This is a genomic window from Paracholeplasma vituli (assembly GCF_025446935.1).
Classification (GTDB): Bacteria; Bacillota_I; Bacilli_A; order Acholeplasmatales; family UBA5453; genus Paracholeplasma; species Paracholeplasma vituli.
Genome location: NZ_JAOEGN010000012.1, coordinates 1 through 57671, shown reverse-complemented (window position 1 = coordinate 57671; position 57671 = coordinate 1). Strand labels below are relative to the sequence as shown.

Genomic DNA, 57671 nt, shown 5'->3' with positions numbered 1-57671 from the left:
ATCTTTTGGAGTTCTCTTTGACTGTATTCGGAAATGACTTCGCCATTAAATGTAATTTTGCCTTCATAAATTTTTTGATTTTGACTGAATAGTTGGATGATGGACATGGCAGTTTGACTTTTACCACTACCTGATTCACCTACAATACCCAGAGTTTTTCCAGCATCTAAGCTAAATGATATCCCATTGACAGCCTTAACCAATCCATTTCTGGTCTCAAAATAAGTATGCAAATTTTCAACTTTTAATAGACTCATACCAAGCCACCTGTTTCTTTCATGGTTTTTAGTTTACATGCCACAAAGTGTCCCTGAGAGACTTCTACCCAATCCGGATCTGCTTCTTTTGTTTTTTCATAGTTAAATAAAAATGCATCCGTTTCATATTGAATGTCCCATACAACGGATTGGCTATTCTCATCTTCATAGGCGGGAATCGCATTTAATAGTTGTCTTGTATAGGGATGCATAGGATTATTAAAGAGTTCTTCTGCTGGGGCTAATTCTACCAAATTGCCAAAATACATGACACCAATGCGATCAGATATGTACCGAACAACCCCTAAGTCATGGGTAATAAACATATAGGTTAGTTGATCGCTTTGTTTTAATGATTGGAGTAAGTTGATGATTTGTGACTGAATTGAAACGTCTAGTGCACTCACAGCTTCATCGCATACAATGAATTTTGGTTTTAAAGCCAATGCTCTTGCAATCCCAATTCGTTGTCTTTGTCCTCCAGAAAATTGGTGAGGGTATCGATTCTTATATTGCTTATCCAAACCACACTTTTCCATCATATCTAATACATAATTTTGGTAACCCTTATTGTGCTTAGACTTGAAGAATTTGTGTATTAATAGCCCTTCTCCAATAATATCGGAGACTTTTTGTCGTGGGTCAAGTGAGGAATACGGGTCTTGAAAAATAATTTGTAAATCCTTCTTGAGTCCTCGTAGTTCTCTTTTAGTTAATGCGGATAAATCAATCCCTGTATCCCTAAACTGTTCGTATAGTTCAAACTTTGGCTGTTGTTTTAAACGCTGTCGAATACCTTCAATTTGTGCTTCAATGGCATCAACATCTTTTTGAGATGTTTGTAAAGCCAACTCAATCCGTTGTTTTTTGACTGAGTTGGCTTTCGGATTGATGGCTAGTTTTTCGACTTCAAAATCCAAGATTTGTTTTAATCTCGAATGTTTCTTTAAATGATGGTATCGATTCAATAAGATTCGACTGATTTCATCTAGATTATCGTAGGTAGCCAATCCCCCAATCAGTCTAAATGTATTGTAATACTTGTTCTCAAAATCAATTTTCTTGAGTCGATAGGTTTCATAAGAAGCTTCATCGATTCGATTCGCTTTTAATTCTTTCAACAAGGCCTGGTCTTGATCGTAAGATTTCGATACTTTCGATAATGACTGATAGACCCTTTTGACATATCGTGGCATCCAGTCATCAATGTGAACACCATAGTACAAGGAAGAACCCCCTGTTTGTCTTTGTAGCTGGATGATGGTTCTACCTAAAGTTGATTTTCCACATCCAGATTCACCGACAATCCCTAAGGTTTCACCTTCATAAATATCGATTGTCACATTTTTATTGGCTTTAACGTATTCTTTTCTGACTTGAAAAGGATGACTTTTCTTGATTGGAAAATATTTTTGTAAGTTTTTAATTGAAAGTAGTACTTTTTGATTGCTCATAGCCTTACCTCTCTCTCAATTTCGGGTCTAATGCATCTCGAATCCCATCGCCTACCATGTTGAATGCTAGGATGGTAATCATGATGGCAAGACCAGGATAAATGGTCAAAAATGTATGGGTTCTAATATACGCTCGCCCAGATGATAACATCAATCCCCATTCAGCCACACTTGCTTCTAATCCTAATCCAATGAACCCTAATCCAGCTGCTGATAAGATTGCTGTAGCGATTCCTAAACTGGACTGGACAATGATGGCTGACAAGACGTTGGGTAAGATGTGTTTCAAAATGATTCGAAAATGTGAAGAACCTAAAGCATGTGCTGCTTCGATGAATTGCTTTTCTGTTAAAGATAATACGCTTGAACGGATAATTCTGGCGAAAATTGGAATACTGCCAATGGATATCGCAACAATCATGTTAAACATACTGGACCCAAATGAAGCGACGATGGCAATTGCCAATAAAATCGAAGGAATGGAAAGTAACACATCCGATAAACGCATGATGAAAATATCGACTTTACCTTTATAATAACCGGCTAAAATGCCTAATGACCCACCGACAATTAACGCTATGGATACGGCTGATAATCCAATGACTAAAGATGTTCTTCCCCCATAAATTACACGAGAAAATACATCTCTACCTAGATTGTCTGTTCCCATCCAATGTATTGCATTCGGACGTTGTAGTGCATTGTTTAGGTCTTGTGCTTTCATCCCAAATGGTGCAATAAAATCTGCAAATAAGGTCATAAATACCAGCAAGGTAATGACAATCGCGCCTAGCATAAAGCGCTTATTGGATTTAAGTGATGACCAAATCTCCTTAAAAGGTGTCATCGGCAGTTTCGCGATGGCTTCGATTTGTTGTTTTTTTCTTAACCGCATAAAACAGCCTCCTTATTCATATTGTGCGCGAATTCTAGGGTCGATATACGCATACATAATATCTACAAACAGATTTACTAACGTAAACACAAACGCTACAAACAATACACTGCCTTGTACCATCATGATATCACGTTGTCGAATTGCATTCACCATCAGCACGCCTAACCCATTGATACTAAAAATGGATTCAGTCAATACGGCACCGCCCAATAAAGCGCCAAACTGCAACCCGATAATGGTTACAACTGGAATCAGTGCATTTTTTAATGCGTGGTCATAAATGACGCGACGTACAGAAAGGCCTTTTGCATAGGCAGTCTTAATATAATCCTGATTTAAAGCATCGATCATACTTGAGCGTGTAATCCGTGCAATCGATCCAATCGATGATGTAGAAAGTGCAATCACCGGCAATACCATTTGATCTATTCTGTCAAATCCTCCGGATGGGAACCATCTTAGGGTGAGTGAAAAGACGATGATTAAGATTAAGGATTGCCAGAATGTTGGAATCGATACCCCCAATAAAGAAAAGACCATCGTTGCGTTGTCAACAGATTTATTGGGTTTTCTGGAAGCTAGTACACCTAATGGAATGCCAATTATTGCTGCAAATGTAATGCTTAAGGTTGCTAGAATAATGGTGTTTGGTAATCGAATCAGTATTTCATCTAATACCGATCTGTTATTTAAGTATGATCGCCCTAAATCAAATCGTAAAAACACATCGCTAGCATACCTAAAATATTGAACCAAAAATGGGTCGTATAAACCCATTTCTTGTCTCAATTGATCTAAAGGTTCTGGGGATGCATTCTCACCTAAAATCATCACAGCTGCATCGGCTGGTGATAAATACATGATGGTAAAGACAATGAAGGACACCCCTATCAAAATAGGTAGGAGCCACAATACTCTTTTAATTATATATTTGTTCATTTAACCACCTTTTTAAAAAGAATGGGTTTTTTAGGCCCATTCTCCATAGATTATTTTTTGGATACACCCGCAAGGAAGTAACTACCCATTGGATGATGTTTAAATCCTACAACATTTTTGGATACTGCGGAGACATTTTCACGAGTTTGTAAAAATACCCAAGGCAATTCATCTGCAATGATGACTTGTGCAGCTTCATAAGCAGCTCTTCTGACAGCTTGGTCACTAGAATTACGTCCTGTTTCTAGGTAAGCATCTACTTGAGCATTGCTAAAGAATACACGGTTTCCTGCAGAAGGTGAACTTTGTGAATGGAACAATGGAAATAGACCGTAGTCAGCATCTGCAGTCACTGTCGTCCAACCTAACAAGAATAAATCGGCTTGTGTAGTTTCTGCTGGCTTAGCCGTTTCTTGTAAGAACGCAGCCCATTCTAATTGATTGATTTGAACTGTAATGTTGAGTTTAGCTAACTGAGCTTGAACGACTTGCGCAACTGCGATACGTTCCGCACTATTATCCCCTACATATAGTTTAAGGGTAAATCCGCCTGTTGGCCATGGCGATTGCGATAAGAATTGTTGAGCCAATGCTTCATCATAAGCATAAGGTTGTAACGCACTGTTATAGCCAAATACTGAGCTGTTGATTGGACCGCTCATTTGAGTGCCTACTTTTTGATAAACGGTTTGAATGATTGAATTCACATCCATGATATGAGCAATCGCTTTTCTCACATTTTTATCTTTTAAATAAACATTACTAGCTTGATTTAAACCTAAGTATTCAGCACCTAAATTAGGTGTATTGATCAATGTCAAATCTTTGTTTGCTTTAACGCTTGCGATGTCGGCTGGTGAAATATCATAAGCAATATCGATTTCACCATTTTCAAGTCCGATTAATCTAACGCCAGATTCACGGATGGTTCTAAACTCTAGCTTAGCGACTTTAGCCTTATCGCCCCAGTACGATTCATAACGTTCTAGGACAACTTTCTCACCGGAAACCCATTCAACAAATCTAAATGGTCCAGTACCTACAGCACTGTTCGTACCAAAATCTTCGCCTGCATCTTCAACAGCTTTCTGATTTAAAATAGCAGTCGCAGGATGCGCCATGTGTGTAATAAATGGTCCAAATGGTGTTTTAGTCCCAATTCGAATGACATATTTGCTTACAACTTCAATTTTATCTACGTCTACTGAACCCACAATATGCGCGATCGTTGGTGAAGCTAATGCGCGTTTCATCGTATACTCAACATCATATGCATCGAACAACTCTCCATTGTGGAAGGTAACACCCTCTCTTAATACGAATTCATATGTGTTATTACCAATATCTGTCCACGATAAAGCAAGCCCAGGTAATAACTCGAGTTCTTCATTTTGAAAAACAAGTGTTTCATAAATCTGTCTTGCAACACGTGTCGTTGCTTGGTCATTCGTCTTCTGAATGTCAAATGTAACGGGGTCTGCGCCATTAGCGACAACCAATGTATCTTGACTGCCACCAGATCCACATGCGGTAACCAATAATGTAAAAGCAAATGCCATTACAAGGATAATCCACTTCTTATTTTTCATCATATTCTCTCCTTTTTGATGATATTTAAGGCCTATTATCTAGTTTAAACGGGCGTTTGTCAATCTAATCTTGAAATAATTAAGAATGAAAACGTTTTACTTTATGTAGCATGTCAAATAGTGATTGATTAATAAAAGTACACAATAGTAAAGAACATAACCCGATTTTATTACTGGGTTATATCGATAATTATTTAGTTAATCGTACTTTTTGGAGCAGTTTGAATCCTTATAAAACTACTAAACAATTTCAAAGTGTGAGCATCTTTATAGGCGATATGTTCTAAATCTAGATAATATGAAAATAGTTTTGCAATATTGGTGAGCAGCGCGACATCTTTGTCTTCGAAGTGACTTCGATCGTGATGCGCGGCACATAGTGTGCCAAAACGAACCCCATTTTTAAACGATATTGGGATACCTAAATACGATCCAATGTTACAATCTTCAATAGTTTTATTCACTTTTTCGTTGAAACTGTTCTCTCTGATGTTTTCCAAAATCAATGGTTTGCCTGATGGATAATTAATTTGATTACAAATAGCATCCTCAATCGGAATTGTAATCCCTTCTTTAACATTGACATTCGTATTGTGTTTTGAAACCCTCATAGTAACTTGAACAGCCTCATTTAAAAAATTGATATAAATGACTTTATCAGGCATGATTTCTTTGGCTAGTTCAATAACGTCATTCGATAACGCATTGAAATTATGGTAGGATAAAATCGTTTGTTTGTTTATTTTCAAAGAATTGCCCTCTTAGTCATTCGTCTATTATATAAATATAATGCTTCATTTAGAAAATATTGATATGCTTTTCAGATAGTTAGTTCTTGAGCATCATAAATAAGTCTTATGTGCCGTAGTATTGAATCTTATGAATGTTTTAGTAATCCGAATAATCTCACGATATGATCGATTTTAGTTAATTGCTGTAATGTAAAACAAATTACCATGTTTCAAATAGAGACGATACCGGCTTAATCTAGCCAATATCATCACTTTTATGGATGGTTAATTTAAGAAAGGATAACTAATTACAATCTTTATCTTTGAATGCTTTTAATAACGATTGTACTAGAAGCTGTTGGCGTCTTACAGAATACAACGATTAGATTAAGTGTATCTCTTTGAGCTTCTGATAATGTGGAAATTTTTCAATTACACCAAGCGAACTTTTTGAGTTCAGATTAGAGATTTTTTAGTAAACACAACAGTATATTATCGCTTAGTGTTTTGAGAATGAATTCTCAAAAGACATCTAGGATTTGAAGTGGATAATCACATGATCACGTCATAACAAAAGTAATTCAAATCGACTAATACCGTTCCAAAAGCCGTTAAGTTGGGAATGCCCTATTTACATTCAAAATGCTTAATGATGTACCGTTCGCGTTCTGCTATTACTGGGGTGTACATTTTTGACGTTTACTCTATTTCATGATTAGACCCTATTCAATCTTCACCTATTGAAGTTCTATTACACTATCATCCAGTCAGCATAAAAAGGTTTATAAACACATAACCATCCGCCATTTTCCGCCTGGTTGGGGGTTCGACTCTTAATAAAAACAAGCGCTGCATTCACTAATTTGGACTCTAACGAATTTAATATTCATTTACGGTGTAGATATTAGACCTATACAAAAGTACTAGATCTTATAAAGGACAAAAAAAGCCTATCACTGTATGTGATAGACTGATTCGAATAAAGATGGTGACCCGTACGGGATTCGAACCCGTGAATGCATGCGTGAAAGGCATGTGAGTTAACCGTTTCTCCAACGGGCCATAATAATACATAATAAAAGCGCATAGTGGCGGAGCAGGAGGGATTTGAACCCTCGCACGAGTTTTGGCCCGTCTACACCCTTAGCAGGGGCGCCTCTTCAGCCTCTTGAGTACTACTCCAGAATGCGCTATTATATGATAACCTATTTTTGTCCTTGTGTCAACCAAATATGTGGTTTTTTTTCAAACTCAAAAAATAAAAAAAGCACTGGAGAGTTTGTGCTTTTTTTATGTTGTTTATTTATCGAGGCTCAATCATGGAGAGAGAGACTTTACCTCGTTTTTCATCTACACTTAATACCCATACTTTTACAATGTCTCCAACGGCGACCACATCTTTAGGATGTTTGACAAAGCCTTTGGAGAGTTTCGAAATATGGACTAAACCATCTTCTTTTAAACCACAATCTACGAACGCACCGAAATCGACAACATTTCGGACCGTTCCTTCTAACATCATACCAGGTTTCAAATCCTCTAAGTGAAGGATGTCGTTTCTTAATACTGGTGCGTCAAATTGGTCTCTTGGGTCTCTTTGAGGGGCAATAAATGCATCTAATATATCGTTTAAGGTGTATTTATCAACCGATAACTCTTTTTGTAGAGCTTCACGATTGATCTGATCAATGACCTTCTTTAATTCAGGTTTACCAAATTGGTCTGGTGTAATCTGATATTTGATCATGATCTGTTTTGCTGTGGCGTAAGATTCAGGGTGAATCGCGGTCATATCGAGCGCTTCATCGCCACCCACAATGCGTAAGAACCCCACCGATTGTTCAAACGCTTTGTCCCCTAAGCGAGGAACTTTTTTAATGTCTTGGCGTGATTTAAACGCGCCAAATTGGTCACGGTATTTCACGATGTTCTCGGATACCGTTTTATTTAATCCAGATACATAGGTAAGTAGTGACTTAGACGCTGTGTTGACATTCACACCGACTTGGTTAACTGCATTACTTACAATAAAATCTAGAGATTCTGAGAGTTTCTTTTGGGATACGTCGTGTTGATATTGACCAACACCAATCGATTTTGGATCGATTTTAACGAGTTCCGATAGTGGATCTTGTAAACGACGTGCAATTGAAGCTGCGCTGCGTTCTTCAACGGAATATTCAGGGAATTCTTCTCTTGCGAGTTCAGAAGCTGAGTATACCGAAGCACCGGCTTCAGAGACAATCACATATCTCGTTTGTAAATCATACTTTTTGAGTAATTCCGCTATAAACGCTTCGGTTTCTCTTGAAGCAGTACCATTACCAATTGCGATTATATCCACATTGTGCTTCGCAATAAACTGTCTGATAATCTTTTCAGATAAGGTTACGCGGTCTTCAATGTGTTCTTCACCTTTATACTTTTCGTGTGGATAGATGACACCTTTTTGCAAGACTGTGCCTTGTTCGTTGACCACACAAAGTTTGCAACCAGTACGGTATGCTGGGTCAACGCCAAGCACAACTTTATTCTTCATTGGTCTTTGTAAGAGGAGATTTCTTAAGTTCATCGCGAACACTTCGATGGCTTGATCTTCTGCTTTAGAAGTCAAGTCAGCACGTATTTCACGCTCTAAACTTGGATAGATTAAACGCTTGAGGGCGTCTTCTATCGCAGCCTCTACAACGGGTACCACAGGTGAGTTTAAATTGGTTAGAATTTTTGAACCGAGATATTTTAACATAGCAGGTGTGTTACTGTCAATAGATATCGATATGATTTTTTCATCTTCGGCTCTATTCATCGCTAACACCCTGTGTGGTGCAACTTTTGAAACCTTTTCGACATGATCATAATACATTTCGTAAGTGTGTTTTTCGTCGAGTTGTTCGCCGTTTTTCTTCACTTTCGAAGTGATTAAACCATCGACTTCCATCTCAACACGGAGGGCTTTACGGTAATCTGCATTGTCGCTCACTTGTTCAGCAATAATGTATTTAGCACCGGTTAATGCGTCTTCAATAGTAAGGACTTGATCGTTAATATACTTCTTCGCTTCCGCATTCAAATCGATTTGATTTGGGAACGTTAATATGAGTTTCGCGAGTGGCTCTAAACCCATCGCGATGGCTTCAGTTGCTTTTGTTTTTTTCTTTTCCTTATACGGGCGGTATAAGTCTTCCACTTCGACAAGCTTAGTAGAATTTAGAATGTTTTTTCGAAGTTCATCGGTCATCATCCCTTTTTCTTCAATTAAACGGATGACATCTTCTTTACGTTTTAAGAGGTTAACACCGTATTCCCAGGACTTGTGAATTTCATTGATTTGTTCTTCATCTAAGCCACCAGTAACTTCCTTACGGTAACGTGCGATAAATGGAATCGTATTTCCCTCATCCAATAAATTTAAAACCGATTCAATTTGTTTTTCCTTGATTGACAGCGTATTCGCTATTTCTTTTACTAATAATTGATCCATAGTTTATTCCACCTTTTTCGGACAAAAAGGGCTTATTCGCCCTTTTTAATTTTTGATTTGGTTTAGTACTGATAAAATGGCTGTTGGGCTAGTAGAAATTGCATTTTCGGATGCTAAAGCTTCGCCTTCGATATGAATAAGCGCAGGTCTGTTTGGTAAGAATAGACCTTGAATGTATTCAACTAATCCTTTATTATCTTTGTCATTGTAGTCAATAACATAGAAGGAATAGCCTTTTTCAGCTGCAGCGTTTGCGGCTTCGATAACAGCACTTTCTAAGGATTCACACACGGTGCATTCCTTGAAATTCCCATTATAAATGTAAACATAAACATTATGATTTACACCGGTTAAAGCATCTTCTTCATTGTCTCCAAGTAACCACTTATAATTGTCTAAAGTGATTGGTTTAATGGATTCGACATCAACGAATCGTTCATAGTTTGGTTCAGATTCTTTTAATATATAAGTATCAATAATCCAATAAGTGAGTGCACCTAATCCGACTAATAAAACACCTAATACTGAAAAAAGAATGATTTTGTTGGTTTTATTGCTTTTTTTAACTGCTGATTTAGCTGATTTCTTTTCAATTGGTTTCTTTGTATTTGTAACGCGCGGCATGTTAATCTCTCCTCATTCCTATGATATTATACAAAAAATACAGAGTTCTTACAAGTTGATTATAGAATATGGTAATTATTCCTTTATTTCAAGTAAGACGATTGCCACGGCGTAGTGGTCTGTATGTGAAATACTTAACTCTAAATGATACCTTTCTCGATTAGGAAATGCTTCAAAGTAAGGTGCACCATGTGCATCATTTAAGATGCAAATATCTTTAAAGTTCAAAGTTAAATCGCCTTGTTTTAATGCTTTGAACAGAGCTTCCTTAGCTGCAAATCGCCCCGCTAAGAAAGTCATTTTTCTATGTTCATTATGGATTGAATGAAAATATTCTAGTTCCTTATGTGCAAGTATGCGTTGAACAAATGCCTCACTGAAGGCTTTTTCAATACGTTCGATTTCGACTAAGTCGATGCCGGTTTTCATCATTTTTTGCCCTCCCGAATAAATTCTGCTAAGGCTTTTATTTTCATGAGTCTATGATTCATTCCTGATTTTGATATCTTCTGACCGGTTTCTTCCTCATACTTTTCGATTAACTCAGATAATGAAGCTTCTGGATAAGCTTCTCTTAATCGAATGGTATCCTTAAGCTTTGAATCAATAGTCCCTAAGGCTTTATTCGCTTTGATCAATTCAATATCTTCGAGTTGATCGTTCGCAGCCTCAATGGTTTTTTTCTCGTTAGCAATCTCAATATTGATTAAACGATTAATGGAGTTATTGAAGTCGCGTTTAATGCGTTCATCTTCGAACTTGAAGACCGCTTCAAACGCACCGATTGCACTTAAGAAGGCACTGATGGCTTCTGATTCCTTTAGATAGACAATCAATCCTTGTCTGCGCTTTGTTATTTTTGCATTCAAATCAAAGTGATTCATTAACCTTTGAATAAATATAGCGTCTGTTTTATTCATGACAAATAACTCTAGATGGTATGTAGGTTTAATTGGATCATTGACTGACCCCGTGGCGAGAAATGCCCCTCTTAAATACGCTTTTTTCTCTTCGTCTGTTTCGGTTAAAAATTCATATTCCATAACGTTTTGGTCCACCATTGAATGTTCATCCATGATCTTATTCACATGACTTTTAACCAATACTAAGTAACCACTTTTCTTGTTTAGCTTCATGGTTTTCTTAGAGATGATTTCCGTTTTTGCTTCATACATATTTTTAATTAAAACGAAAAACCTTCTCGCAATGGATGGGTTGTTTGTGTGAAATTCTAAGTGGACACCTTCACTCGTCAGATGGATATCTGTATTTAAGTGAAGTAGTGCAGATAACTCAGCGAGTTGTGCTTTCGCATCCGTTCGGATTTTAACAATCTCATCTTTAACCGTTCTAGCAAATGACATAATTAATCCCTAGCTTCTAAATATTTTAAAACATTTTGTACTGCGATCGCACCATCCGCGGTAGCGGTGACGACTTGTCTGATTTGTTTAACGCGAACATCACCGGCTGCGAAAAGCCCTGGTATCGCGGTTTCCATCTTTTCATTGGCTTCAATGTATCCCCAAGGATTGGTGATATTTAAGCCTTTTAACATATACGTATTAGGTAGCCATCCGATGTATTCGAAGACTCCTTTACATGGGATAATTTGGGTTTCTTTAGTATCGTTATCGGTGACTTCAACCCCTGTAATCTTATCTGCTTCAACGACAAAACGGGTCACTAAAGTATTAAAAATCACTGTTACATTGGGTTGTTTCATGAGGTGATCAATCGCTTTTTTATCCGCTGTAAAATGCGGTAGATTTTGTATAATCGTTAAATGATTCACCAAGGTTGAGAGGTATGAAGCTTCTTCGACAGCGCTATTCCCACCACCAACCACAACAACATTTTCACCTTTATAAATAGGTCCGTCACAGATGGCACACCAGCTAATCCCGTTTGAGGATAACATCTCTTCGTGTTCTAATCCAAGTTTTCTTTGAATCATACCGGACGCGACAATAACGGCTTTAGAAATATAGGTTTCACTTTCAGTTTTCACATGGAATATGTTGTCTTTCTTTATTACAGATTCGACATCGCCATAAGCATAATCCACACCTAAAGACATCGCGTGATTAAACATGTTCAAAGCCAGGTCTCCACCAGAGAGTTTCGTAAATCCCGTATAGTTCTCGATTTCTCCAGTGTTAACAATTTGTCCCCCTGGAGCGCTTTTTTCAATTATAACAGTTTTCAAATTCGCACGCATCGCGTAGATGGCTGCGGTTAAACCTGCAGGACCAGCACCGATAATCACTAAATCAACCATTTATATCACCTCTAAAATTTGTATGAGTGAATCTAAATAATAATCTGCTTGTGTTGCTTTTAAATCTTCTAAATTCCAGCTGTAGTTCATCCCAATCGTTTTTATCCCAGCCGCTTTTCCTGCAAGGATGTCATTCGGATGGTCACCTACATATATAGCATCCTCAAAATCATCGAATAGACTTAAAGCTTTATGAATGGGCTCTGGGTGTGGTTTATGATTGACCACGTCATCCATACCAATGATGATATCAATATACGGTAGTAATCCTGTAACCTTTAATCCACGTTCAACGAGAAAGTGCATTTTTGAAGAAACCACACCGGTTTGAATACCTCTTTTTTTGAGTTCAATCAAGAGTTGTAACGCCCCATCAAAAGGCTTCACAAAGGTATCGTGTAGTTCTATATTTTTCTTACGATATACTTGGATTAACCTTTGAATTTCTTGTTCGTCTGAAACGTAATTCACCAAACTCTGACTGAGGGTAGGTCCAATAAAACGGACATAATCTGAATGTGTTAATTTGAATTGTGGGAGTTCAGTTTCAAATACGTATTTAAATACGGTAATGATTAAGCGGTTTGAATCAATGAGAGTACCGTCTAAGTCAAACAAAACGGTATCAATCATTTGAAAATCCTCGGTGTAATGGTATCGACATAATCTGGAAGGTCTTTTAAGAAAATGCGTTTAGATACCAATAACGCGATTCCGCCGCCAACGAACAATAATATTGAATTCAACACGTTGATTCGGATATCGGTATTACCTAACATGAGTGGGTCTGTTCTTAAGAACTGTTCGATGACCGCTCTACCAATTCCGTACCAAATTAAATAAACACCAATCAAATCACCTGATTTTAAACCTTTTCTTCTTCTAAGGACCAGCATGAGGATTAAACCAAAGAAGTTCCATACGCCTTCATATAAGAAGGTTGGATGGTAGTAATTGGTTTCACCAACGTTTGAATCAAAGAAGTACATGTTATCAACAATAAACTTTGGTAATTTTAAGGTGTTTCTTAAGAAATCACGTGTGGTTGCGATTCCATTCGCTTCTTGATTCATAAAGTTTCCCCAGCGACCTAAGATTTGGCCAACTAAGAAACCAGGTGCGAGTAAATCAAGTAGCTTCCATATGGATAACTTCTTAATTCTAGTGAATACGATGATGAATACGAGTGTTACAATGACTGCTCCATGAATCGCTAAACCACCATTTCGGATGGCTAAAACATCCCAAATGCTATCATAAGATCCGTTCGGGTCAAAAATCACATAGTATAAGCGTGCTCCGACAATCGCTAAAGGTACAGCGAAGAGTAAACCATCGTAAATATCGTCACGTTTAACACCAATTAAATCAGCTTCTTCCATAGCTAAAATGGCTGCGAATACAATCCCTGTTAGGATAAAAACTGCGTACCATTGTACATAATCGGTACCTCTAAAAGAAATCGCAGCGGAATCGTAAGGTGCACTACCGCGTGTAGCGATTAATAATAGTAATACAAACCAAGCGACCATTGCTGAAACAATACTATAGTTACGTTTGTGTTTCTTAATATGTTCGAGTACTTTATTCATTGTGATTCTCCTCCTGTTTTTTCATATGTCGGGTGATTTCGCGTGTTAAGTTAAACGCCGCGTGATACCCCATATATTTCAATTTTTCATTCATCGCAGCACTTTCGACAAGCGTCGCGACGTTTCTACCGGGTAAGACAGGAATCGTTACTTTTGGAATTTCGGTGTCAAAATACTTGGTCGTTTCTAAATCTAAGCCTAAACGGTCATAGTATTTATTTTCTTCCCATTTTTCTAATTCAACCACCAAGCGAATTTTCTTCGTTTCGCGGTAAGCACCTACCCCAAACATCGAGACGACATCGACAATACCAATGCCTCTAATTTCAAGATAGCGTTCGAGAATCTTTGGCGCTTGACCAATTAGGATACCGACATCTTTTTGATATACATCGACTCGGTCATCGGAGATCAAGATATGCCCACGCTTAATCAGTTCAAGTGCGGTTTCACTCTTACCAATTCCGCTCTTACCAATAATCAGTGTACCCAATCCCCCAATATCCATTAACACCCCGTGAACTGTTTTACGTTCAGTGAGTTTTTCTTGAAGATAGGAATAGAGTTTTGAGTTGAGCGCGGTGGTTCTCAAATTGGATTTGAGAATCGGAATGCCATATTCATCGCCTAAGCGGATATATAGTGGTGACACATCGACATTCACAGAAAAGATAACTGCGGGTGGTCGATGGCTGAAAATATCACGAATACGTTCTTCTTGTAGGGTTAATGAGAATAAATTCGAGAACGAATTTTCTTTAGACCCAATCAAAATGACACGTTTCGCATCAAAGAAATCCATAAACCCAGCGAGTTCAATCCCTGGTCTTGAAATCATATCTTCGTAAATATAATTCTCAAGTCCTTGATTTCCTGCTAGGATGGATAACTGATTGTCTTTGACTAAATGTATTACTTTAATGCCGTTCATATCATGCCCTCTCATTCTTTCGCCCTTTAGTGCGTTCATAGGTATAGTTCATCAATAATCGTAGTACTAAGAAAAACACACTGAACCCGATGAGTCCAAATATGGTTTTAAAATGAATATCTGGCACTACTTGTTCTGTAAGGAATATCACCAAGAAACCAAACAGTGCGTAAATCAGACCTAAGGATTGGACAACCCACTTGAAAAAGTAACGTCTAATCATGAGGTTAATCATGGTATCTAAAAGTGTAAAGAAAATAACGAAGACGATAAAGCCTTCGATTGAACTCACTTCGAGTTGTCCTGTGAGACCAATAGTCGTTGACATGGCTAACGCATTGATGATAACTGCAGTCAAATAACTCATCGAGTAGGAATCGCCCTTTAAAAACGATTTAAACCCTTTCTTAGCCATCATTATTTACCCAATAAAAGCGGTTTAAGGTAGGCCCCAGTATAAGAATCTTCACATTGAATGATGTCTTCCGGTGTACCGGTCACGACGATGTTTCCACCGGATGAACCGCCTTCCTTACCTAAATCGATAATATAGTCTGCACTCTTGATCACATCTAAGTTATGTTCGATGATGACGCAGGTCGCACCTTCATCGACAATCCGGTTGATCACACTCATTAAACGTTTGACGTCATCGGTATGAAGACCGGTAGTTGGTTCGTCGAGTATATATAGTGTTTCAGGTGTGATACGTCTATATAGTTCAGAAGCGAGTTTAACCCTTTGAGCTTCCCCACCCGATAGAGTGGTTGCGGATTGACCAAGTGTCATATAGCCCAAACCAACGTCAAATATGATTTGGAGCTTTTCTCTAATCTTTGGAATATTCTCAAAGAAGTCTAATGCATTTTCAATCGTCATATCTAAGACTTCAGAAATGTTCTTACCTTTATACTTAACTTGTAGTGTTTCACGGTTATAACGGGTCCCACCACAAGCTTCACATTGTACATAAACGTCTGGTAGGAAATGCATCGTAATGCGCTTCATACCATCCCCACCACAGGATTCACAGCGTCCACCTTTAACGTTAAAGGAGAAACGGCCTTTTTGATAACCTCTTACTTTCGCTTCGTTCGTCATCGAGAACACATCGCGGATATCGTCAAAAACACCTGTATAAGTCGCAGGGTTACTGCGTGGTGTACGGCCGATTGGGCTTTGAGAGATATCAATGATTCGGTTGACGTTTTCAACACCAATAATAGCTTTATGTTTACCAGGTTCATCTTTTGTCTTATAAAGCATTCGATGAATCCCTTTATATAAAATTTCATTTACAAGTGATGACTTACCAGAACCCGAAACCCCAGTCACACAGACCAATTTTCCGAGTGGGAAAGACACATCAATATTCTTTAGGTTATTATGAGACGCACCTTGTACGGTAATAAATTTACCATTACCACTACGACGTTCTGTTGGTACGTCTATTTTAAGTTTACCGGACAAATACAGACCCGTGATACTCTTTGGGTTATCCATCACTTCTTGAGGGGTACCTGCAGCGACTAATTCACCCCCATGTACACCCGCACCTGGACCAATATCAATTAAATAATCGGCAGCCATCATGGTTTCTTCATCGTGTTCAACAACGACTAGAGTGTTACCTAAATCGCGCATCTTCTTAAGTGTATCGATTAGTTTTTGATTATCTTTTTGGTGTAGTCCAATTGAAGGTTCATCTAGGACATATAAAACCCCAGAAAGTTTGGATCCAATCTGTGTAGCCAGTCTAATACGTTGTGCTTCGCCACCCGAAAGACTCGCAGCTTCACGTGATAAGGTCAAATATTCGAGACCGACATCTTTCAAGAATGTTAGGCGTGCATTGACTTCATTGATAATACTTTCAGCAATCTTTTGTTGTTGGCTAGTAAGTTTGAAACGCTCTTTTCGAATGAGGATTTGTTCGACACTCATGTCGGTTAATTCAGCGATATTCAAGCCATCAATCTTGACGCTTAAAGCCGCTTTGTTAAGACGTTTCCCTTCACAAACTGGACAAACCTGTTCAGTCATATACGATTCAATCCATTCACGAATCCAGGTACTGCTGGTTTCGATATAACGTCTGGATAAGTTGGTTATTACACCTTCATAGATACGTACGGTTTCGTGAACGCGTCCGGATGAACTTTGGAGTTTAAAATGAATTTTATCTTTAGAACCATATAATATAATATCGAGTTTTTCTCTTTCAATATCTTTAATTGGAATATCCATATCGATGTTGTAGTGTTTACACACAATTTGAAGTTCAAGAGCTTGGAGATTTTCATCGTCTTGATTGCGATATGGGACAATCCCACCATCGTTTAGACTACGGTTGAAATTGACGACTAAATCCTCAGATACGGTGAGTTTTTTACCTAACCCATTACATTCAGGACACGCACCAATAGGGGAGTTGAATGAGAACAGTCTTGGTTCTAAGTCTGGAATTGTGAAATCACTGTCTGGACACGCATAGGTTTCACTAAATGTGAGTTTCTCACCGCCCACAATTTGGACTTCGACAAACCCACCAGACTTATTCGCAGCCAATTCAATAGCATCATACAAACGGCTTCTGACATCGTCTTTGATCACAATACGGTCAATGACTAAAGAAATGTCATGCTTCTTGTTTTTATCCAAATCTAAGATCGGTTCAAGATCGACAAGTTCGTTATTGATAATCGCTCTGACGAAGCCATCTTTGACGAATTGTTCGAGTGTTTTTCTATGTGTCCCTTTTTGAAGTTTAACCACTGGACTAAGGACCATGACACGGGTATTTTCACCTAAATCTAGGACACGATTGGTCATTTCTTCGATTGTCTGTTTTGATAGTGGAATGTCTGTGCCTGGGCAATAAGGAATCCCAATCTTCGAATACATCAAACGAAGGTAGTCGTATATTTCTGTTACTGTACCTACTGTTGAACGAGGGTTCTTAGAAGTGGTTCTTTGATCAATCGAAATCGCAGGACTTAATCCATCGATTTTATCAACATTGGGTTTTTCGAATGACCCTAAAAACTGACGGGCATAACTGGATAAGGATTCAACATAGCGTCTTTGTCCGTCTTGGTAAAGTGTATCAAAAGCCAAACTGGATTTCCCTGATCCGGATAATCCTGTCATAACTATAAGCTTATTTTTAGGTATGGTTAAATCAATATTCTTAAGGTTGTTTTCTTTAGCACCCTTAATGACTATATAATCGTTGTTACTCACTCGGAATCATCTCCTTAAATGTTTGTTCATCCAATACCGTTACACCGAGCGCATTCGCTTTTTCAAGTTTAGAACCTGCATCAGAGCCTGCTAAAACATAATCTGTCTTTTTTGAAACAGATCCACTCACTTTACCACCTAAGGATTCGATGATTGAGGAAGCTTCTTCTCGTGTAAACAGTTCAAGTTTACCCGTTAGGACAAATGTTTTATTTTCGAATAGAGGGCTCGTTTTCGATTCGCTTTGAGGCATCGAGGTTTGAATACCCAATTCGTGTAGTGTATCGATCAGATGTGTTGCATACTCACTGCTAAAGTATTGAATGACACTATTCGCAATCGCAGCGCCAATATCATCCACTGAAGTCAGTGCCTCAAAAGAAGCCGCTTTGAGTGCTTCTAAAGAAGGAAATTTTTTTAATAGTAATTTAGCTACTTTCGCTCCAACATGGTTAATACCTAATCCAAAAAGGAGTTTATCGAGGCTATTTTGTTTTGAAGCTTCAATCGCCATGAGCAGGTTATCTACCTTTTTGTCACCCATACGGTCAAGTTCAATCAATTCATTTCGATACTCTTTTAGTTTATAGATATCTAAGAAATCTTTAATGTATCCAGCTTCATAAAGTTGAACTACAATCTTCTCACCTAAGGAATCGATGTTCATTGCAGGACGGCTCGCAAAGTGAATGAGTTTCCCCACATGTTGTGCAGGGCATAATGGATTTTCACAAAACCAATCTGCTTCGCCTTCAGTTCGAGTTAACTTAGAGTTACAACTTGGGCAGTGGTCAATCATTTTGAAAGGAATTGTATTTTCGCGTTTTTCTAGTACCGGTTTTACGACTTCAGGAATGATTTCGCCTGCTTTTCTAACAATTACTTCATCACCGATTTCGATATCTAAGTTTTTGATATAGTCCTCGTTGTGTAGAGTAGCACGGGCTACCATTGATCCCGAAATTAATACAGGTGTTAATTCCGCCACCGGTGTGATGACACCAGTACGTCCTACTTGGAATGTAATCGCATTTAAACGCGTCGTGACTTCTTCTGGTGCGAATTTATAAGCTATCGCCCATTTTGGGTATTTCACAGTTTGACCGATTTGTTGATATTTAGATAGTTCATTCACCTTTATGACCACACCATCGGTATCATAAGGTAAGTTTTTTCTGAGTTCATCGTAAACACGGATTTGATGAATGACGCCTTGGATGTCTTTACTTACAACATTCTTTGGATTGGTTTTAAATCCAAGCTTGCTGAGATAATCTAAAACACCACTTTGCGTATTTACACCGTACTTTTCAGCATCTACAAGGGTGTAACAAAAAATGTCCAACCCTCGATTGGATACGACTGATGAATCTAATTGTCTAATGGTACCTGCAGCAGCGTTTCTGGCGTTTCTAAAAAGTTCTAAGCCTTCCTTAGCACGTTCTTCATTCGCTTTCTCAAAACTCTTGTGAGGCATAAATACCTCACCTCGAACTTCAAGTGTTAAAGGTAGTGAAAGTCTCATTGGTAGACTTTTAATCGTCTTAACATTTGAGGTCACATCTTCACCAACAACCCCATCACCACGTGTAGATGCACTGACAAAAACCCCATCGATATATTTGAGGTTAATTGCGAGACCATCAATTTTGAGTTCCATATTGTAAGTATATCCACTTACTTCTTTTTGAACACGTTCATCAAAATCTAATAAGTCTTGATCGCTGAACGCATTTGATAACGACATCATCGGACGTTCGTGAACCACCTTATTGAATTTATCCAGAATCACACCACCCACTTTTTGAGTCGGTGAGGATGCGCTCTTAAATTCAGGGTGTTTCGATTCCAACTCAATCAGTTCCTGCATTAAGAGGTCATACTCAAAATCAGAAATGGTTGGTTTGTCTAATGTATGGTATTCATAATTCGCTTTTTCAATCGCTTCTTCAAGCGCCATCATTCGTTTCTTAATGTCCATAAAAATCACCGTAAATATTATAACATATTTAAGGGGACCTAAATCACATTTGACAACTCACCTTTGTGTTTTATAATAATCATTTTCATTTCTTTGATAAATCTAGGTACTCGAGTTTCGGAGGGTGATGTCATAATCAAATGCGTTTTAGCTCTTGTAACAGCAACAAACATCAACCGTCTTTCTTCTTCAATAACTCGTCTAGATGTATTCGGTCCATCTTCAATACCCATAATGAAAACAATCTTGAACTCTAGACCTTTCGCCTGGTGAATCGACATACAAGCAATGTCATTATAATAGCCCTCAGACAGTAAGGTTTTTATATCATTCGACATATAATGGTTTCTAACTAAAATAACCATATCTGTTAGAGCCATTTTTTGATGTAGAAATTCGCGAATTTTTGATAGTACAAAAAGGGCTTCTTTCTTAGTATTACTAAACTGATGATACTCAACCAATCCAAGATGCTTTTGATGAGGTACTAAGTCTTTTTTAACCCTTTTAGTGTTATGTGCAATGAGCTTGTTCGCAACCTCTAAAACCGATTTAGTACATCTGTAACAATCCACCAAGGTATAGGTATGACACTTGAATAGCTTAATGAGAATTCGAACTTGATTGGGTATCGATCCTCGAAAGCCATAAATCGATTGGTCGGGATCACCTACAAAAAAGAGATGTGTATCTTCATTTACCATAAGGTTCAAAATTTCAACCTGAATTTTTGACATATCTTGGGCTTCATCTACAAAGATGTATTTATACTGGTTTTGAATGGTCTTCTGGTGGTTTATATCCTTGAGGTAGCTTAGGTAATCAATCTCTAAATCAGGGTAGTCAAATAGGTTATTTTCATCTAAAATCATTTGATAACCTGTTTTTGGCTTGGTTGACACATTCATGATTTTGAATTCTTGTTTTTTGACTAATATTTGGGTGAGCGTAGGTTGATCAAAATCCATAAATAAGTCAGATTGATGATTAACGAGTTGTTTTGAAAAAGTAGTACTAAGTGTTGAAAATGCCAACCCATGAAATGTCTTTATTACGGGATTATCAGCACACTGATTAAACTTCATTTTTATGTCGCTGATTGTTCTTCTCGTAAATGAGATGAATAAAATCGAACACGAATCGACTTTATTCTCGATTAACTGGTTAATACGATTGAATATGACTGTAGTCTTACCTGTATCCGCACCAGAAACGACAAATACACGTTTGTGTTGTGTAATAACAGCTTCGCTTTGATTATTATTTAACATGAATAAATCACCCTAAATAATGTATACAATTATTATATATTTATTACTTTAATTTTACTTTTATGTTATTAGATCGATGAAACTTCTTACATTAATTGCAAATCGATTATCATATCGATAATAGGTGATCTCTTCTTCGGTTAATAGTTAGTTGAATAGGATTATTTGGTTCAAAAAGACCTTAAAAAAATAGGTATTGCAGAACACAACAATCGACCCTTAAAGGTCAATTCTAAGTTATAGGCTGTAAATGGCTTGGTTGACACATTCATTAATTTCAAATGTCTATTTTAGGGCGTTTTCAACAGTATGGTAGACCATCCTAAACGCTTAGTAGTTCACAATACTCGTCTTCAATACTCTGCTAAAAACGTTGTAAATATTTTAACTAGAGTCTAATTTTTAATGGCTCTATGTTGCGATTTAACAGCGTTCTCGTATAAATATATTTTTGAAATTTTCTTCATCCAATTCTATAAGACCTTTAAAATTTAGATGTTTTGTACTATTTCGGACTGAAATAGGGTGGTTTCGTACCCTTGTTCTATAGTTCACTTTAGTTGAGTAAAAAAAGAGACCCCTCAAGGTCTCTAGTTTGATCATTTTATCACGTGTTATTTTAAATATGAATAATTATTCTAATTTTCAGATTTTATCTTCTTTAACGCTTGATGTCCTGTTGTGAATAATTTAATACCAAATTCGATAGAAAATGCTACACGGGTGATCTCATCGTTTTTCATCACGACAACACCCTTACCATATTTTTCATGTAAAACGGAGTCGCCAACATGGATATCATCTTGGACAACTTCTGGTGCAACTTCTTGTTCAACAACAAGACGTTTTTCTTTGTTCTTCTCTAAGTCCATATCCTCGATAAATCGGGATGGCGAGTTGTATTGAGTTTGCCCATAACGGAACCTTTGTTTAGCATGAGAAAGAATTAGCCTTTCTTTTGCGCGAGTGACACCGACATAAGCAACTCGTCTCTCTTCCTCGATTTCTGTAAATGAACCACTTATATCACTTGGAAATACAGTTTCTTCCATTGCAACCATAAATACTGCCTTAAACTCTAATCCTTTAACTTGGTGGATAGTCGCTACCTTCACAGTATTCTTATCATCTTCTAAATCAAGGTCTGTTTTAAGGGCCATATCATCCAGAATCTGTTCGATTTTTTCTAGGTTTGTACCTTTATAATCGACTGCTCCATTATAGAAAATGGACTTCAATTCTTGAATATTATCGTAACGGTCTTTACCTTCATTACCTTCTAGTCTAAGCATTTCTTCATAGCCTGTGAGTTGTAAAGCAAGATCAACTACTTGAGTTAAATCGTATATTTGTGTGATTTCGTCTCTTAAGACTTGAATGATTTTTTTGAAAGATTGTAGAGCTTCTCTTGTTTGTCCACCAATGTTGATACGATCAATCGCTTCATACATTGAAATGTGGTGAATGGCTGCGTAGGCTTCTAATTTAGAAATCGTGGTTTGACCGATTTTTCTTCTTGGTGTATTGATGATACGCTTTAAAGAAATGTTATCATGTTCAAACAAAGCGAGTCTAATATAGGAAAGCATATCTTTAATTTCTTTTCTTGAAAAGAAGGAAATCCCACCGTAAATGATATACGGAATGTTGTATCTTAAGAATGCTTCTTCAAAGATTCTTCCGATTGCGTTTGAGCGGTATAATACTGCAATATCTTTAAACTGATAACCACCATGAACTAAGATTTCTATAGCTCTCGCAACAAAATAAGCTTCATCCTTATCGGATTCACGCACTTCTTTAATCACAAGTGGTCCATCACCCAAATCGGATTTCAACAGTTTATCGGTTTTACGATTTCGATTGTTCGAAATTAAGTTGTTTGCTGCCGTTAGAATGTGCATCGATGAACGATAGTTTTGATCTAAGACAATAATTTGAGGTTTGAAGTCGCGTAAAAAGAATGTGTAGTTTTCATAATTCGCGCCTCTAAAACCATAAATACTTTGATCTGGGTCACCAACGATGAAGACATTTTTATATTTACTTCCAAGCAATAGAATCAATTCATATTGAATGATATTGGTATCTTGGAACTCATCCACGAGGATATACTTGTAACGCTCTTGAAACATATCTAAAACCGCTTTATTCTCTTTTAGAATCTTAAGTGTGTAATTCAACAAATCGTCAAAATCCATCGAATTATTGACTTTTAAATACTCATTATACTTGATGAAGACTTTTTCTTCCTCGTATTCTAATGAATCATATTGACCATTTTTCACTTTGGAGAAATAATCCTTTAATCGATTTGAATTATATCGGTTAGGATCTAGATTTAACTCTTTAACTGTGTCACGAATCACTTGTTTCGCGTCATCTTCATCTAAGATGAGGTAGTGTCTGGTATAGGTATCGCCTAAGTGTTCAATCTCATCTCTCAAAAAGCGCGCACAAAAACTGTGGAATGTAGATATCATCGGTGCGAAACCCTGAGGCCCGATTAGGTCAACGACGCGTTCTTTCATTTCACGTGCGGCTTTATTCGTAAATGTCACAGCGAGTATACTTGAAGGGAATATGTTATTGTCAATCATATTCGCGATTCGATAAGTTAGGGTTCTGGTTTTCCCAGACCCCGCCCCAGCGATGACTGCTACAGCCCCTTCAAGCGCTTTGACAGCTTGGATTTGATGATCGTTTAATCCTTTTAACTGCATATTTAACTCCTTAAAGTGAAAAGGGGATTTAACCCCTTTTTATTTTTGGAATGAACTCTTTAATTCAACAATGCGATTGAGTTGTACATCGTTTGTGTTCGATAGTTTATCAAATGTGAAGTAGCCCACACGCATCAATTGGAATGACTTGGTTGGCAGTGCTTCTGAGAACGCAGCTTCAATAAATCCATGTTTCTTTATCCAGGATTCCGGATTTAAGCGTTCCATAAATGGGGTGTCCCCATCGAATACTAGTGGTCCAAATAGGTTGAATTGTGCTTTGATTGCGTTATGTGCAGATACAAAGTGAATGGTTCCATTTGGTTTTCTTTGATCAAATCCACTACCTGATTTGGTTTCAGGGTCGTAGGTTGCGAGAATTTCTGTAATGTTTCCAAAAGCGTCTTTAATAACATCTGTACATTTGATGAAGTAAGCATGGAATAGTCTAACCTCAACATCTTTAGCCAAACGTTTCCAGTTTTTATTTGGTTTTTCTTCTATAAAGTCTTCTCTTTCGATGTATAAATCTCTGCCAAAGAATACGGTTTTATTACCTAGTTCAGGACGGTTCACATCGAATGGTACCGATAAAGTTTCGAATTGGCCTTCTGGATAGTTAGTGATGGTCACTTTAAGCGGATCCACCACACCCATCATCTTAACCGTATTCACTGATAAGTCATCTCTTAAGAAGGACTCAAGCATTTCTGTAGAAACGGTTGTGTTAATTCTAGATAACCCTGTACCTAAAATGAAGTTACGAATGGCTTCAGGGGTATAACCTCTTCTTCTCATCCCAGAGAGGGTAGGCATTCGTGGGTCGTCCCAACCAATGACTTTCTTCTCATCAACAAGTTGTTTTAAATAGCGTTTAGACATCACTGTGTTTTCAATCGATAAACGACCGAATTCGATTTGTCTAGGAACAAGTGGCATTTCGGTTTCACGTACTACCCAGTCATAAAGCGGTCTATGGTCTTCAAACTCTAAGCTACAAAGAGAATGGGTAATTCCTTCAATCGCGTCTTCGAGTGGATGGGCATAGTCATACATTGGGTAAATACACCATTGTTTGCCTGTATTGTGGTGTTCTGCATAACTGATACGGTATAAAACAGGGTCACGCATGTTCATATTCGGACTCGACATATCAATCTTCGCACGAAGTACAACTTCACCCTCTTTAAATTCGCCATTTTTCATCGCTTCAAAAAGTCTTAAGTTTTCTTCAATTGGACGATTACGGTTCTTAGATTCAACACCAGGTGTAGTTAAGTTACCTCTCGTTTTGGAGATTTCTTCTGCAGTTAAATCATCGACATAAGCTAAGCCTTTTTGAATGAGTAGTACTGCGCGTTTATACATCTCACCAAAGTAGTCAGATGCATAGTAAATATTAGATGGTGTGTAACCTAACCATTTGATATCTTCAATGATGGCGTTCACGTATTCTACATCTTCTTTACCAGGGTTGGTATCGTCAAATCTAAGATTGGTCTTACCGCCAAAGTTCTTCGCAAGCTCAAAGTTGTTGATAACTGCGCGGGCATGGCCAATATGTAAATAACCGTTTGGTTCCGGTGGGAAACGGGTAATAATATCGGTGTGTTTTTTCGATTCTAGGTCTTGAATCATGATGGTTTTAATAAAATTTGAATGGTTTTCCATAATATCACTTCCTAGCTTAATATTATATATTAAACAATACCCTCAAACAAGTTAAAAACAAAAAATACTTGATAGATACCATTTTCAGGATTGTTTTAATGCAAATGATGAAAAAAACCTACCTGTTTTGGAAAACTGGTAGGTTTTTGTTTGATTTATTTCTTGCTAAAAACTTTATATTTAATCATGATATAAATAGATACAGCTAACCATAGAACAACTGGAACAAAATTAGTTATACGGTCTGCACTTGGAATAATCGCTACTAAAGCTATAACGAATAATCCGACTGACAGTGCTTTATTATCATCTGCGATATCTTTAAGCTTTAGACCAAAATATAAGGTCGCTATAAAGATAAACATTCTGAATACAATGGTTAACCCTGCAATTTCCATGTCTGGGTTTGGTACATTTATTTTCTTGAATTCAAATAGGAAGAAGAATAGAAAATGAATGAATGCGCCTAAAATGATCAAATACGATTCTCTGTTTAATAATAATTCTTTTTTGATTTTTGTTATCATGTCCGATTATCCTTTCGTTGCGCCAGCAGTCATACCTTCGATGAGATACTTTTGGAACGCAATATACAGTATCGTAATCGGTACTGCAATGACGAGCGCCCCTGCTGCGAATAGAGTCGGTCTGTACAATGAGTTACCAGATTCTAGGAATCTGAATAAACCAATTGCGATGGTCCAGCCCTTAGATGCATTCGCACCTGTACCTCTTAAAATGTAGCTCGGTAGAATATAGTCTAGCCATGGTGCCATAAACTGTCCAACGGCGACAAATGTCAAAATCGGTAACGATAATGGCAGGATAATCTTAAAGAAAATTTGTAGTTTATTTGCGCCATCGATGGTTGCGGATTCATCCAAGTCTTTTGGAATGCCTTGTAAGTACCCCTTGATCAGCCATACGTTGAATGGAATCGCGCCTGCCGTATAAATAACTACCAATGCTAATGGTTTATTTAATAACCCGAATGTATCAAATAAAATGTACATCGCAACCAATCCTAAGAAGGTTGGGAACATTTGCATAATCATAATGGTCAATAAACCGAATTTTTTACCCTTAAATTTAAATCTAGAGAACACATAAGCCGCCCCAGTTATAAATAGGACACTGGCCACCATGTTCACGATTGCAATCACGATGGTGTTCTTAAACCATTCGATAAACCAAACCCTAGTCGGTTCAATTTGTCCAACTTTAAACCATTTTTGAGTCCATAAAATTTCAAAGTTTTTAAATGAGACTTCTTCTGGCCATAAACGATATGGAATTTCTGATGAGTTGGTTAAAGCAGTACCGATGATATAGATTACTGGTACCAATACCACAAACGCTAACATAATCATTTCGGCGTAAATCACACCACGGCCTAGTAACTCTTTGACTGAGTACTGTTTTCTTACAGTTTGTTCTAAGATATTACGCTTGGAAGGTACCAACAAATAATATCCTACAGATAACAATGGTATAAAGCCTAATAATCCTGCTATTATAGTGTTTTGTCCGCGATTATCTGCAATCGAATGCGTTACCGATTGATTCACAAACATGAGTACTAATAATACCAATACTGCAAACATCTTGAGTAAAACGATGTCACTGTTAATTTGTGTCAATGCCCAAATAAAGGTCAATACAAGCACTAAAAACTTAATTGTCATCAAGATGACTTCTTTGGTGTTTAAACGCTTTGAAATCAACCCTGGATTATTGAACTCTGAGGTCATTTTGCTTACTTGCATCGGTCCATAAACGGGTATAAACGCCTGTTTTGCAACCGTAATACGTTTGATTTTTTTAGAATCCGCGAATGTCATGGTCACGCTGAAGTTAATCATCATCGCGACTATTAAAATGCCGAATATATAAGGAAGTATTGTCATATTACATCATATCCTCCTCTTTAAACGATTTGGTTCTTAAGAAGTTCCATGCACTGATTGAACCAATTATTAAGAAAATCAATATTGAGAACACAGATGCCATGGAGTACCAACGAATATTATCATCCGTGGTTAGTTTATAAATCCATGAGATGAGGATATCCGTATAACCCGCATAGGCTCGTTGAGCATTACCGCCACCTGGACCACCACCAGTGATGAAATATATCATCCCGAAGTTGTTAAAGTTTCCGGCGAATGTCATGATGAGCAATGGGGATGTTTGATAAAGTACAAGCGGCATTGTAATCGACTTAAACTGGACTAATGGGGTCGCGCCGTCAATTTCCGATGCTTCATAAAGTTCTTTAGAAATATTGGTCATAACCCCACTCATGAGCGCCATGAAATATGGGAAACCCAACCAAATATTTAATACAATGATGAAAATTCTAACAAACCAAGGATTGACTTCGTTGCCTAACCAGTTGATCGATTGATCCCCTAGATAAATAATTCGATCCATGAATGTCGCTGTCGCAACCGTGAGTTCTGACATCGGACGACCCAAGCTACCAATTGATCTTAGGAAATCATTAATCCCAGCAGTTTCAAGGAATTTGTTGACAATCCCGTCACCGTGGAAAATAACCTTAAACATTAATTGGGAAACCAATGCAGGTACAGCCCAAGGTAAGATAAGAACTGCACGCCATGCTTTTCTGAATACGACGCGTTTGTTATTGATGATAACCGCTTGAATAAATCCACCAAAGAAACAGGTGAATGTAGCCCCTACAGCCCAAACCAATGTCCAAGAGAGGACTTTCCAGAAGACTTGACCAAATGGAATGGTCGAACCGCCAGCTATTGAAAATAAGGAAGTAAAGTTTTTGATGCCTACCCAGTCAACCAATTGTGCTGGTGGAATGTGTTGGTTATTGTAATTTGTAAAAGCAATTAAGAAGCTAAATAAGATTGGCATGACAGTGATATAAGTCAATAGTATAATCGCCGGAGTCAATACAATATACTCAAACGAGTTGTTATATAATTCTTTAAAATACTCTCTTTCAGAGATTTTTTTGCCACTTTGTCGTTCGACTGAAGTTCTATAAGCATCTTTAATATTCCAAACATATAAGAACACAAAGAACAATAAAGTAAGTGTAGAAATTAAACCTCTAAGTAATAGTTGTGTTGAGTTATGACCACTGATAACATAGTTAAAAGCAATTTTGCCATCTGGCATTAAAAAACTTACTTTTGAACTTGCTTCAATGGTTCTTTGTGGGGCTTCCCCTAAAGTTAGGATTGACCACAACCCTTTAAGGAAAAAGCCGCCTCTTTCATAGTAAAAATTGTCATATGTATTGTAAACATCAGCAAAATCTTCTGGAAATGCTTCGTAGTAAATTCTTAGTAATGTCTCATTCCAGTCATCACCGGTAATGGATATAAAGTTACTGCCTGGTTGAGTGGATTTAAGTGAGAAATAATCTTGAAGACCAGATAGAAATTTATCCTCTAGCATCTTATTTTTATACAATCTGTCGTAATTCACAAGTGTTCGATTTTCTAATCTAGTTGGATATAAACTCGGATATAACCGATCAAACTGTGCTTGCCATTCGACAGGATGTGTGACTTTGGTGGCTGTCGGATCGCCTAGTTGGATACGTAACGCGTCCGTTGCTTGCCCTTCAACATAGGTCAATGCTTCTCCTTCAGCAATCGTGGTTGCTTGTGCGAGTAGAGCATCCTTTTGAGCTTCATGAATACTGCGAATACGCTGTCCGACAAATGTCAATATTTTATCTGTATTCACACTATTATCTGATGTGTTAAATTTATGGTCTGATAAGAATGTTTGCCACTCTGTATCAGTAGGGTTAATATTATTAAACTGTAACCATCTTGGAAATTCTTGTGAAAAACTTTGATTTCCTGAGTTATCTCTAATTGCTTCACTGCCTAGATACTCACCGGCAATTTTAGATGCATATAAATCAAATGGTTTTGAATTAAAATAGTCGCCTGTAGATATTTCGATACCTAAAAACGAAACAAAGATCAGTAAAAAAATAGCCGCTTTTACAAACTGCTTATTGAATACCTGTCCTAATCCCCAAATGATTGATGAGGCAAATGCTTTCAAAAAATGCGGGAGTTTATTCATTTTCATAACGTGCTTGCTCCTTTATAAAAACTTTAAGAAAAGGCATAGTTAACCCATGGCTTTTCATCAGTTTTTGATTAATTAATTATTATTTGCCTAAACCAGCAAGGCCTTCATAGTTTGTCTTCGCTGCTGCAACTGCATCCGCAGGTGTCTTAGTACCGTTGAATACGTCTGCTAACATTGTAGCGTATGTGTTCCATACGAAGCCCATTTGAGGAATACTTGGCATTGGTTGTGAGAACGCTAATTGCGCACTGATACCAGCTAGATATTCGTCATCAGCAAGACCAGGAATATTCGAAATGTCTTTAAGTGCAGGTAACTTACCAGTTTCTTGGTACATGATAGTTAAGCCTTCTTCAGACGCTAAGAATTCTAATAATGCGAATGCGGCTGTAGGTACGTCTGTGTATGCACTGACTGCAGCTACTTGAACACCAGAGAATGTAACTGGGTCAACTTTAACGCCGTTAACAGTTAATTGTGGCACCTTCATGATCTTAAGATCGATTGTACCTAATTCAACTGCATCTGCAGATGCTGCAATACCCCAAGGACCAGATAGAATGAATGGCATGTTGCCTTCATCGAATGATTTCTTGATGTAATCGCCAGTTAATACTGAAGTATCTGGCATAATTCTAACACGGTTAGAACCATCTAATCTGGTAGCATATTCGTTATAAATAAAGTTTAATGCTTGTAGCATACCTGGGTCATCAACACCTAGTTTAGTAGGGTCGTTATGAGCAGGTCCGAATAATTCTACACCGAATGATGTGAAGAAGAAATGTGCGACATAATAGTCATCAATGTCAATACCAAATAGGTATTTAGATTGTTGTGGATTATTGTATGTTCTTGCTAATGCGAAGATATCATCTAGTGTGAAATTAGCAGGTAATTGACCACCGTCGATTAACGGTTGAACAAGCTTCATGTTAGCATATAATGCGATAGATTCAGCTTGTAGAGGCACACCATATAATTTACCACCATTTTCAACTGTAACGATTGTAGCATCTAACATATCATCTCTGAATTTGTTTGCTAATGTATCAGGAACAGCTTGAATGACTTCACTTTGTAATGCTAGACCAATGTGGTCATGTGGGAAGACGATAACGTCTGCGCCATCTTTACCTTGAAGTTCAAGTTTAGCTCTTGTATCAACAGAACCAACGGATTCAACTTCAAGAATGTAGTTAGGATATTTAGCTTCAAAAGCAGTTTTTAAAGCTGAACCGTAGCCTTCGCCATCGATCCAAAGGGTTACTTTTTCTTTTGGTGTTACGATATTGCCAACGTTGACAACTTGGCCACCAGTTGGTGTAACACATGGTTTTTCTTTATTGCCACAACCTGCTAATACAAAGATTGTAAACGAGGCAATGACAACAGTTAGCATCGCAGAAAGCGAGATATTTAATATTCTTTTCATATTGTTATGCCTCCTATAACACAAATTTCTTCACAGCAAATCCTGCAAGGACAAGCGGTGTTAATAAAATTGCTACCCACATAAATGCTGTTGCTTCTTCTTCAGCACATGGGTCATAAACTTCAACAGTAATGGTTTGTGTACCAACGTTACCTAATGAGTCTGTAACAGATAAAGTAACTGTGTAAGTACCAACTTTAGTTGTGTCAACAATACCAGAAGCTGTTACGAATGGAGTAACTACGCCATCGACATCATCATCTGCACTGTAAATACCCAATGCCCAAGTTGAACCAATTTGAATACGTTGTGTTGCACTATCAATTAATGTGAATGTAGGTGCTACTGTGTCATAAGCGACTTGTAGATCAGCACTTTGTGATTCATAATTAAAGGTTACTGTATAAGGTGCTTTAGCTGGAACTAATTTGTTTGCTTCAGCTAATACTAAGCTAAAGTTCTTAGTTGCGTTGACTGTTGAGTCATATAAAACGTCTGCAACCGGAATAACAACACCATCTTTATCCTTTAAAGTAATCCAAGATTTATTGAAATTAACTGTCTTAACGCCTTCTTCATCAACCAATACAGTCTTGATATCTTTATTAACTGTTAATTGAATTTGAGTTTGTGATGAAGCAACCGCTGTGCTGACTTTGAATGCATACGCTTCAGCCAAGAACACATTAACATCGCCACTTCTTAGTTGACCTTCACCTGCTAGATAGAATAATCTGCCATAACCTTGTGCTAAGAATTCATTGGTTATTGCGAAGACAATATTTTCTGGGTATTTCTTTTGCCATGAATCAGTTCTTAAAATGAAACCTAAGGTAGGATTAGTGAGTGTTTCACCTTTAGTAATTTGAATATAAGCAATCATGTGTTTACCAATAATGCCATTGTATTCGATGTTGACTTCGCCAGTAAATTGTACTGGGTTTTCAGGTGTAACGGTTAGTCCACCTTCGCCCCATGTCCAAATGTTCCAACCTTCGTATGAACCTGTTGGATCATAGTATACATAAGTCAATACGAAAATGTCGCTGTTAATTTGACCAGGTGTTGTAGTCGATTCAACTGCTAAACCTGCTGCAATTAACGCTTGATCCTTAGAAAGATAAGATAATGCTTGTCCTTGAACAAAGTAAACATTTAAAATTTTGTCAGAACTTGCTTTGAAAGCAGTGCGATCATAGAATACGTTTTGTCCATCGATGCCATCGTCAGCACTGTCTTTAGCGCCATCGCCCCATGCAGGCCATGAACCAATAGGTGCACCTTCGAATCCTCTACCAAATGGAATAAACCATCCTGTATCTCCCATAGTTGCTTTATCAACGTTTAATGTAACAGTTGCCCAGCCATCAGCATCAAAGCCAGTTGCAGGGATACCGTCTGAACTACCGCCATCACCATTACCCCAAGTCCAAACGCCGACACCATCGTAATCGCCCGCTAGTTTGTAGTAATGAATGACTACTTTTTCGCCTTCAGCAGCATTTACTTCAACAGCTCTATTAATCGAAAACAAGCCTGTAAACGCTACCAAAAGTAACAATAATACTTTTTTCATACTTTCCTCCTATTTTGTCTTTCAACCCTATTTTACACTATGTAAACGCTTTTGTCATGGGATTCTTTGTGTAACGCCTTTCATAATTGTTAGCGTTTACATCGCATGTGCGCATATGGTAAGATGTGACCTGAGGAGGATTGGGTATGTTTAAAAAAATTTTTTTATTGATTTCACTATTATTCTTAAACGTCTTTGCCGTATCCCTTTTTGCAGATACTGTAGAACCGAATGTTTATGTACATTACTTTAGATACGATGGGGCTTATGATGCTTGGGACGCTTGGGTATGGAAACGAAATGCCAACGGTTCAGCCATTATTCCAACCACGGAAACCATTTCAGGACAATCCTGGGCAACCTTTGATTTACCTTATTCGACCTATCAAATTAATGCAGATACCGAATTTGGAATCATCATTCGAGCAAGAAACAATTGGGATGGTCCAAGAGAACCAGGTGGTGACCGCTACTTTAGAGCGGGCGATGGGCATGTCATCAATGGTGACTATCATTTCTACATTTTGCAATCAAATACAACGATTTACACAGTCAAACCGGATACTTTTCATACCATTTTGACTGCCAGTTTTGATGACCAAGATACCATCCAATTTACGACAACTACAACGGTCACTTTAGCAAATATCCAACTTATAAAGGGTGATGTTCAAGTCCCTGTTACGAACTTAAAAGGATCTCCAACTGGTTATACAGTAGACACTCAAACAGTCGATTTGACTCTGCCTTACACTTTACGTATTGTGTTTGGGGATAATGGTACCACCGCTTCAACACGCCAAGTCACGTTTGATGGCATCTATGCTTCTGATTTCTTCAATAGTGCTTACGGCTATACCGGCAATGACTTAGGTTTAACTTATACAAAGAAAAAATCTACCTTTAAACTTTGGGCGCCTATCAGTGATTCTGTGAAGCTCAATGTATATGATGCTGGTCATCCAACATCCGTTCGTGCGGATGGTGATGATTCTGCAACTGAATTTGAAATGACCCGCGGCGATTATGGCGTTTGGTCCGTTTCAATTTCACAAGACTTAGCAGGTAAATACTATACTTACACGATTCAAAATGGTAACAGCACATTCGAAGTAGTGGATCCTTATGCTGTGAGCAGTGGTGTCAATGCGCTTCGTGGTGCCATCATTGATTTAGATAAAACAAATCCAACAGGATGGAACAAAATCGAGATTCCATATTTCAGTGGTCGCTTTGTCGATGCGATTTTGTATGAATTACACGTTAGAGACTTAACCAGCCACGCTAGCTGGAATGGTCCTTCAAATTATGTAGGTAAGTTCTTAGGTATTGCAGAAACAGGCACATCCTTTACCAAAGGCGATAACACTGTTAAAACAGGGCTAGATCATATGGTTGAACTCGGTATTACACACTTACATCTACTCCCTGCTTTTGAATTTGGGTATGTGGATGAAACCAGACTCGACGATCCTAACTATTTTAAAATCAAAGATGGTGGATTCAACTGGGGTTACATGCCAACCTTATTCAACGTTCCAGAAGGCTCTTATTCTACCAATCCATATGACGGTTCAGTTCGTGTGAATGAATTTAAAGTCATGGTTAAATCCTTGGCTGAAAATGGCATTCGTACTGTTATGGATGTCGTTTACAACCATACAGGTGATGCTAATTATAACTTCAATAAAATCGTGCCTAATTACTTCTTTAGATTATCGGATACAGGGGCGCTTTCAAACGGTTCTGGTACTGGAAACGAAACCGCTTCTGAACACTTTATGATGCGTAAGTTCATGGTGGATTCAGTAGTGTATTGGGCGAAAGAATACAATGTCAAAGGCTTTAGATTTGACTTAATGGCCTTACACGATGTAGAAACTATGAATCAACTCACTGAAGCATTACACGATATTGATCCAACCATCGTTGTCTATGGTGAACCTTGGACTGGTGGTACTACACCATTGCCGGCTTCACAACAAGCTACAAAAGAAACCATGGATGAAATGCCAAATGTAGCCGCATTCAATGACATTGTTAGAAATGCGATTCGTGGCAATAACAATGGCGAAGGACAAGGTTGGGTTCAAGGTCGAAACAGCAGCCGTGCAGATGTTATTAAGGGCATTTTAGGCACTCAAGATACTAACTATACATTTGTGTCACCAAATCAGACCATTAACTACGTCAGTGCTCATGATAATTCAACACTGGCTGACCAAATCAAGTTAACATCGACTAAAACACTGGCTATCCGCAAACTGATGCAAACACAAGCGAATGCAATTGTATTAACCTCTCAAGGGGTACCATTCATTCATGCTGGTGCTGAGATGATGCGAACTAAAGTTGATCCAGCTGAAGATAATGGCCTTAATCATAATAGCTACAATGCTTCTGACCTAGTCAATCAAATGGATTATAATTGGAAGATTACACATAAAACAGTCTTTGATCAATATGTTCAACTGATTGAATTACGTAAAGCGCAACGTTCATTCAAACTCAATACGTATGAGGAAATAAATGAAAAAGTTGAAATCTTAAACACTGGTCATGATGGCGTGATCGCATATCGTATTGTCAACGATCAAAGTCTATACCCTGATATGATTGTGATACATTCTAATGGTACAAAATCGATGCACAGTATGGCGCTACCTGCAGGTACTGATGCGTTCAACAAAGATGGCGAACCAGTATGGCAAATTGCTTTCTCAAACTTAGGCGCTGAGACATTCAATAAAGCACAGATTGCAAACGGTGAAAACGTCAATGTGAAACCACATGAAACCATCATTTTATATTATGGTCAAAACACCGATAACACCATCACAATTCCAAAACAACAAAGCGGCTTATCGCCATTTGCTATCTCCCTGATTACAGGTGGATCTGTCCTCAGTATCGGGGCTGCAATTGGCTTAATGTTCGTATTTAAGAAAAAGAAAATTGCTTAACAAAAAGCGCACTTGAAATCCCAATCAAGTGCGTTTTTTTCGTCAAAAAAAACGACGAAGTTAATCGTCGTTTAATCGAACTATGCTATTTTTTTGTCCACATTGGATAATTCAATGTTTCGATACTTGAGGTAGCTAATGAACATAACTAAAGGTAGTCCAAAGTTATAAAACACAATTGACATTGGTGGCGCTAATAGTCCAATCAAAGCCCCAACCATACTTGGCAATAATGATGAAAAGAACGCAATCTTCATGATTTCATTAAAACCGGGTACATTTTGATCTTTGTATTTTAAGAATCCTGCAATTAAACTAATAATGCTGACATAAATCAAATTGATTGCTGTGAAGATGACAAGTATCAACACAATGACTGGTAATAAGAACACGCGCTTTGCGCTCACATACAGTTGATCATATAATCGTGTCATTGCTTCATTTGAAGCCATGTTTTTTAAATCTGAACTGTGTAAGTTTTGAAACGTATTATAGTTAAAGGTAAATGGATTCCCGGCAAGGGATAACGTATAATTTTGTGGATTAAAAATGACCCCATTCAAACCATTCAACATAGCTAAGTCAACAGCATCCTCAGATGGATTGACAACAATGATAAAACTGTCGTTTAAATTGGTGACTGATACAAAATCTATTGGGGTGGTCAATCCCCCTGATGTAATGACGAATGCTGGTAAGTCATTCAATAATCCGGGCTGTTCATTTAAAGCTAAATCTGCGCCGAATAAGACGTAATTGATCGTCTTGGAGTTCATTAAACTGATTGAGATTGGGACAGTAATCAATACCATTGATAACAGATATATTAAAATTGCTTTACCAAATTTCTCACTTTTTAAACTGAATATATCGCGGATATTATAGACTGTGTTGAATAAGATGTGTTTCATTGTTTCACCAAAATCAATGTTTGCATCGGCGCGATTGTTGATGAGAATGCTGTTGTACTATAAATAACATCATAGCCGGTAATGTCCACCGCAATTTCAGCGTTTGAGAAATTATGATAAACGAGTACGGTTTGTGAAAAATCCTCGAATGTTAACGTTCTTGAGAACGCTGATAAATACGTTTCTGTCGTATCAACTAGTTTAAAATCACCATATTTTAATGCAGGATAGGTATTCTTCAAATTCAACAATGTTTTATAGGTGTTAAACAGTGAAGTTGTGTCATTCTTTTGAGCATTTAAATCAGAGACTGAACTGTTATAGTCCACACAAGCTGTACACCAATTCGTGGTATAGGTATCTCCCCATTTGAATGGTAAGCCTCGTGTTTCATCCCAAATACCGTTTTCACCAAACGAGGAAACGCCCTTCATCCCTAATTCTTCTCCATAATAGAGGAATGGGTTGCCAGGTAATGTCAATAATGCTTCAGCTGCTAATTTAAGTTTATCGGTGTTTAATACACTAGCTGGACGATCTTGGTCATGATTGCGAATGAATGGGGCATCAATATAAACTTCATCACTATTAACAAAGCGTTTGTTATAGTTATCCATAACAGTTTGGAAAGCTCGATAATACCCATTGAGTGTTGTATCGTAATTACTGGTTCTAGTATTTTGTACGGTATTCATAATTTGAGTTGAATAATCAAAGTTGAATAGACTATCAAAACCTTGATAAAAAGACGCTGTGTAATCCTTTGAAGCCCATACTTCTCCTACTAAATAGACATCCGGATTAATCTTACGAAGTTGTGCCCTTAACATGGTAAAGTAGTCAATACTGCGTTTGATATCGTTGGTTGCAGGTAAGCCATTCACATAGGTATTGCTATTGAATATATGGATAGCTGCATCCACTCTGAACCCATGAACGCCTCGATTTAACCAGAAGGTCATCACATCAAGCATCGCATCTTTGACTTCTGTTTTAGAAAAATCTAATTCTGGCATCCAAGCGCCAAAATAAGAGAAATTGGTATACCATGTTGGATGTTGCGTTTTCCAAAGGTGTTGATCGGATGTGTGATTCAAAACCAAATCAATGATGATTTTAATCCCATTGTCTTCGGCTGTTTTAATCATTAAATCAAAGTCTTCTAATGTGCCATAATCGTCATGCGTATCGTAAAAATCTGTGACATCATACCCATGATAACTCGGACTTGGGTGGATTGGCATCAACCATATGCCATCAATACCTAAATCAGCTAAGTACGGCAGTTTTGCTGTAATACCATTGAAATCCCCAATGCCATCATTATTACTGTCTGCGAAACTTCTGACAAAGATTTGATAGTATGAACCTGTTCTGGGATTGGCAAGTTCTAGTTGTTCTAACAGGGTTTCTTTAGGTTGTTTGGTCGATTGACAACCAACCAATCCGACTGTGATAGATAGGATTAATATCATTAGTAATATTTTTTTCATCATTAAGCTCCTCTGGTTTTTAAGTTAACAACGCGCGTTTTAAATAGATAATCATGTAAAACACGTTGTTCATCTTTAGTTTTAATCAACGTGATAACCACTAAATACAGTGTAAAGGTCGAGAATGATAAGACTAAAATGAATAGTGATCGGATAACCAATACCCATTTAGCAGCTGCTTGACCAGATTGATGCACAATTCGAATGTGTTGATTGTTCTTTCCATAGGTTTGCCCCTGAGTCAATAACACTGGTAGGATGTAAACCAAAAAGAATGTGGCATATAACAAAACCCTACCCACAATCAAGTTTTGATTGGCAATGCCTAAAGCAATCAATACCCCAATCGTTGCTAATGATGTGTCTATAGCAAACGCTTTAATCCGTTGTTCTAAAAGTTCAGTCATGTTTCATCACGTCTCATTTCACCTCATCATTATACATGATATCGCTTTCTCTCACAAGTTTGGCACCCGTTACATAATTTCTCCAAAAAAAACCACTACCAAGGCAGTGGGTTAGTTTTAAGTTTGTCATCATATAACTTAATCAGTTGATTTTTGATTTCATCTGAAATCGTGTGTTCACATTCTAGAATGGATTGTAACTGTGATTCATCCTTTATACCAGGAATCACTGCTGTAATTTCAGGATAAGATAAAATGAATCCGAGTGCGATGGGTACCAACGCTTCTGTTTTTGAGATAGTTTTAACTTCATCGACCAAATCAGCGCGTCGCTTAATGACAGCTGGACTCCATCGTGCTCTAATGCCCGTGAATTGGGAATGATGGTTATATTTGCCTGTTAGCCATCCTGAATCCAATGGCACTTTCACAATCAAACTAACATTTTTTAAAGAGGCCAGTTGAAATCCTTGAGCTGGGCCTTGAAAAAACACATTGAATAGTATTTCAATCACGTCTAAATCTACGTTTTGGAGGACTAACATTAGGTCTTCATAAGTATCGATTGAAACGCCATATGCACGGATGAATCCTTGTGACTTCAGTTGTTTTAACTTATCAAAATGCATTGTCTTACCTGCTAAAATAGTCCGATCTGGATTGTGTAAAATAACACTATCGATGTAATCTGTATTGAGTCGTTTTAGGGAAACTTGAATTTGATTTTCTAAGGATGATACCGAAAAATCACTGGTACCATCCGCTAAATGACCCACTTTAGTGTTGATGACGACGTGTTCGCGTTGTCCTTGAATCGCTTGACCTAAAATAACTTCGCTTTGACCACTCCCATAGGCGGGCGCTGTATCAAACAGATTAATGCCTTGTTCTATAGCGTAGCGAACCAGTTTTATAGCTTCTGTTTCAGACATATCACCCCATAAAGGATTATTGAGTTGCCAAGAACCAAAACCAAGTCGATTCACTATTTTATCTGTTTTTGCGTAAACTGCTTCATTCATTGAAATCACCCACTTTTTTGATAACAAAAAGACCCATTTTTTACAAATGAGTCTCTTATAGTATTAATTATCTAATCCAAAATGGAGTCTGAGTTTACCATTAACAACCACGCTGTTGTTGATTACTAATCCAGAACCTTGGAACATCTCGTTTATTTTTTCTTTTGGTATAACAAGTGTATTACCAACCATGAGGTTAGCGTCAAATACACTAATTAAGCCTGTTAAAGTTTCTTGATCTAATACGACACTACCAATATTCGCGTTTATAATCGTAAGTACCATGTCTCCGTTTGAATTCATGCTGATATTACCGGTTAAATTAAATTGCATATCAAAAGCACCAGCCATACCCGTCTTGGTTAGAGTCATCTTTAAGTGGATGGATAATACATCAGCTTGCATACGAACGAATAGGTTCGTCGAACTAAATTTATACTCAACATCATTTCCATTGAGTTTAAACTTAATTGGGAAATCAAATTGGACTTTATCACCTAGTGTGTAATCTAGAATCGCATTCACATCTGCTTCAGTTAAATCCATCCGTGGATCGGTTGGATTTAGGATAACGCTGGTCGTTGCTTGAGTAGCTAATCCTGCCATGAAGGCTGCTTTATCCGCTTCACTTTCCCATTTGGTAAATGATGGTGCGTTTAAATCTGTTGGTAATCGGCGGAACGCACCCAGATTCAGAGATATATCAAAACCTTGATCTGAGACATCTAAAACAAGCAATTCTTCTTTGTAAATGATCTTAAGTAATGCAGCAAAAGTTGGGTCAATATCATACAGATAATCAGTAAGTTCTGTTTCACCTACAGTGAAGCTATAATCTTCTAAGTTGAAATCGCCAAAATCAAGGTGTTCATCGACCATATCGTTTAAACTCTGGCTTGTTAAAGTCTTAACGATGAAGTTTGTTAACTGATACGCTTGTTTAAGTGGTAACTTCAAGGACCCCATTTGAATTTTCGCTACTTTTAAAAAGTACTCATTGTTTTCGGCTAGTACAATGTTAAACACAATTTCAAATCCGGTTTGATAAAGTACCGTACCACCGAGGACAAAATCAGCACCAGCAGTCACTTTTAACTGATCGTCGGATAATGTCGTCCATACGCCTTTTAACCCTGCTAATCCACCAAAAACCATCATGTAATCATGTTCAATTTCACCTTCATAAGTTGAGACCAAATACTTGGAATTTTCTTTGGATAAGGCTTTTTGAATGACACGATTGATATACGCTTCTGTAATTGTGAATACGACCGAATCTTCGTTAGAATCGGTGATTAAAGCGGAGAGTTCTCCATCAAGTTCTGTGTAAAATGAGGTTTCAGAAGCCTCCACATACTGATCAACGGGTGCTGTGGTCTTCTTATACAATAATGCTAGAGGTAAGACCACAAATAATAAACCCAATACGAGTAAAACAATAATAATCTTCAACAACAATTTGAATAAAAACTTCACAACACTCACCCCTTTTATGTGTATTTGTTTGTGTCTAGTTTTAATAATCTAATGAGGATTGACCACCTAAAATGTAATCACTTAGTGCACCTTTTTGTTTATAAGTATAATAAGCTGCTGCGCCAATCATCGCAGCATTGTCTGTGCAATACTGCATGGAAGGAATGATAATTTCCTTATCTTTAATTGTTTCAAATAGTCGAGTTCTTAACCCTTTGTTAGCTGCGACACCACCCGCGATTAAGACTTGCTTAACTTGGTAATCGTTCGCGGCTTTGATGAGTTTGGAAACGAGCACATCCACCACACTTTGTTGAAATGAAGCACACATGTCTTCAACACGGATTTCTTCTTCTTTACGTTTCATGTGGTAAATCATGTTGTTAACTGCGCTCTTTAATCCCGAGAAAGAGAAGTCATAAGAGTCTTCATCGATCATCGGTCTAGGTAAGGTATAAGTTGGTTTACCTTGAGTGGCTAATTTGTCAATGAGTGGTCCACCTGGATAAGGTAACCCAAGCATTCTACCAACTTTGTCATAAGCTTCCCCCACAGCGTCATCTTGAGTTTCTCCTAAGAGTTCAAATGACATGTGGTCTTTCATATAAACGAGTTCAGTGTGTCCACCCGATACGACTAACGCAACTAGAGGAAACTTCATTTCGTTTTCAATGTTCGCTGAATAGATGTGCCCAATCATGTGGTTCACACCCAAGAGCGGAATGTTGTGGGCAAACGCGAACGTACTCGCTGCGTTTATTCCAACCAGTAAGGAACCAATCAGACCAGGTCCTTCGGTTACCGCGACTAAATCAATATCTTTTTCAGTCACATTCGCTTGTTTTAAGGCTTCTTCAAATACGATGGTCATATTTTCGATGTGGTGTCTCGAAGCGATTTCTGGAACCACACCCCCATAGACCTTATGGATATCAATTTGTGATAAAACGACATTGCTTAAAACGGTTTTTCCATCTCTTACAATGCTAACTGAGGATTCATCACAGCTCGATTCAACGGCTAATATCAGCATCATTATTCCTCCAAATGAGCACATGAGCGTCTTCTTTGTTATCGTAATACTTTAGACGTTTATAGCTCTTTTTAAAGCCATACGATTCGTATAAATGAATCGCTCTTTCATTCGTTTCTCTGACTTCTAAGGAAACGATATCTACGTTATTTTGTTTAAAGTAATCCATGATAAATGTAATCCACTTTTTACCTAAACCTTTGTTTTGATGGGTTGGTTTAACTAAAAAGTTGACGATTTGTCCAATGTTATCGTTAATCCATAATCCTACATAACCAATGATTTCGTCATGTTCTTCATCAACAAAATAGTGGGCGAAGCCATGGTTTGTAATTTCATTATAAATCATATCGTAACCTAAAGAGTGTCCAAAGACTTCTTCTTCCAATTGAACTACGGTTTCGATATCTTCAGGCGTCATTTTTCGAATCATTCAAGATTGCGCTCCGCTTCTGTTATTCTCAAATAATTAGGAACAAAATGGTGAACATCGGTAACAACAAAACTCATATCAAGAATTTTCTTAGTGTCGATTTCATAATGTCTTTCATCAATAAAATAGGGTTTAGCAAGGTTGACTTTCGCGACTTCTCTGACGTAATCTACAGTATAAAGGCCTTCTGGTAGAACGATTTTGTTACCTTCAAAAATGGCCGCGAACACATTACCATTTCTAGCATCAATCATCGGAGCGATGCGGTCAGCTTCAATCCCTGATGATAGAAAATATAACGAGGATACAGCTCTTAATTTAATGTGTTTGGTGTAAGCGAGCATTTTCGCAACCATAACAGCGATTCTAAGTCCCGTATAAGAACCCGGGCCATAACCAACAACGATTTCATCGATTTGGTCAATGGTTAAATGTTTACGTTTGAGCATTTGATCCATACGGTCAACGACATATTTAGCGTGGTCTTTTTTACCGATACGAATCGAATAATCAATCATTCGGCCGTCTTTGGCTAAAGCCATCACGAGGACGCCAGTCGATGAGTCAAATAGGATTTGGTTCATAGGTAGTGTTCCACCCTTTCGTATTTCTCACCTTTGGCTGTAAACGTAATTTTACGTTGGTCGTTGCCGAGGTCAGTGAATTCGACTAAAAGATATTCTTTGGGTAGAATATGACTGACTTTATGGGGCCATTCAATCACTGAGATGCCATCTGAGTTGATGTAATCTTCTAAGTCAAAGTCAGAACCGACTTCATCTAACCGGTATAAATCGACATGATACAACTTATTTTCATCCATCATATAACGTTTCATAATGGTATAGGTTGGACTGTTGATGTTTCGCTTGATCCCGAGGGCTTGTCCAATCCCTTTTGTGAATGTAGTTTTACCAGCTGCGAGGTCTCCTTCTAGGAGTAATACAGAGCCCGGTTCTAATAATAAGCCAACTTGATACCCCAAAAATGTGGTTTCTTTGGCTGAATTTGTGAATTTTTCCTTCATGATATCACCGTTACTATTTTAACATTTTTCTTTCTAAAGAAAACAATTGTGCACCATTAGAAACAAAAAGGCGGTTGCCCGACCTTTTATTTAAGTTTCTTTTCGAGTTCTTGTTTTAAGGATTCATACCCTTTTTTGCCAAGTAAAGCGAACATATTCTTCTTATAAGATTCTACACCTGGTTGGTCAAATGGGTTTACATCTAATAGGTATGCGGACATGGCGCATGCTTTTTCAAAGAAATAGACCATATAACCAAATGTTTCAGGATTGATGGTTTCAATTTCTAAGACGATGTTTGGTACACCGCCATCGACATGGGCTAATAATGTGCCTTGGAAGGCTTTTTCATTCACGAATTGCATTGACTTACCTGCAAGGTAGTTGAGTCCGTCTAAATCTACAGGTTCGGATTCGATGACCAAGTCTTCTTGAGTCTTGTTCACTTTGATGACGGTTTCAAATAGGTCGCGTTCGCCTTCTTGAATGTATTGTCCTAATGAGTGAAGATCGGTTGAGAACGCTGCGGATGCGACAAATAGACCTTTATTTTCTTTACCTTCTGATTCACCGAATAGTTGTTTCCACCATTCAGAGAAGAACACAAGGCTAGGTTCGTAGTTTACAAGCATTTCAATCTTCTTACCCGATTTGTATAAACGGTATCTTAGTGTGGCATAATCGTAAGCAGCATTATCTTCATTTAAAAATTCATGATACGCTTTTTGAGCGCCTTTTAAAATCGCGTCGGTATCAATACCTGCTGCTGCGATTGGGAGTAGACCTACTGCAGTTAACACAGAGTAACGTCCACCGATGTCATCCGCAATCACATAAGTTGGATAGCCTTTTTCATCGGCGAGTTGTTTTAATGCGCCTCTTGCTTTATCGGTTGTTACATAAATACGATTCTTCGCTTCTGCTTCACCATAACGTGCTTCTAAATAGCGTTTGAACACACGGAATGCGATAGCGGGTTCTGTGGTTAATCCGGATTTTGAAATCACGTTGATGGAGAAAGATTTGTTTTCTAAGTAACTTAATAAGGATTTTGCATAAGCTGCGGAGATTTGGTGACCCACAAAGATGACTTCAAGATCACCTTTTTTAGGGAATGCTGGTCTTAACATTTCAAGTGCTGCTTTCGCACCTAAATAAGACCCACCAATACCGATAACGACTAAGACCTCAGATTGTTCTCTGATTTTCTTAGCGGATTCTAAAATACTTGCGTATTCTTTTTTATCGTAATTGACTGGTAAATCTAACCAACCTAGAAAGTCATTTCCACGGCCTGTTTTTTCATGAATTTGTTTATGAATTTGTTTAACTCTAGCACTTAAGTTCGCGCCATCGTTTAAAAATGATACTGCATGTTTTTCATTTATTTTAATCATATGTACACATCCTTTTTATCGATATCATTATATCATCTTTATTTCTATATGATATAAATATCATGCTTAAAACGGTTACAATCCGAATAATTCACTTAAAAAATAAAAGTAGATGTACGCATCCACTCTCATTTAGTGATTTTCAAGTTTTTGTTCAATCCATTTCGGTAAATTTTCTTCTAGTGTTTTGAATCCTATCTTCATATCACAAATCTTGATTTTTTTCGATCGATCACATTTCTTATAGCTTAACTTCAACTGTTTGTTGTCTTTATCGACTTCAATGACGATGACTTTGACTTGGTCACCCGTCATCGCGAACTGAGAAATGTCTCTTACAAATTTATCAGAGATTTCAGAGATGTGAATTAAGCCTGTATACTCGTTGATTTTTACAAACACACCATAGGGTGCGATGCCGGTCACTACAACATCAATGATGTCGCCTTTTTGATACATAAAACCACCCCGTTTGCTTTATTATATCATGATAAAAGAACAGATAAAACCAAAAAGAAAAGAGGTTTCCCTCTTACTCGTTTGTCAGATAGATACCTAAGCCTGCTTTACCAACATGTACAGCGATGACCGCTGAGATGGTACCACTGACTTTTACTGATACATCATCAAATTTAGTTTTAATGATTTCACAAAACTGATTCGCAACATCCGATGTGGTCGTATACGTAATTCTTACAACCGTTTTGGCTTTATCACGGAGTTTACTCACTTCGTTGGTAAGATAGGTCAAAATCCCATCCGTACTTCTCACTTTATGTTCTACTGATAGTTTTCCTTGGTCAAACCTTAAGATGGGTTTAATCTTTAAAAGATTCCCAATCATCCCTTGAATTTTGGATAAACGACCGCTCTTTACTAAAATATTTAAATCATCAACGGTGAAGATTAAAGAGCCGTGACTGATGTCATTATGAATACCTTCGATCACTTTTTCAATTGAATGCTCGGTTTCAATCTTTTCAACTAAACGCTCAACTAAGTACTCTGCGCCACAAATCGCAGATTTCGTATCGAGTACTGTGACTAATTCCTTATGTTCAAGCATGTCTTTCGCGAGTAGAGCACTATTAAATGTGCCACTCAAAGATTGGCTTACTGTTAAGCAAACCACGTGCTCATAGCCTTCATCTAATAAAGACTGATAGGCAATCATAAAACGATTGGGTGCTGGTTGTGACGTACTAACTTTCTTATTTTGATCGACAAATGCGTAAATTTGTTCGTTTGTTAAATCCCCATCACGGTACGTTTCTGTACCAACCATGATATCTAGATAAACGACGCGTATGTCATGTGTTTTAATAAAGGATTCTTTCAAATTGAAAGTTGAATCCACAACAACCCCGAGTTTAAGCTTATTCATTGTTATCCCCCGAAATAATAGCCTAATGCTGAAATGATAAGGCCCAATAAGACCCCTGCAAATACTTCAATTGGAAAATGCCCTAATGGTTCTTTAAGTGCTTTTCCTTTATTGATATGGTCAGTTTCTAAACCTAATTTTTCATTGATATTATTCAACATCATCGCATGCTTTGAAGCTTCAAGACGAATCCCCATGGAGTCGTGTATGACGATTAAAGCGAGTGTGAGCGAAATAGCAAAATATAGGCCTATGCCTTCATAAAAATAAATACTCGCAGTCAATGAAGCGACCGTAGCACTGTGTGAAGAAGGCATCCCACCAGTGGTTATTAAAGCGCGTAGGTTGGGCTTCTTTTCTTTAAGGCTTACGGAAAAAAACTTCAAAAATTGAGCTACGAGTAAAGCGATTATGGTGTGATTAATAATTTGTTGTGCGGTGTTCATCTAATTACCTCCTAGACGGTGATAACAGCAATGACTCCTGGCACATTTTCCAATAACATCGTTTCGATACCTTGTCTTAATGTTACGTCAATGAGGCCGCAGCCATCGCATGCACCTAACATTTTAACATATACTATACCATCTTCGACAGAGACAATTTCGATATCGCCACCATCACGATGTAAATAGGGTCTAACACGATCAATTAATTCGTGTACTAATTTGGTTGTTTCATCCATGATAAAATCCCCCTTGCTTTTATAGTATATGCTATAGCATGCGTGTTTTCAAATGTTATGATAAACTCTCTATTTAACACGTTTTAGAATGTAATACCCACATTGATAATTACAGGACTCATTCAAGTAGTCAGGGATATATTTAAAGTAGTTTTTATCTTTAGGATCTAACACAAATCCTTTCAGTCTAAGTAACTCTGAAGCGACATCTCCAACGATGTAGTCGAAGCGGTCAAATGTGTCGACATAACGTGCATTAAATTTCGCGATATCGAAGGCATCTTTGGTGTTATGAATTAACTCAAAGTTACCGAATTGGGTTTCTATTAACATGATTCTATTCTCCTTTAATCAATAGTACTGTAGCACTGGCTGCCATGGCTTTTTCATTGCCAATCGCATCCATCTTTTCATTGGTTGCAGCTTTAATATTTACTGCTTCTTGTGGTGTGTTTAGTAGGGTGCTTACCGATTCTTTTATTTGTTTGATAAATGCCGCTAATTTGGGCTTTTCCGCAAATATAGAACAGTCGATATTAGAGACTTTGTAACCCATATTTTTCATGCGTTGTACAACTTCACTTAATATGATTTTGGAATCGATATCCTTATACTTATTATCTGTATCAGGAAAGAGTGTTCCAAGGTCTCCAAGGCCTAATGCACCGAGTATTGATTCCGCAACAGCGTGTAGTAAAACATCTGCGTCACTGTGTCCTAAGAGCCCTAGTTGATGAGGTATTTCGACGCCCCCCAAAATGAGTTTTCGGTTTTCAACTAGTGCGTGAATATCGTAACTATGTCCGATTTTTATCATGTGTTTTTCTACCTCTTTTTCAAACATTTCGATGTCTTTCTGATAGGTGATTTTATCGTTGTTTTTTTCATGTAAAATCAAACCGACCTCATCATTAAATGCCGATTGATACATACTTACATCATCCGTAGCTAAAGGGTTATTCTTCGTATAGGCTTTACGGATTTCTTCTGTGATGAATGCCTGTGGAGTTTCAGCTTGATACAAGAAGGTGCGATCTAAAATTTCTAAGCCACTATTCTTGTGATAGATTGTGTTGGTTACACGTTTAGATAACACACAAGCTTTATATATATGAAGTCCGTTTTCAACTTGTTCAATCAGTTCATCATCAATACGAACTCGCGCTGCGTCATGAATTAATACGTGGTTCTTGGTTACATGGGTTAACCCATTTCTTACAGATTCACTTCTACTTTTTCCACCGTATACAATTTTAACATCTTCTGGTAGATAGGACCTCACAAAGTTTTCATCTTCTGGATTGATGACAACAACCATTTCATACCCACGATCATAAAAAGGCTTGAAGGCATACCAAAAAAGTGGCTTTTGATTCACAAGATATCTAAGTTTGTTATAGCCTAAATTAGCTCGTGTGCCTGTCCCAGCAGCCACCAATACGCATGCGTACATGTGTCCTCCTATAAAACGTCATCTAACAAGATGTCGTGTGGTTCTTGTAAATCATAATCAAATTTGTGAGCGGGATAAGTAATGCCTAATTTGTAACCTTTTTTTCCTATTAAAAAGCGGTCAAAAAAACCTTTTCCATAGCCGATTCTTAAGTTCTTTGAAACTGCTACACAGGGAATCAAATAGAGTTCACAATCTTCAATAGAAGGATTTTCTTTAGGAACTTCTTTAAGATTGAATGGCGCTACAATCAAACTGTCTAATCGCTCTATAAGGCGATATTTGATAGAACCGTTTTCGATATTTGGTATGTAAAAATGTTTGTCTGGATACTGTTCTACTAAGGATAACAAATTGATTTCTTGGTGAATCGGATAGTATAAACCAATGTGTTTAGAAGTTTTGAATATTTCGTTTTGTTCTAGCTTTTCAATCATCATTTCTGTGATGGCTATTTGGTCTTCAATCGGGGTCTTTTTTCGTGCAGACAGCACAGTTTGTCTTAGGGTTTTCTTATCCATGAATTTCATGGTAGTAACATGCGTTACTTTGGTATTGAGGGTTTCTCGCAACCATCAAAGCGTCCTTCGCATGTTGATAAATCTCTTTGCCTGAAGACCCATCTGAGTGACTTCTCGATACCCCAATCATCACTTCGAGTTCGGTTTGAATAGACCCGTAGTTCATTTGTAAATTCATATATGTTTGATTCGCTTGAATTCCTTGTCTGAGTAAATCCATCTTACGTGGATCAATTAATGTAATTGCGAAGACAAGACCGGATAATCTGAATATTTGAGAGGATTCGCTCATGAAGGACCCTTTTAATTTCTTGATGTATTCCCCCATCAACATATTCCCAATTTCTCGTCCATACATGTCGTTGATTTTTGGTACACTCGATAATTCAATTAAAGCGAGTTGGAAGTGTTTCTTAGACTCTACCAACTGATCTAAATGTAATAGTAATTCAGGTTGTCCGAGTAAACCATCGATTTCAGATACATTAATTTTTTGATACCCACTGGTTTGAACTACATTGAATGAGCCCATAATGATATTGGAGGACTTATCTTCAAAAATGCGTTTCCCTGCTTCCTTGACCCATATATAATAACCTTGTTTGAGCAATCTATAGGTTGTTTTGTACGTTTGTTTTCTAGAGGTTAGTCCACTAATCACACCTAAATAGGTTTGGAGGTCCTCTTCTTTAATGAGTTTGCGATAATCATCTAAATCGATGGTGTTTGAAGGGATACCGGTCATTTCAACGAAACGATCATTGCCCCAAATATAACGTTCATCCAAATCAATATAAAATAAGCCTTCTTCAGATAATTCAAGGGTTGCGATGAATTTTAGTCTCATCGATTCTACACTTTGTTCGGCTGCCTTTAATTCTTTTTCAATCGATAATAAGTCAAAATCACTACGACGTTCACCAATATTTATTCGACCACGATACTTTCCTAAGATGAATATAGGTTGCTCAACCGTATGTAATAATACAGGTTTGCCTTGATAATTTTGGAAGAGCATTTCATGTTCTTCACTGGTTTTAGGTTTAACAATCTTTTGGTAATCTTCATAATAGGTTTCCATCGCTCGGTTGTTGGTTTCAACCCCATCAAACGAAGTGATACGAATGCTTCGATTAACAATATCAAAAAACGATTTGTCTTTGATTTGTTCTACTGTAAAACCGAATTCCTCACAAAGACTATCAGACATTTCTTGAATGCGGCCTTTGTGATCTACAACATAATATGCATTCCACTTAGTAGCTTTAATTGACTTAATAAATAGGTGGTAGTGATTTTTAGTGAATAAAACCTTCTTGAAAACCATAAAAGCAGTCACGATAAACAGCGTGACTGTAAGCATTAAAACATAATAATAAATGGTTTCTAATAAGGTCCCTTCAATGTATGTTTGGTAGAATAGCGCGGTTGGAATATATAGTAGTGTGATGAAAATCAATCCTACTTGTGAGAATCGATACGGTTTATCATTCATAATACCGATTAAGATCACAAATATCCAAGAAAAGAGCGCGAGTATACCGGGGAACAGTGGGTAAAATGACACATTATCACCTCGGCTAATCTATTTTAATAGGTAAGTCATAACGAGTAGTACACCCACAACGATAAACGCGATGAGCATTTTGAACCATGGGTTTTTATTTGAGAATGTTACAATGCGATCAGAAAACTTAAGTTGACCAAACTTACGGATAGGGTCGATAAAGAATGAACCAATTTGAACAATTATATTTTTCATACGCCCCTCCTATTTCATAAACATATTGAGATACTCATAAATCTTCTCTTTGTCATTGGCTTTTAACATAATGCCTTCAATGACAATCGAAATGGTTCCGGTTTCTTCCGAAACAACAATCGTTAAGGAGTCAGATACTTCAGAGATACCTAAGGCAGCACGGTGTCTAGAACCCATTGTTTTATCGTGCTTTGTGGTTTCAGATAACACATAATATGCACCTGCACAACGAATGGTATCGCCTCTGATGATGACCGCGCCATCATGAAGTGGGGTAAGTGGGGTAAATATGTTAATTAAGAGTTCTTTAGAAACTTGAGAGTTCATAATAATAGCGCGTTCAGCATACTGATCTAATGAACTGTGTTTTTCAACAGTAATCAATGCACCAATGTTTTGGCTAGATAGATACGTAACGGCTTCAACGATTTGTTGCTTGGTTTCAGCTGAACCCATCGTCGCGACATCTCGTTTTGAATCGATAACAAAGGCTGATTCAAAACTCTTACGAATGTCCGGGGACAGGATAACCACGAAGATAAGCGGAATCCATTCTTTTATATATCCCAAGATAGTAGCTGATATCGTGAGCCCTAGTTTCTCCGCTCCAAAGGTAATCAGGTATAAAAAGATGATGAATAACAACATCCTAAATACGCGTTTACTACTTAAGAAAAAACTAAGTAAAAAAAAGACAATCATCCATACAATATAGCCATCTAAAAGAATTAATAACCAATCTGTCATAGTTCCACTTCCTTCTCATTAATTATATCACACAATTATATGGATGAATCATGGAATCTCACTGTATCAATTTACCTTAGTAAAGCCTGATTTAGAAGTCTTCTATATTGCAGTAAATTTCAAAAAATAAGGCAATCAAAGTAAAACCGCTAAATAAAGACATATCTACGAAATGTGCCTCTAATTCGGTAAAAAAATAATGTTTTTGGCTCTTGCTATTGATACCGATTACCTTTATAATCAAACATACAAGGAAGGGTGTTTTTATGAACGTATATTCGAAATCATTAACTGAAAAAATCAATCAAGATATTCAACAGTTTTACCCCCACTTATTCCCAATTACACCTGACATGAAGATGTCATTTACAGGTGTATCGAGATTGGTCATGCTTGATCGTTACACTCAAAAGGATTTAGCACTCGTCAGTTTAGCAGTAGGTGACTTAGTTGTCGCCGTCATTAAACACGACCCTAAGTTCCCGGCTAGAGGTATCGGGACCGTTACAAAGATTGAAGATCACCATGTATTCATCAAGGTCGATGAAGAGTTCGTTGGCCAAATTGGTGATGACCACATTGATGGTGTTGTTCGTCGTGAAAAACGAGAAATTGAAAAACCACTCGAACTTTATTATGAACAAATCGCAAAACGTGTAGGTTCAAACTTAGGTGAGGGCGAATCACAAGAAATCATTGATGGTTTTGTTCATGAACTTAGCAACCTTCATTTGATTCCAGCTGGACGTATTTTATATGGTGCTGGTTCAAAATCTAAAGTCACTTATTTTAACTGTTATGTCATGCCTTTCATCGAGGATTCTCGTGAAGGTTTAGCCTTACACCGTAAGGAAGTCATGGAAATCATGGCTCGTGGTGGGGGTGTTGGTACAAATGGTTCCACACTAAGACCTAAAAACGCGCTTGCTAAAGGTGTGAATGGTAAGTCCTCTGGTTCTGTATCCTGGCTGAATGACTTGGCACAATTGACCCACTTAGTTGAACAAGGTGGTTCACGTCGTGGTGCCCAGATGATTATGCTTTCGGACTGGCATCCAGATATCATCGAATTCATCATTTCGAAGATGCAAAACCCTCGTATCTTAAGATTCTTAATCGAAAATACGACGGACGATACCATCAAACAATTGGCGAAGGACAAACTTAAATTCAAACCACTATCTTCAGATAAATATAATATGTATCAACAAATCATTCAGTTATCGGACATCAACCCTCACTTCTTCTCTGCATCTGTAGTCGATGAAGCAAAGCGCTTGGTCGCTGACGGTGGTGAATACGATGTTCAAAATCCAGACTTCTTAACAGGTGCTAACATCTCTGTAGCCATCACTAAAGATTTCATGGATGCTGTTGAAAAAGATGCATTGTATGAACTCAAATTCCCAGATTTAGATAATTATACTAAAGAACAAAAAGCATTCTATGACCGTGAATGGCGCAACATCGGTGACGTTCGTGAATTTGAGCGTTTAGGTTACCCTAGCCGTGTTTACCACACACTCAAAGCACGCGAATTATGGAATTTAATTAACGTGTGTGCGACTTACTCTGCTGAACCTGGTATCTTCTTCATTGATAATGCGAATGACAATACCAACGCCACTTCTTATGGACAAAAAGTCGTCTGTACAAACCCTTGTGGTGAACAACCATTAGCACCGTACTCCGTTTGTAACTTAGCAGCGATTAACCTCGCAACCATGGTTAATCCAAAGACCCACGAAATCTTATGGGATCAACTCGGAACAACCGTTAAAAACGCGATTCGTATGCAAGACAATGTCATTGACCAAACTTACTATTTCTTAGAACAAAATAAACAACAAGCTTTAGGCGAACGCCGTATTGGTATGGGTGTCATGGGTCTTCATGACTTACTCATCTACGCGAACAAGCGTTATGGCTCTAAAGAAGGTAATAAGCTTGTCGACCAACTCTTCAAGTTTATCGCAACCAAAGCTTATGAAACCTCGATTGAACTGGCTAAGGAAAAAGGATCCTTCCCATTTCTAGACCAGTTTGGTTCTAGAGAAGCCTTTGTTAAAGGGGAATTCATTCAAAAATTACCAGCTCACGTTCAAAAAGGTATTCTTGAACATGGGATTCGTAACTCCCACTTACTCACCATCGCACCTACTGGTTCAACCGGAACGATGGTCGGTGTATCCACAGGGTTAGAACCTTACTTCGCATTCACCTACTTCCGTAGTGGCCGTTTAGGTAAATACATCGAAGTCAACGCGAACATTGTCGAAACCTATCTTGAATTACATCCAGAATATACCAAAGAAACATTACCAGACATTTTCGTTCCAGCGATGGAATTAAGCCCTGAAGAACACGCCGATGTACAGTGCATCATTCAATACTGGGTTGATTCCTCGATTTCTAAGACTGTTAACGCCCCTAAAGGCTATACCGTTGAAGAAGTTGAACGCGTTTATATGCGTTTATACAAGGGTGGTGCAAAAGGCGGCACAGTTTATGTAGACGGTTCTAGAGACGCTCAAGTCTTAAGCTTGAAGAAAGAATCCGATACCCCAGTTCAAGTTGAACTTTCTGACCTTGGTGTTCAAATGCCAGGTGCTCAAAGCCAAACCTACAACGATGAACTCGCAACCCCACTTAGAAGCGACCGTCAAGACCGCGAAATCGGTGTTGAAGTCGGTAACCTTTGTCCAATTTGTCGTGAAGGTACCGTTCAAGATGTCGGTGGCTGTCACACTTGTACCAACTGTGGTGCACAACTTAAATGCGGATTGTAGTATAATTAAGAATAGCCGAGTGCTATTCTTTTTTTTGGTGGTGATACTGTGGATAGAGCATTATTGGTTGGTCTCGATTTAGGGGAATATGATATGAAAACATCGATGAATGAACTTTCTGGACTCGCAGAGTCATTAGAAATTCAAGTCATCGATCAGTTTGTTCAAAAAGCAGACTTACCGAATGGTCGAACCTATATTGGTTCTGGTAAAGTTGAAGAACTTAAAAAAGCCATTCAAGTCTTAGATATTGATATTGTAATATTCAACGATGAATTATCACCAGCTCAAATCAGAAACCTTGAAAAAGAGCTTTCGATTCAAATTATGGACCGCAGTTTTCTCATTTTACAAATCTTCTCAAAACGTGCTCAAACTAAAGAAGCTGTTTTAGAAGTCAGCCTTGCACAACAACGTTATATGTTACCGAGATTGATTGGATTATCTTCTAGTTTATCCAGACAAGGCGGGGGTTCATTTAATGCGAAAGGTGCTGGGGAAACCCAGTTAGAGTTAGATAGACGAAAAATCGCTTCAAATATTTCACAATTAGAGCGTGAACTGGATAAGATTAAACGCGAAAAAGATACCGCACGTAAACGTCGACAAAACAATGAGATTCCAGTAGTTTCCTTGGTTGGTTACACCAACGTAGGTAAATCTGCTACATTGAATGCGATACTCGATTATATCCTCAAAGTATCGGATAAGAATGTGGTTGAAAAGAACATGTTGTTCGCGACATTGTCAACCTTTTCTAGACGTATTAAACCGCCTAAGAAACCTGCATTCATCCTAACGGATACAGTTGGATTCGTATCTCGATTACCACACGATTTGGTTCGATCATTCGAATCCACATTGAGCGAAGTAAAACACGCAGATTTGATTTTGTATGTGATGGATGGGTCTAGTTCTTTAGCGCCACTTCAAATTGAAACTACCACAGAGGTATTGAAGGGTTTAGAAGCAGACCAAGTTCCTCATCTTTATGTCTTAACACATAAGGATATGATGTTTACGGATCACTTAAGTTATCATCACGATGTGGCGATATCGAATAAAACTTATGAAAACTTGGATGTTTTGATTGATAAAATCTATCAAAAAACTTATGGTAAGAAGATTATCGTTACACTTCATATCCCTTTTACAGACCACGGTGTCTTGCATCAACTCGAAAACGACACCATGATTCTTTCAAAAGTATACAACGATACAGGTACTCAAGTACTTGTGGAATTGTACGAAAAACAACTTTCTCAATTTATGACTTACTTCAAACACGAACAAATATTATAAACAAAACCACTCAAATTGAGTGGTTTTCGTCTTTATTATTGTCAAAATAAGCATCAATGATGCGGATGAATTCATCCCATTTTTGAACTTTGGATAACTCCGCTTTGGTATCTCTCGCATTTGGTAAACCTTTGAAATACCATGTCCCTTGGCCACGCATTTGTAACATGGCTAAGTGTTCACCCTTTAATGCCATCAATGATCTTCCGTGTTCGATAATCATTTCTTTGATTTCGCTCATCGATGGTTTAGGTGCTTCTTCACCCGTTTTTAAGTAGTGGTTAATTTCATAGAATACCCACGGATTACCCAGTGCAGCACGACCTACCATGACAGCATCTACACCTGTGTACTCTAACATTCGTTTCGCGGATGGGCCATCCTTAATATCTCCATTACCGATGACTGGAATCTTCACAGCTTTTTTAACGGCTTTGATTACATCCAGATCAGCAAAACCTGTATACATTTGGCTACGGGTTCTCCCGTGGATGGTAATTGCACTGGCTCCAGCTGCTTCTGCTTTCTTTGCAATTTCAACCGCGTTGATGCAGGTGTGGTCCCAACCAGCACGAATTTTTACAGTGACAGGTTTAGACACATTCGCTTTAATCGCTTTAATGATATCATAGACTTTATCTGGGTCCTTTAACAAGGCTGCTCCAGCTTGTGCGCGTTGTGCTACTTTCGGAACCGGGCACCCCATATTGATATCAATGATATCGCAGTCTGTGTTTTGATCCACATACTTGGCCGCTTCGACCATGGTTTCTACGTCTGACCCAAAAATTTGTTGTGCGTAAGGGTGTTCCCCAGGTACAGATGCCAACAAGTCTTTGGTTTTTTCATTATCGTGTGTAAGGCCTTTATCGGAGACCATTTCAGCGAAAACGACTCCAGCCCCTAAATTTCTAGATATTAAACGAAACGATGCGTTGGATACCCCAGCCATTGGTGCGAGTACAACTTTCGAATCGACTTCAATTTTATCGATCTTAAATCCCATTGTTATAACAACCTTTCTAGAGTATTGTATCATAACAGTGTATTTATTCAACAAAGTTGGCTCTTATGGTAAAATGATTTTCGAGGTGTTCTTATGAAAGATTATTGTTTAATTTCAACAGCCTATGATGGGCAAGCCCGTATTTATGTTTCTTATAGTAAAGCCTTGGTTGAGCGCGCAAGAACCATTCATGGTACTTGGCCAACCGCATCCGCAGCACTGGGCCGATTTTTAACAGTTTCCGCGATGATGGGGTTAATGTTAAAAGACGACGATTCAATCACACTACGCATTGAAGGTGATGGTCCAATCGAGTACATGCTTGTTGAGGCAAACGCTCAAGGTGAAGTCCGTGGTGATATCAAACATCCTGAAGTCTATCTAACGTATAATAGTGGTCCTAAAGAAGGTAAGCTCGCCGTTGGAAAAGCGGTCGGTGAAGGTTACTTACATGTGACTAAAGATTTAAACTTAAAAAACAACTTCACTTCTTCAGTTGAACTACAAACTGGGGAAATCGGAGATGATTTCACATACTACTTTACGTCTTCCGAACAAACACCTTCAGCCGTAGGTTTGGGGGTTTTGGTAGATATCGATCAAACCATTAAACAAGCTGGTGGTTTCATCATTCAATTGTTACCGAACGCAACCGATGAAACCATTACCAAAATCGAAGGGGTTTTAAGTACCATTAAAGCTGTCACTGAACTTTATGAAGATGGGTTAAGTCCTGAAGATATTACCGATTATTTATCTAGTAACACAGCTAAAATTCTATCCAAACATGATATCTCATATAATTGTCATTGTTCAAAAGAAAAGTTCTCAAAGTCCATTGAAAAACTCGATGATAAAACCATTCAAAGTTTCATCGATGAAGACCACGGAGCAGAAATTATTTGTCATTTTTGTAAATCCAAGTATCACTTTGATGAATCCGATCTACAAAACATATTAGGTGAACTACCCACCACTTAATAGAAGTGAGGGCTTCCTATCCAAACCAGTGTACCCACCAGTGACTCAATAGGCTATCCCCGTAGTCCCTACGGTTCTTAGTTCTTATATGGATAAAGCTAATTTGT

The 57671-nt window shown here is 37.8% G+C and carries 50 protein-coding genes and 2 tRNA genes (1 of these 52 running past the window's edge); 4 read left to right on the top strand and 48 right to left on the bottom strand.

What is annotated here, in order from left to right; all coding sequences use genetic code 11:
• From N7603_RS06780 to N7603_RS06645, 27 genes are all read right to left on the bottom strand, one after another.
• Nucleotides 1–257, bottom strand: the start of a protein-coding gene (locus N7603_RS06780) for an ABC transporter ATP-binding protein (protein ID WP_262096657.1). It extends 676 nt beyond the left edge of the window; the window shows 257 of its 933 coding nt (coding positions 1–257); it begins with the start codon at nucleotides 255–257; the stop codon falls past the left edge of the window.
• Nucleotides 254–1711 (bottom strand): ATP-binding cassette domain-containing protein, encoded by a 1458-nt coding sequence (locus tag N7603_RS09005; protein ID WP_305071990.1) that lies wholly within the window; start codon nucleotides 1709–1711, stop codon nucleotides 254–256. The genes N7603_RS06780 and N7603_RS09005 overlap by 4 nt, the downstream gene beginning before the upstream one ends.
• A 4-nt stretch (nucleotides 1712–1715) precedes the next feature.
• The gene (locus N7603_RS06765) at nucleotides 1716–2606 is read right to left on the bottom strand and encodes an ABC transporter permease (RefSeq protein ID WP_262096656.1); all 891 of its coding nucleotides are present in this window, start codon (nucleotides 2604–2606) and stop codon (nucleotides 1716–1718) included.
• Nucleotides 2607–2618: 12 nt separating this feature from the next.
• Nucleotides 2619–3548 carry an ABC transporter permease gene (locus N7603_RS06760; RefSeq protein ID WP_262096655.1) on the bottom strand — a complete coding sequence of 310 codons (930 nt, stop codon included), beginning with the start codon at nucleotides 3546–3548 and terminating at the stop codon, nucleotides 2619–2621.
• A gap of 50 nt (nucleotides 3549–3598) precedes the next feature.
• Nucleotides 3599–5137, bottom strand: a complete 1539-nt coding sequence (locus N7603_RS06755) for an ABC transporter substrate-binding protein (protein ID WP_262096654.1) — start codon at nucleotides 5135–5137, stop codon at nucleotides 3599–3601.
• A gap of 194 nt (nucleotides 5138–5331) precedes the next feature.
• Nucleotides 5332–5886 (bottom strand): GAF domain-containing protein, encoded by a 555-nt coding sequence (locus N7603_RS06750; RefSeq protein ID WP_262096653.1) that lies wholly within the window; start codon nucleotides 5884–5886, stop codon nucleotides 5332–5334.
• A 968-nt stretch (nucleotides 5887–6854) separates the two neighbouring features.
• Nucleotides 6855–6930: transfer RNA gene (locus N7603_RS06745), tRNA-Glu, on the bottom strand.
• A 27-nt stretch (nucleotides 6931–6957) separates the two neighbouring features.
• Nucleotides 6958–7050 (bottom strand) — tRNA-Ser (locus tag N7603_RS06740).
• A 121-nt stretch (nucleotides 7051–7171) separates the two neighbouring features.
• On the bottom strand, nucleotides 7172–9349 hold the full coding sequence (locus N7603_RS06735; protein WP_262096651.1) for a Tex family protein: 2178 nt from the start codon (nucleotides 9347–9349) through the stop codon (nucleotides 7172–7174).
• 45 nt (nucleotides 9350–9394) lie between these two features.
• On the bottom strand, nucleotides 9395–9973 hold the full coding sequence (locus N7603_RS06730) for a hypothetical protein (protein ID WP_262096650.1): 579 nt from the start codon (nucleotides 9971–9973) through the stop codon (nucleotides 9395–9397).
• Nucleotides 9974–10048: 75 nt separating this feature from the next.
• Complete coding sequence (gene acpS / locus N7603_RS06725; protein ID WP_262096649.1) at nucleotides 10049–10405, bottom strand: holo-ACP synthase; 357 nt, start codon at nucleotides 10403–10405, stop codon at nucleotides 10049–10051.
• A complete protein-coding gene (whiA, locus tag N7603_RS06720) occupies nucleotides 10402–11337 on the bottom strand; it encodes a DNA-binding protein WhiA (RefSeq protein ID WP_262096648.1) in 936 nt (311 codons plus the stop codon). Before whiA ends, acpS begins: the two co-directional genes overlap by 4 nt.
• 2 nt (nucleotides 11338–11339) lie before the next feature.
• Nucleotides 11340–12254, bottom strand: coding sequence for an NAD(P)/FAD-dependent oxidoreductase (locus N7603_RS06715; RefSeq protein WP_262096647.1), 915 nt, complete (start codon nucleotides 12252–12254; stop codon nucleotides 11340–11342).
• Nucleotides 12255–12887: an HAD-IA family hydrolase gene (locus N7603_RS06710; RefSeq protein WP_262096646.1), complete on the bottom strand. Its 633-nt coding sequence runs from the start codon at nucleotides 12885–12887 to the stop codon at nucleotides 12255–12257.
• Nucleotides 12884–13846 carry a prolipoprotein diacylglyceryl transferase gene (gene lgt / locus N7603_RS06705; protein WP_262096645.1) on the bottom strand — a complete coding sequence of 321 codons (963 nt, stop codon included), beginning with the start codon at nucleotides 13844–13846 and terminating at the stop codon, nucleotides 12884–12886. Before lgt ends, N7603_RS06710 begins: the two co-directional genes overlap by 4 nt.
• A complete protein-coding gene (gene hprK, locus N7603_RS06700) occupies nucleotides 13839–14777 on the bottom strand; it encodes an HPr(Ser) kinase/phosphatase (RefSeq protein ID WP_262096644.1) in 939 nt (312 codons plus the stop codon). The genes lgt and hprK overlap by 8 nt, the downstream gene beginning before the upstream one ends.
• A 1-nt stretch (nucleotide 14778) precedes the next feature.
• Nucleotides 14779–15195 carry a phage holin family protein gene (locus N7603_RS06695; protein WP_262096642.1) on the bottom strand — a complete coding sequence of 139 codons (417 nt, stop codon included), beginning with the start codon at nucleotides 15193–15195 and terminating at the stop codon, nucleotides 14779–14781.
• Nucleotides 15195–18020 (bottom strand): excinuclease ABC subunit UvrA, encoded by a 2826-nt coding sequence (gene uvrA / locus N7603_RS06690; protein ID WP_262096641.1) that lies wholly within the window; start codon nucleotides 18018–18020, stop codon nucleotides 15195–15197. Before uvrA ends, N7603_RS06695 begins: the two co-directional genes overlap by 1 nt.
• Nucleotides 18013–20001, bottom strand: a complete 1989-nt coding sequence (gene ligA / locus N7603_RS06685; RefSeq protein ID WP_262096640.1) for an NAD-dependent DNA ligase LigA — start codon at nucleotides 19999–20001, stop codon at nucleotides 18013–18015. The genes uvrA and ligA overlap by 8 nt, the downstream gene beginning before the upstream one ends.
• 38 nt (nucleotides 20002–20039) lie before the next feature.
• Nucleotides 20040–21272, bottom strand: coding sequence for a UvrD-helicase domain-containing protein (locus tag N7603_RS06680; protein WP_262096639.1), 1233 nt, complete (start codon nucleotides 21270–21272; stop codon nucleotides 20040–20042).
• Nucleotides 21273–21910: 638 nt separating this feature from the next.
• A complete protein-coding gene (locus N7603_RS06675; RefSeq protein ID WP_262096638.1) occupies nucleotides 21911–23995 on the bottom strand; it encodes an ATP-dependent helicase in 2085 nt (694 codons plus the stop codon).
• A 39-nt stretch (nucleotides 23996–24034) separates the two neighbouring features.
• Nucleotides 24035–25666: a glutamine--tRNA ligase/YqeY domain fusion protein gene (locus tag N7603_RS06670; protein WP_262096637.1), complete on the bottom strand. Its 1632-nt coding sequence runs from the start codon at nucleotides 25664–25666 to the stop codon at nucleotides 24035–24037.
• Between the two features lie 155 nt (nucleotides 25667–25821).
• Entirely contained in the window at nucleotides 25822–26193 is a 372-nt protein-coding gene (locus N7603_RS06665) for a hypothetical protein (protein ID WP_262096636.1), read from the bottom strand.
• 6 nt (nucleotides 26194–26199) lie between these two features.
• Nucleotides 26200–27573, bottom strand: a complete 1374-nt coding sequence (locus N7603_RS06660; protein WP_262096635.1) for a sugar ABC transporter permease — start codon at nucleotides 27571–27573, stop codon at nucleotides 26200–26202.
• A gap of 1 nt (nucleotide 27574) precedes the next feature.
• The gene (locus N7603_RS06655; RefSeq protein ID WP_262096634.1) at nucleotides 27575–29752 is read right to left on the bottom strand and encodes a carbohydrate ABC transporter permease; all 2178 of its coding nucleotides are present in this window, start codon (nucleotides 29750–29752) and stop codon (nucleotides 27575–27577) included.
• An 88-nt stretch (nucleotides 29753–29840) separates the two neighbouring features.
• Complete coding sequence (locus N7603_RS06650; RefSeq protein ID WP_262096633.1) at nucleotides 29841–31196, bottom strand: sugar ABC transporter substrate-binding protein; 1356 nt, start codon at nucleotides 31194–31196, stop codon at nucleotides 29841–29843.
• Between the two features lie 13 nt (nucleotides 31197–31209).
• Nucleotides 31210–32772, bottom strand: coding sequence for an immunoglobulin-like domain-containing protein (locus tag N7603_RS06645; protein ID WP_262096632.1), 1563 nt, complete (start codon nucleotides 32770–32772; stop codon nucleotides 31210–31212).
• A gap of 146 nt (nucleotides 32773–32918) precedes the next feature.
• Here N7603_RS06645 and pulA point away from each other — a divergent pair, with 146 nt between their 5' ends.
• Nucleotides 32919–35735: a type I pullulanase gene (gene pulA / locus N7603_RS06640; protein WP_262096631.1), complete on the top strand. Its 2817-nt coding sequence runs from the start codon at nucleotides 32919–32921 to the stop codon at nucleotides 35733–35735.
• A gap of 80 nt (nucleotides 35736–35815) precedes the next feature.
• Here the strand turns inward: pulA and N7603_RS06635 are convergent, their stop codons facing one another.
• The 20 genes from N7603_RS06635 to cdaA form a co-directional block, all read right to left on the bottom strand.
• The gene (locus N7603_RS06635; protein ID WP_262096630.1) at nucleotides 35816–36646 is read right to left on the bottom strand and encodes a DUF1189 family protein; all 831 of its coding nucleotides are present in this window, start codon (nucleotides 36644–36646) and stop codon (nucleotides 35816–35818) included.
• A complete protein-coding gene (locus N7603_RS06630) occupies nucleotides 36643–38139 on the bottom strand; it encodes an alpha-amylase family glycosyl hydrolase (protein ID WP_262096629.1) in 1497 nt (498 codons plus the stop codon). Before N7603_RS06630 ends, N7603_RS06635 begins: the two co-directional genes overlap by 4 nt.
• A 2-nt stretch (nucleotides 38140–38141) precedes the next feature.
• On the bottom strand, nucleotides 38142–38546 hold the full coding sequence (locus tag N7603_RS06625; protein WP_262096628.1) for an RDD family protein: 405 nt from the start codon (nucleotides 38544–38546) through the stop codon (nucleotides 38142–38144).
• A 95-nt stretch (nucleotides 38547–38641) separates the two neighbouring features.
• Complete coding sequence (locus N7603_RS06620; protein ID WP_262096627.1) at nucleotides 38642–39568, bottom strand: aldo/keto reductase; 927 nt, start codon at nucleotides 39566–39568, stop codon at nucleotides 38642–38644.
• Nucleotides 39569–39631: 63 nt separating this feature from the next.
• Nucleotides 39632–41044, bottom strand: coding sequence for a hypothetical protein (locus N7603_RS06615; RefSeq protein WP_262096626.1), 1413 nt, complete (start codon nucleotides 41042–41044; stop codon nucleotides 39632–39634).
• A 40-nt stretch (nucleotides 41045–41084) separates the two neighbouring features.
• Nucleotides 41085–42077, bottom strand: a complete 993-nt coding sequence (tsaD, locus tag N7603_RS06610) for a tRNA (adenosine(37)-N6)-threonylcarbamoyltransferase complex transferase subunit TsaD (RefSeq protein WP_373425388.1) — start codon at nucleotides 42075–42077, stop codon at nucleotides 41085–41087.
• Nucleotides 42058–42510: a ribosomal protein S18-alanine N-acetyltransferase gene (gene rimI / locus N7603_RS06605; RefSeq protein ID WP_262096624.1), complete on the bottom strand. Its 453-nt coding sequence runs from the start codon at nucleotides 42508–42510 to the stop codon at nucleotides 42058–42060. The genes tsaD and rimI overlap by 20 nt, the downstream gene beginning before the upstream one ends.
• Entirely contained in the window at nucleotides 42507–43094 is a 588-nt protein-coding gene (gene tsaB, locus N7603_RS06600) for a tRNA (adenosine(37)-N6)-threonylcarbamoyltransferase complex dimerization subunit type 1 TsaB (RefSeq protein WP_262096623.1), read from the bottom strand. Before tsaB ends, rimI begins: the two co-directional genes overlap by 4 nt.
• Complete coding sequence (gene tsaE, locus N7603_RS06595; protein WP_262096622.1) at nucleotides 43091–43537, bottom strand: tRNA (adenosine(37)-N6)-threonylcarbamoyltransferase complex ATPase subunit type 1 TsaE; 447 nt, start codon at nucleotides 43535–43537, stop codon at nucleotides 43091–43093. Before tsaE ends, tsaB begins: the two co-directional genes overlap by 4 nt.
• 86 nt (nucleotides 43538–43623) lie before the next feature.
• Nucleotides 43624–44934 carry a glucose-6-phosphate isomerase gene (locus tag N7603_RS06590; protein ID WP_262096621.1) on the bottom strand — a complete coding sequence of 437 codons (1311 nt, stop codon included), beginning with the start codon at nucleotides 44932–44934 and terminating at the stop codon, nucleotides 43624–43626.
• A 132-nt stretch (nucleotides 44935–45066) separates the two neighbouring features.
• Entirely contained in the window at nucleotides 45067–45393 is a 327-nt protein-coding gene (locus tag N7603_RS06585; RefSeq protein ID WP_262096620.1) for a S1 RNA-binding domain-containing protein, read from the bottom strand.
• Between the two features lie 73 nt (nucleotides 45394–45466).
• Nucleotides 45467–46318, bottom strand: coding sequence for a DegV family protein (locus N7603_RS06580; RefSeq protein ID WP_262096619.1), 852 nt, complete (start codon nucleotides 46316–46318; stop codon nucleotides 45467–45469).
• 2 nt (nucleotides 46319–46320) lie between these two features.
• Entirely contained in the window at nucleotides 46321–46764 is a 444-nt protein-coding gene (locus tag N7603_RS06575; protein WP_262096618.1) for a divergent PAP2 family protein, read from the bottom strand.
• A gap of 11 nt (nucleotides 46765–46775) precedes the next feature.
• On the bottom strand, nucleotides 46776–47003 hold the full coding sequence (locus N7603_RS06570) for a NifU family protein (RefSeq protein WP_262096616.1): 228 nt from the start codon (nucleotides 47001–47003) through the stop codon (nucleotides 46776–46778).
• 69 nt (nucleotides 47004–47072) lie between these two features.
• Nucleotides 47073–47336, bottom strand: a complete 264-nt coding sequence (locus N7603_RS06565; RefSeq protein ID WP_262096615.1) for a YutD-like domain-containing protein — start codon at nucleotides 47334–47336, stop codon at nucleotides 47073–47075.
• A 4-nt stretch (nucleotides 47337–47340) separates the two neighbouring features.
• Nucleotides 47341–48456, bottom strand: coding sequence for a 2-C-methyl-D-erythritol 2,4-cyclodiphosphate synthase (gene ispF / locus N7603_RS06560; protein WP_262096614.1), 1116 nt, complete (start codon nucleotides 48454–48456; stop codon nucleotides 47341–47343).
• Nucleotides 48457–48464: 8 nt separating this feature from the next.
• Complete coding sequence (locus N7603_RS06555; protein WP_262096613.1) at nucleotides 48465–48986, bottom strand: 5-formyltetrahydrofolate cyclo-ligase; 522 nt, start codon at nucleotides 48984–48986, stop codon at nucleotides 48465–48467.
• Entirely contained in the window at nucleotides 48970–50544 is a 1575-nt protein-coding gene (locus N7603_RS06550) for a PAS domain S-box protein (RefSeq protein ID WP_262096611.1), read from the bottom strand. The genes N7603_RS06555 and N7603_RS06550 overlap by 17 nt, the downstream gene beginning before the upstream one ends.
• 18 nt (nucleotides 50545–50562) lie before the next feature.
• Entirely contained in the window at nucleotides 50563–50739 is a 177-nt protein-coding gene (locus N7603_RS06545) for a hypothetical protein (RefSeq protein ID WP_262096609.1), read from the bottom strand.
• 9 nt (nucleotides 50740–50748) lie between these two features.
• Complete coding sequence (cdaA, locus tag N7603_RS06540) at nucleotides 50749–51486, bottom strand: diadenylate cyclase CdaA (protein WP_262096608.1); 738 nt, start codon at nucleotides 51484–51486, stop codon at nucleotides 50749–50751.
• 266 nt (nucleotides 51487–51752) lie between these two features.
• Here cdaA and N7603_RS06535 point away from each other — a divergent pair, with 266 nt between their 5' ends.
• Together N7603_RS06535 and hflX are read left to right on the top strand one after the other, a co-directional pair.
• Entirely contained in the window at nucleotides 51753–54275 is a 2523-nt protein-coding gene (locus N7603_RS06535) for a vitamin B12-dependent ribonucleotide reductase (protein ID WP_262096607.1), read from the top strand.
• A 48-nt stretch (nucleotides 54276–54323) separates the two neighbouring features.
• A complete protein-coding gene (gene hflX, locus N7603_RS06530) occupies nucleotides 54324–55577 on the top strand; it encodes a GTPase HflX (RefSeq protein ID WP_262096606.1) in 1254 nt (417 codons plus the stop codon).
• A 10-nt stretch (nucleotides 55578–55587) separates the two neighbouring features.
• Here the strand turns inward: hflX and dusB are convergent, their stop codons facing one another.
• Nucleotides 55588–56583, bottom strand: a complete 996-nt coding sequence (dusB, locus tag N7603_RS06525) for a tRNA dihydrouridine synthase DusB (protein WP_262096605.1) — start codon at nucleotides 56581–56583, stop codon at nucleotides 55588–55590.
• Between the two features lie 93 nt (nucleotides 56584–56676).
• Here dusB and hslO point away from each other — a divergent pair, with 93 nt between their 5' ends.
• The gene (gene hslO, locus N7603_RS06520) at nucleotides 56677–57564 is read left to right on the top strand and encodes an Hsp33 family molecular chaperone HslO (RefSeq protein ID WP_262096603.1); all 888 of its coding nucleotides are present in this window, start codon (nucleotides 56677–56679) and stop codon (nucleotides 57562–57564) included.
• Nucleotides 57565–57671: the final 107 nt, after the last annotated feature.

Excerpts from the sequence above, each read along its gene's own strand:
- N7603_RS09005 (WP_305071990.1), bottom strand. The coding sequence starts at position 1,711 with ATGAGCAATCAAAAAGTACTACTTTCAATTAAAAACTTACAAAAATAT.
- N7603_RS06765 (WP_262096656.1), bottom strand. The coding sequence starts at position 2,606 with ATGCGGTTAAGAAAAAAACAACAAATCGAAGCCATCGCGAAACTGCCG.
- N7603_RS06760 (WP_262096655.1), bottom strand. The coding sequence starts at position 3,548 with ATGAACAAATATATAATTAAAAGAGTATTGTGGCTCCTACCTATTTTG.
- N7603_RS06755 (WP_262096654.1), bottom strand. The coding sequence starts at position 5,137 with ATGAAAAATAAGAAGTGGATTATCCTTGTAATGGCATTTGCTTTTACA.
- N7603_RS06735 (WP_262096651.1), bottom strand. The coding sequence starts at position 9,349 with ATGGATCAATTATTAGTAAAAGAAATAGCGAATACGCTGTCAATCAAG.
- N7603_RS06730 (WP_262096650.1), bottom strand. The coding sequence starts at position 9,973 with ATGCCGCGCGTTACAAATACAAAGAAACCAATTGAAAAGAAATCAGCT.
- acpS (WP_262096649.1), bottom strand. The coding sequence starts at position 10,405 with ATGATGAAAACCGGCATCGACTTAGTCGAAATCGAACGTATTGAAAAA.
- whiA (WP_262096648.1), bottom strand. The coding sequence starts at position 11,337 with ATGTCATTTGCTAGAACGGTTAAAGATGAGATTGTTAAAATCCGAACG.
- N7603_RS06715 (WP_262096647.1), bottom strand. The coding sequence starts at position 12,254 with ATGGTTGATTTAGTGATTATCGGTGCTGGTCCTGCAGGTTTAACCGCA.
- N7603_RS06710 (WP_262096646.1), bottom strand. The coding sequence starts at position 12,887 with ATGATTGATACCGTTTTGTTTGACTTAGACGGTACTCTCATTGATTCA.
- lgt (WP_262096645.1), bottom strand. The coding sequence starts at position 13,846 with ATGAATAAAGTACTCGAACATATTAAGAAACACAAACGTAACTATAGT.
- hprK (WP_262096644.1), bottom strand. The coding sequence starts at position 14,777 with ATGAACGGCATTAAAGTAATACATTTAGTCAAAGACAATCAGTTATCC.
- N7603_RS06695 (WP_262096642.1), bottom strand. The coding sequence starts at position 15,195 with ATGATGGCTAAGAAAGGGTTTAAATCGTTTTTAAAGGGCGATTCCTAC.
- ligA (WP_262096640.1), bottom strand. The coding sequence starts at position 20,001 with ATGGACATTAAGAAACGAATGATGGCGCTTGAAGAAGCGATTGAAAAA.
- N7603_RS06680 (WP_262096639.1), bottom strand. The coding sequence starts at position 21,272 with ATGTTAAATAATAATCAAAGCGAAGCTGTTATTACACAACACAAACGT.
- N7603_RS06675 (WP_262096638.1), bottom strand. The coding sequence starts at position 23,995 with ATGCAGTTAAAAGGATTAAACGATCATCAAATCCAAGCTGTCAAAGCG.
- N7603_RS06670 (WP_262096637.1), bottom strand. The coding sequence starts at position 25,666 with ATGGAAAACCATTCAAATTTTATTAAAACCATCATGATTCAAGACCTA.
- N7603_RS06665 (WP_262096636.1), bottom strand. The coding sequence starts at position 26,193 with ATGATAACAAAAATCAAAAAAGAATTATTATTAAACAGAGAATCGTAT.
- N7603_RS06660 (WP_262096635.1), bottom strand. The coding sequence starts at position 27,573 with ATGACAATACTTCCTTATATATTCGGCATTTTAATAGTCGCGATGATG.
- N7603_RS06655 (WP_262096634.1), bottom strand. The coding sequence starts at position 29,752 with ATGAATAAACTCCCGCATTTTTTGAAAGCATTTGCCTCATCAATCATT.
- N7603_RS06650 (WP_262096633.1), bottom strand. The coding sequence starts at position 31,196 with ATGAAAAGAATATTAAATATCTCGCTTTCTGCGATGCTAACTGTTGTC.
- N7603_RS06645 (WP_262096632.1), bottom strand. The coding sequence starts at position 32,772 with ATGAAAAAAGTATTATTGTTACTTTTGGTAGCGTTTACAGGCTTGTTT.
- pulA (WP_262096631.1), top strand. The coding sequence starts at position 32,919 with ATGTTTAAAAAAATTTTTTTATTGATTTCACTATTATTCTTAAACGTC.
- N7603_RS06635 (WP_262096630.1), bottom strand. The coding sequence starts at position 36,646 with ATGAAACACATCTTATTCAACACAGTCTATAATATCCGCGATATATTC.
- N7603_RS06630 (WP_262096629.1), bottom strand. The coding sequence starts at position 38,139 with ATGAAAAAAATATTACTAATGATATTAATCCTATCTATCACAGTCGGA.
- N7603_RS06625 (WP_262096628.1), bottom strand. The coding sequence starts at position 38,546 with ATGACTGAACTTTTAGAACAACGGATTAAAGCGTTTGCTATAGACACA.
- N7603_RS06620 (WP_262096627.1), bottom strand. The coding sequence starts at position 39,568 with ATGAATGAAGCAGTTTACGCAAAAACAGATAAAATAGTGAATCGACTT.
- tsaD (WP_373425388.1), bottom strand. The coding sequence starts at position 42,077 with ATGCTGATATTAGCCGTTGAATCGAGCTGTGATGAATCCTCAGTTAGC.
- rimI (WP_262096624.1), bottom strand. The coding sequence starts at position 42,510 with ATGATTCGAAAAATGACGCCTGAAGATATCGAAACCGTAGTTCAATTG.
- tsaB (WP_262096623.1), bottom strand. The coding sequence starts at position 43,094 with ATGAACCAAATCCTATTTGACTCATCGACTGGCGTCCTCGTGATGGCT.
- tsaE (WP_262096622.1), bottom strand. The coding sequence starts at position 43,537 with ATGAAGGAAAAATTCACAAATTCAGCCAAAGAAACCACATTTTTGGGG.
- N7603_RS06590 (WP_262096621.1), bottom strand. The coding sequence starts at position 44,934 with ATGATTAAAATAAATGAAAAACATGCAGTATCATTTTTAAACGATGGC.
- N7603_RS06585 (WP_262096620.1), bottom strand. The coding sequence starts at position 45,393 with ATGTATCAAAAAGGCGACATCATTGATGTTGTAGTGACCGGCATCGCA.
- N7603_RS06580 (WP_262096619.1), bottom strand. The coding sequence starts at position 46,318 with ATGAATAAGCTTAAACTCGGGGTTGTTGTGGATTCAACTTTCAATTTG.
- N7603_RS06575 (WP_262096618.1), bottom strand. The coding sequence starts at position 46,764 with ATGAACACCGCACAACAAATTATTAATCACACCATAATCGCTTTACTC.
- N7603_RS06570 (WP_262096616.1), bottom strand. The coding sequence starts at position 47,003 with ATGGATGAAACAACCAAATTAGTACACGAATTAATTGATCGTGTTAGA.
- N7603_RS06565 (WP_262096615.1), bottom strand. The coding sequence starts at position 47,336 with ATGTTAATAGAAACCCAATTCGGTAACTTTGAGTTAATTCATAACACC.
- ispF (WP_262096614.1), bottom strand. The coding sequence starts at position 48,456 with ATGTACGCATGCGTATTGGTGGCTGCTGGGACAGGCACACGAGCTAAT.
- N7603_RS06555 (WP_262096613.1), bottom strand. The coding sequence starts at position 48,986 with ATGAAATTCATGGATAAGAAAACCCTAAGACAAACTGTGCTGTCTGCA.
- N7603_RS06545 (WP_262096609.1), bottom strand. The coding sequence starts at position 50,739 with ATGAAAAATATAATTGTTCAAATTGGTTCATTCTTTATCGACCCTATC.
- cdaA (WP_262096608.1), bottom strand. The coding sequence starts at position 51,486 with ATGACAGATTGGTTATTAATTCTTTTAGATGGCTATATTGTATGGATG.
- N7603_RS06535 (WP_262096607.1), top strand. The coding sequence starts at position 51,753 with ATGAACGTATATTCGAAATCATTAACTGAAAAAATCAATCAAGATATT.
- dusB (WP_262096605.1), bottom strand. The coding sequence starts at position 56,583 with ATGGGATTTAAGATCGATAAAATTGAAGTCGATTCGAAAGTTGTACTC.
- hslO (WP_262096603.1), top strand. The coding sequence starts at position 56,677 with ATGAAAGATTATTGTTTAATTTCAACAGCCTATGATGGGCAAGCCCGT.